The sequence below is a fragment of the Streptomyces sp. NPDC102437 genome, assembly GCF_044765565.1.
Classification (GTDB): domain Bacteria; phylum Actinomycetota; class Actinomycetes; order Streptomycetales; family Streptomycetaceae; genus Streptomyces.
Genome location: NZ_JBIWKI010000035.1, coordinates 1 through 57,671 on the forward strand (window position 1 = coordinate 1; position 57,671 = coordinate 57,671).

A 57,671-nucleotide genomic window follows, 5' to 3' on the forward strand; every position below is an offset into this window, starting at 1 on the left:
AAGCTAAGCCTTTCAGCGCCGATGGTACTGCAGGGGGGACCCTGTGGGAGAGTAGGACGCCGCCGAACTCCTTTTACGGGAAAGCCCCGTGTCCTGGTGGACACGGGGCTTTTCTGCGTTCACGAGCGCCGCCCGGGAAGCCCTTCCCTGATGCGCGGCTCGTTTTGTTGGCAGTAATGGGATGAGTTAGAGCCGCCCCGCGCCCTTCAGTGCGAGGTAGGCATCGGCGAGGGCCGGGGCAAGGTTGTCCGGAGTGGTATCGACAACCACCGCGCCATGACGCTGGAGCTGTTCTGCGGTGCGGAGTCGCCCAGTCTGGGCCTGTGCGCCTGCCGCAGCTTCGTAGACCGCGTCCACTGTGCCTCTCGAACCCGCCATCTGCTCGACATGCGGATCCGCCACAGAAGCCACGAGCACGGTATGGCGCTGGGTGAGACGACTGAGTACGGGAAGCAGACCTTCCTCCACGGGGGCTGCGTCCAGACCGGTGAGAAGCACGATCAAGGAGCGACGAGGAGCTCCGGCGAGCACGGCAGAGACGAGACCTCGGGCATCCGTTTCCACAAGTGCCGGCTCGACGGGTGCCAAGGCGTTGACCATTGCTGACAAGACCTCTCCCGCGGACCGTCCTTGGACCTGTGCGCGGACGCGGCGGTCGTAGGCAAGTAGGTCGACACGGTCGCCCGCACGAGAGGCGAGTGCCGTGAGAAGCAGGGCCGCGTCCAGAGATGCGTCGAGACGGGGCACGTCACCGACGCGCCCCGCCGAGGTACGGCCGGTGTCCAGTACGACGAGGATGTGACGGTCCCGCTCGGGGCGCCACGTACGTACGGCGACGGCGGACTGACGTGCGGTGGCCCGCCAGTCGATGGAGCGGGTGTCGTCGCCGGGCACGTATGGCCGCAAGCTGTCGAATTCCGTGCCTTCGCCACGGGTGAGAACACTGGTGCGGCCGTCGAGTTCGCGGAGTCTTGCGAGACGGGACGGCAGATGTTTCCGGCTGGTGAACGGGGGCAGGACGCGTACTGTCCAAGGGACCTGGTGATTCCCCTGCCGGGAGGCAAGCCCCAGCGGTCCGAACGAGCGGACGGTGATGCGCTCGGCCCGGCGGTCACCGCGCCGGGCCGGACGCAGGAACGTGGTCACGCGACGGCGTTCGCCCGCCGGGACTGTCAGTGCGTGCCGTGAGGAAGTCTGTTCAGTGCCGGTGGGCCAGCTGCTGGGAGGCCAGGCGTCGCGAAGGTGTGCCCGCAGCTTGCGACGGGAAGAGTTGGTTACGGTGAGTTGCACTTCGGCGGTCTCGTTGAGTCGAACGCTTGTGTCACCTGATCGGGTGAACTGGAGCGTACGCACTGGTGCAGCCAGGGCGTAGTCGCAGAGAATTGCCAAAGAGAGCGGTGCGTTGACTGCCAGTATTCCGGTCCAGCTCGGGGCAAGGATGCCTACAGGGAGTGACCCCAGGGCGGCCAGCAGGGCGGTACGTCCGGTGAGGGCCATTGTCACCGCCTCATCGGGGTACGGGGACGTGGGCGAGGACGGCCGTGATGACGGAGTCGGGAGTGACACCCTCCATCTCCGCCTCGGGCCGCAGTTGGACGCGATGACGAAGTGTGGGGAGAGCCAGGGCCTTCACGTCGTCCGGAATGACATAGTCGCGGCCGGTGAGCCAGGCCCAGGCGCGAGCGGTCGACAACAGGGCGGTGGCACCTCGGGGAGAGACTCCGAGGGACAGCGAGGGGGATTCACGGGTGGCACGACAGATATCGACGACATAGCCGGCAATCTCGGGAGAGACCTTGGTCCGGGCGACCGCGCTTCGGGCGGCTTCCAGATCTGCCGGGCCGGCGACGGGGCGTATGCCGGCCGACTTGAGGTCACGAGGGTTGAAACCGTCGGAATGACGGGTGAGGACGTTGATCTCCTCCTCCCGTGAGGGCAGGGGCACCGTCAGCTTGAGGAGAAACCGGTCCAGTTGGGCCTCAGGCAGCGGATAGGTGCCTTCGTACTCGACGGGATTCTGCGTGGCGGCTACGAGGAAGGGGTCGGGCAGTTGCCGAGGAGTTCCGTCGACGGTGACCTGGCGCTCTTCCATCGCTTCGAGGAGGGAGGACTGTGTCTTGGGAGGGGTGCGATTGATCTCGTCAGCGAGCAGCAGATTGGTGAAGACGGGGCCGGGCTGGAAGGAGAACTCGGCTGTGCGGGCGTCGTAGACCAGTGAGCCGGTGACGTCGCTGGGCATCAGATCGGGGGTGAACTGGACGCGCTTGGTGTCAAGTTCGAGTGAGGCGGCGAGAGCTCGTACCAAGAGGGCCTTGGCCACTCCGGGGACGCCTTCGAGGAGAACGTGGCCTCGGCAGAGCAGGGCGACGACGAGGCCGGTGACGGCCGGGTCCTGGCCGACTACGGCCTTGGCGATCTCCGAGCGCAGCGCTTCCAGAGAGGCGCGGGCTGTGTCGCCGTTCCCGAGGGACTCGGTGGTCGCGGCGGGCACTGGGGGCGGGGCGCTCATGACGTGCGTACCTCTCTTTCGAGGGTGTCGAGTTGGTCTGCCAGTCGGACGAGAGAGGCATCGTCGGACGGGGCGGGTCCGAAGAGCAATGTCTGGAGGCTGTCGTCCGTGCTGCCCAGGCGGGCGGAAACGGCGGTTACGAGTGTTGAGGGGGAGTGGGCGTCGTGTGGGGGGACGCCGATGAGTGGGGCGATGCGGGTCCGAGTGGCGGAACGCAGTGACTCGGCGGCCCGGTCGCGGGCGTTCGCCTTGCGGTAGAGGCGGGCCCGGCCCTCGGTGGATTCGGAGGCGCGGATGGCCACCGGCAGTCGCTCGGTCACCAGGGGGCCCAGTCGACGGGCGCGCCAGATGGCTGCGAGCACGGCGGCAAGAGCGAGTTGCAAGGTGCCCCACAGCCAACCCTGGGGGATCAGGTCGGCGAAGCTGCGGTCGTCGGGGGCGCCGTCGCCTCCGGAACCCCCGTTCTCGGCGGCAGTGGATGCATCAGCGAGCGAGGGGAGATACCAGACCAGATGAGGACGGGAACCGAGAAGTTGCAGGGCCAGGGATGCGTTGCCCTGGTTGGCGAGTCTGTGGTTGTGGAGGAGGTCGGGGGAGCCGAGGAGCACAGTGTCACCCGCTCCTTGTTCGACCAGGAGCACGGTGGGGAGGCCGCCGCTCGGGAAGCAGCCGATGGTGTCGAGTCTGTCCGAGGCGTAGCCGAAGCCCCCCGTTTCGATGTCGCCGGCACTCCGGGCGGCGGGCAGGGAGCATTCGGGGGAGCGAGGGGTCACCGGTCCGGCGGACTCCGCCCTGACGCCGGGGGCCAGTGTGCGTACGGAAGACGGGCCCGCGGCGAGCAGGACGGTGCGGCCGGCCGAGGCGCCGGTCGCGGCACGGAGTTCGCTTTGCCGGTGCGGTGCCAGCAGATTGGGGGAGGTGACGAGCAGCGTGGTGTCGGGGCCGACCTCGGCGGTGGCTTCGTCGAGCGTGGTGACCACATGAACGGAGACGCCGCGTTCCTGGAGGAGTTCGGCGACGGCCCGGCTGCCGTAGCGGTCGGCGGAGCGTGGGTCGAGGAGGCCGTGCTGGTCACCGGAGCGGACAGTTGCCAGGGCGATTCCGGCGGCGATGAGTACGAGGAGGGCGAGGAGCAGACCGCGGATGCGGAACCAGACCTGGTGAGGGGTGAGGGCCGCCGAGGTGGAGGCGGCGGTGGCACCGGTCATTCGGCTGCCCCCTGGGCCGTGGCTGTCAGGAGAGGTTTGGCGGTTTCGAGGTCGAGGTCCAGGGTTCTCAGCGCCAGGTATGCCTGCTGGTCGGCGGTACGGCCGCCGTATGTGACCTCGTCGAATTCCCTGGCGGCAGCGTGGAGTGGGGTCGCGTGTGCGGGCAGCGGCCGGCCGGCTTCGGCGGCGGCCTCGTCGGCGGTGCGGCCGGGGCGGGGGTCGAGCAGGGCGCCCTCCTCCAGGGAGCGGACGATGGCGCGTATCCGTTCCTGGACCGCCTCGTTCCAGCGTTGGGCGGCGGCGTGGGACTCGGCGGCCTTCCGGTGTTCGGCCGCGCTGCGGGGGCTGTCGTCGAAGAGGGCGTCCGCGGACCGTACGGTGCGGCGCGGAGTGCCCAGTCGCCACCAGAGTGCGGCGACCAGGCCTACGACGACCAGTACGAGCACGACAAGACCTGCCGGGCCGCCCGGCGCGGCGCCGGAGGCCGTGTCCAGGAGATCGCCGATCCAGTCCCAGAGCCGGTCCAGGCCCCGCTGGAGGAGGTTGGGATCGTTCTCGTGGTATATCGGTTTGGACAGTTCGCGCTTCGCTGCCTCGCGAGCGGGCCCACGTGGAGTGTCCACGGGTATGTCGCCGCTCGCGCGGATCAGTAGCCGTACTGCTGTGGTTCCCCCCGCCCCCGACACGGCATCAGCTCCTGGTGTCGTATCCGGGCAGGCCCGCCGCGCGGGCGAGCTCGATGTCGAGTGCTTCGCGGCGGATGCGCTGGTCGATGTAGAGCAACGCCATCACGCCAGCGGACAGCGGGTACGTGATCGTCGCGATGATCACCTCGCCGATGCCGGAGACGATCAGGAAGGACCAGCCGAAGTCCGTGGAGCCGTCCGTGAGGGCGGAGCCGATTCCGTCGCCGTCCACGGCCATCGCGATGAAGCCGAACGGGATGGTGATTATCACGGCCACGATGAGCGTCAGCAGACCGGTCAGCGCCAGGATGCCGAAGGTCCGCCACCAGGCGCCCCTGACCAGTTTCGCGGAACGGCGCATGGAGGCGGTGATCGACTGCCTCTCCAGCATCAGGGCCGGCGAGGCGAGGCAGAAGCGGACCATCAGCCAGATGACGACGACGAACGCGACCATGAACCCGAGGAGGGCGAGCCCGGCACCTGCCGCGGACCCGAGGAGCATGCCCGGCAGCAGGCCCACCGTCAGGACGGCGGAGCTGATCAGGGCGAGCAGCAGGGTCAGACCCAGCAGATGAAGAAGCCGGGGCCGGGCCTCGGCCCAGGCTTCGGAAAGCGTCACGGAGCGGCCCAGCACGGAGCGGCTGATCACCACGGTCAGCACAGATGTCGTGATCAGAGTGGCGATCATGGTGATGAGCAGGGAGGGCAAACTGCTGAACAGAGCCGACTGAGCCGATTCGGTGGCCTGCCGCAGAGCTTCCGAGCCGGTGGCGTTCGGGTCGATCCGCGGAGGCTCCGGCAGCAGGAACCGTTCCACGAGGATGGTCGCGATCTGGGCGATCACGGACATGGCGAGGGCGATGCCGAGGACCGTGCGCCAGTGGGCGCGCATCGTGGAGACCGCGCCGTCAAGGATCTCGCCGACGCCGAGAGGCCGGAGAGGGATGACGCCGGGCTTGGCCGCAAAGGGCGGCTGTACCCAGCCGGGGCCCTGAGGTCCGCCGCCCCAGCCCGCGGGGGGAGGGGGTGCGCCGGGACCGGAGCCGGGAGTGCTCGGTGGGGACCACTGTCCTGCGGGCGGCTGCGTGGGAGACCAGTTCCCTGCCGGGCCGCTGCCGTCGACGGGCTCGGAGGGCCGGGGGACACCGGCGCCCTGACCCTCGGAGGGGGCAGATCCGGGCGAGGCCCAGCCCGGAGTGTCGTTCATTCTCGCTCCTTCACGGTCCTGCCCGCTCATCGGGGCGGCAGGTTGGCAGCCATCGTGCCACGCGTTGCCCAGGTCTGGGCCGGGCGCTCCATCTCCTTCCGGCCTTCATTTGCGGGCGACTCACCGGGCAGACTGGACGGATGGCTGATCAGGACGCGCAATCGCCGGTGGGCATCGAGCCTCCCGCGCTTCCCGTACTTCGCTGGGCCGAGTCGCCGGAAGGCCCCGCCGCTCTGGTGCTTCTCGACCAGACGCGACTGCCGACGGAGGAAACCGAGCTGGTGTGCACCGATGTGCCCGCGCTGGTGCGGGCGATCCGGACGCTGGCGGTGCGCGGCGCTCCGCTGCTCGGCATCGCGGGGGCCTACGGGGTGGCTCTCGCAGCCGCCCGGAGGGATGACGTGGCGGGGGCCGCGGAGCTGCTGGAGCGGGCGCGGCCCACCGCGGTGAACCTCGGGTACGGGGTACGGCGGGCCGAGCGGGCATATCGGGAGGCCGTCGCGAGAGGGGCGGGTCCGGAGCGGGCCGCGGCGGTGGCGCTGGCCGAGGCCAGGGCGTTGCACCAGGAGGACGCCGAGGCCAGTGGGCGCATGGCGAGGTACGGCCTTGCCCTGCTGGACGAGCTGCTGCCCAGGGGCGGGCACCGCCTGCTTACGCACTGCAATACGGGGGCGCTCGTCTCCGGTGGCAAGGGCACCGCCTTCGCCGTGGCGCTCGCCGCACACCGGGAGAGGCGGCTGCGGCAGCTGTGGGTGGACGAGACGCGTCCGCTGCTGCAGGGCGCTCGGCTGACGGCCTACGAGGCGGCGCGCAACGCAATGCCGTACAGCCTACTCACGGACAACGCCGCGGGTTCGCTGTTCGCCGCGGGCGAGGTGGATGCCGTGCTCATCGGGGCGGACCGCATCGCCGCGGACGGGTCGGTTGCGAACAAGGTGGGGAGCTATCCACTGGCAGTGCTCGCGAAGTACCACCACGTACCGTTCATCGTGGTCGCCCCGACCACGACCGTGGATCTGGACACCGCGGACGGAGCGTCGATCGTCGTCGAGCAGCGGTCGGGGGTGGAGGTGACGGAGCTCACATCGCCGCGGGCCGGGGTGCCGGGCGAGTCCGCCGGCGGAGTGCTCGTGGCACCGGCTGGAACCCGGGCGTACAACCCCGCGTTCGATGTCACGCCGCCGGAACTGATCACGGCGATCGTCACGGAGGAGGGTGCAGTTTCCCCGGTCACGAGGGCCGGACTGGCAGAGCTGTGTGCCAGATCATCGCAGGTAACGATTAGCTAATGGGATGATGTCGATTATGAAGGGACGCGTCCTTGTCGTCGACGACGACACCGCACTGGCCGAGATGCTCGGGATTGTGCTGCGTGGTGAAGGGTTCGAGCCGTCGTTCGTAGCGGACGGCGACAAGGCACTTGCCGCATTTCGTGAGGCCAAGCCGGACCTGGTCCTGCTCGATCTCATGCTGCCCGGTAGGGACGGCATCGAGGTCTGCAGGCTGATCAGGGCCGAGTCGGGTGTGCCGATCGTCATGCTCACTGCCAAGAGCGACACGGTTGACGTGGTGGTGGGTCTGGAGTCCGGGGCCGACGACTACATCGTCAAGCCGTTCAAACCGAAGGAGTTGGTCGCCCGGATCAGGGCACGTCTGCGGAGGTCCGAGGAACCGGCGCCGGAGCAGCTGGCCATCGGGGACCTGGTCATCGATGTGGCCGGTCACTCGGTGAAGCGGGAAGGGCAGTCGATCGCCCTCACCCCGCTGGAGTTCGACCTGCTGGTCGCGCTCGCCCGTAAGCCGTGGCAGGTCTTCACCCGCGAGGTGCTGCTGGAGCAGGTGTGGGGATACCGCCACGCCGCCGACACCCGGCTGGTGAATGTGCATGTCCAGCGACTGCGTTCCAAGGTCGAGAAGGACCCGGAGCGGCCGGAGATCGTGGTGACCGTCCGAGGAGTCGGTTACAAGGCCGGGCCGAGCTGAGATGCCCCCGAGTAGCGCTGCTCCGCAGCCCGGGGAGCCGGGAGCCCGTGCGGAGCGGGCTGCCGGTCCAGGGCACAGGGCGTTCGGGATCGGGCGTCTTCTGCAGGGCGGCCGGTTGTTCCATGACCGGGCGCCCGGCGGTCCTGTGCCGCGATTGCTGATGCGTTGGGTGCGGCGTCCGCTGCTGCCTGCCGTACGGCTCTGGCGGCGCAATCTCCAGCTGCGCGTCGTCGCGGGCACGCTGCTCATGTCGCTCGGCGTGGTGCTGCTCCTCGGGCTGGTCGTGATCGGTCAGGTGCGCAACGGCCTGCTCGAGGCCAAGGGAAAGGCCGCCCAGACGCAGGCGGCGGGCGGTTTCGCCGCGGCCCAGGAGAAGGCGAACGCCCCGCTCGCCCCCGGTGGGGAAGCGGCGGACGGTGCCACTGCCAACAACTCCTGGCGGACCGAGCTCGTCGACCAGCTCGCCAGCGGCGGCAAGAACGCCTTCAACGTGGTGGCGCTCAGCGCCGATGAGGGAACCCGTGCCCCACGCGGCTCGGGCAGCGTGGAGGCGGTGAGTATTCCGCAGCGCCTGCGGGATGCGGTGAACAAGGGGTCCGGGGCGTTTCAGACGTACTCCGAGATCCAGTACGCGAACGGGAAGCAACCGCAGCCCGGACTTGTCGTGGGCAAGCGGCTCTACGACAACGACCACAATCCGTACCAGCTCTACTACCTCTTCCCGCTGACGCAGGAGGAGAAGTCGCTGACCCTGATCAAGACCACGCTGGCGACCGCGGGACTCTTCGTGGTCGTGCTGCTCGGGGCCATTGCCTGGTTCGTGGTGAGGCAGGTCGTCACGCCCGTGCGCATGGCGGCCGGTATCGCGGAGCGGCTCTCGGCCGGCCGGCTCCAGGAGCGGATGAAGGTCACCGGCGAGGACGACATCGCCCGGCTCGGTGAGGCCTTCAACAAGATGGCGCAGAACCTGCAGCTGAAGATCCAGCAGCTGGAGGAGCTCTCCCGGATGCAGCGGCGCTTCGTCTCCGACGTCTCCCACGAGCTGAGGACCCCGCTGACGACTGTACGGATGGCCGCCGATGTCATCCACGAGGCCCGCAGCGACTTCGATCCTGTGACGGCGCGCTCCGCAGAGTTGCTCGGGGACCAGCTCGACCGGTTCGAATCGCTGCTCTCCGATCTGCTGGAGATCAGCCGCTTCGATGCGGGGGCCGCGGCGCTGGAGGCGGAGCCGATAGATCTGCGGCAGGTCGTACGACGGGTGATAGGCGGGGCCGAGCCACTGGCCGAGCGGAAGGGCACCCGGATCCGGGTGGTCGGCGACGAGCAGCCGGTGATCGCGGAGGCCGACGCACGACGGGTCGAGCGCGTCCTGCGCAACCTGGTGGTCAACGCCGTCGAGCACGGCGAGGGCCGCGACGTGGTGGTGCGGATGGGGGTGGCCGGAGGCGCGGTCGCCGTGGCCGTCCGGGACTACGGGGTGGGGTTGAAGCCGGGCGAGGCGACGCGGGTGTTCAACCGTTTCTGGCGGGCGGATCCGGCCCGCGCGCGGACGACCGGCGGTACCGGGCTCGGGCTCTCCATCGCGGTGGAGGACGCCCGGCTGCACGGCGGCTGGCTCCAGGCGTGGGGCGAGCCCGGCGGCGGTTCGCAGTTCCGGCTGACTCTGCCGCGTACGGCGGACGAGCCGCTGCGCGGATCGCCGATACCACTGGAACCGGAGGACTCCCGTCGTAACCGGGAGAACCGTGAGCGGGCCGAGGCCGCGCCGAAGGCCGGGAGCGAGCACCGTCTGACGGCGGTGCCGACCCAGCCCGGCAGCAACGACAGATCCACGCTGCCCGTGCCGTCCCGTACTCCGGTGGTTTCGCGGACGGCGTCGGCCTCGGTGCATCCGGCGGCCCTTCCGGGGAGCGGCGCACGGGTGGTCGCGCGCCACGCCGAGGACCGGCCGGGCGGCGAATTCGACACTGCGGTGCAGGACCCGGAGCTGGGGGACACGAATCGTGGGGACTGACCGTCGCAACGACGGCCAAGGACGCGTGCTTGCGCTGTTCGCTCTGCTCGGGTGCGGTGTGGTGTTGCTGTCCGCGTGCGGCTCGATGCCCGTCACCGGGGACGTCAAGGCTGTCGACGCCTCGCAGCCGGGCGACTCCCAGGTGCAGGTCTACGCCGTCGCGCCGCGTGACAACGCCACGCCCAATGAGGTGGTCGACGGCTTCCTGGAGTCCATGACCAGTGATGACCCGCAGTTCAGGACGACCCGCCGGTACCTGACGAAGAAGGCGGCCGGGACGTGGAAGCCGAACGCGGTCACCACAGTGCTCACCAAGGCGCCGAACCGGAACGACCGCCCCTTCCGTGACAGCGACCGCAACGTCACCGAGGTCACCTACACGCTGACCGGCGAGAAGGTGGCGACGGTCGATGAGCAGAGCGCCTATCAGCCGCTCGCGCCCACCGACTACAACGAGACCCTGCACCTGGTGAGGGAGAACGGGCCGGGCGGCAGGGAGTGGCGGATCGACCACGTGCCGGACGGTCTGCTGCTCGGGCAGTCCGACTTCAGGCGTCTCTACCGCTCCGTCAACAAGTACTACTTCGCGGCGGGGCGGTCCGAGGGGCAGCCGACGCTGGTCGCCGACCCCGTCTATCTCCGCAGCCGGACGGACCCCGTCACGGGGATGGACACCGTGACGCAGGCCGTCCGCAGCCTCCTCGCGGGGCCGACCAGTTGGCTGCAGCCCGTGGTCGCATCGCGGTTCCCGCCCGGTACGGCGCTGAAGAAGGGGGTCACTTCGCTGGCTCCCGACGACCGCAACGTACTGAAGGTCCCGCTCGACAAGAACGTGGACGGTGTCGGGCAGCGCTCCTGCCGCATGATGGCCTCGCAGATCCTCTACACCCTGAGGGACCTGACCTCCGCCCGGGTCGAGCAGGTCGAACTCCAGCGTTCCGACGGCTCCGCACTGTGTCTGCTCGGGGCGGACCAGGCGGAGGAGTTCGCTCCTGACGGTTCGTCGAGTGGGCCGGACAGCCAGTACTTCGTCGATGACAAGGGGCATGTGCAGCGAATTCCCGGCAGCAACAAGGGCAGTGGGACCCCGGAGGCGGTGGCCGGTCCGCTCGGCGACGGACCGGTGCGGATGGGCGCGGTCGGTGTGGCCAGGGACGAGCAGTCGGCGGCGGCGGTCTCGCGTGACGGGACGTCCTTGTATGTGTCGTCCATCGTCTCGGACGGTGAACTCCCCGTGGCCTCGGTGACCAGTAGGTCCCACGAGGTGAAGAACCGTCTATCGGTGCCGAGCTGGGACGGCCGGGGCGACCTGTGGGTGGCCGACCGGGATCGCGACAGGCCCAGACTGCTGAGACTGGTCGGGGGTACCGGAGCGCCGGAGGAGGTCGCCGTGCCCGACCTGGACGGCGGGCGGATCGAGGCGCTGCGCGTGTCTGCGGACGGAGTGCGGATCGCCCTGCTGGTGACCCAGGACGGCCGTAACACGTTGAAGATCGGGCGCATCGAACGGCGTGGGCGGGAATCGGCCCAGCAGGTTTCCGTGGTGGAGCTGCGCCAGGCCGCGCCGCAGCTGACGGACGTGACCGCGATGTCGTGGTCGGGCCGCAGCCGCCTCGTGGTGGTCGGCAAGGAGCAGGGCGGCGTTCAGCAGGTGCGTTACGTGCAGGCGGACGGCTCGACATCCGCATCGGGCGTGCTGCCCGGGGTGAACCAGGTGCTGTCGGTCGCGGCGGCGGACGACGAGCAGCTTCCGCTGATGGCGGCGACGTCCAGCGACGGGATCGTGAAGCTGTCGCCCGGTGACAACTGGCAGACGGTCGTCAAGGAAGGTTCGTCACTGGTCTACCCGGGCTGAGAGCCGCCCTGCGGCCGGAGCCGCAGGGCCTGGTCCGCGTTTTCCACAGGGGTGGCCCCGTCGCTCCGGGAAGCGCACAGTGGAGTCATGCGGGGGTGGTGGCGGGAGATCTCCGGCTTGGTGCTGCCGGTGTCCTGCCCCGGTTGCGGCAGGACGCGGGTGCAGCTGTGCGAGGAATGCCGGGCGGAGCTCCATGGCGGGGCACCGCGCCGGGTGAGGCCCGTTCCTCGGCCGCCGGGCCTGCCGGTGGTGCATGCGGCCGCCGCGTACGAGAACGCGGTACGTGCGGTGCTGCTCGCCCATAAGGAGCGGGGCGAGATGGGGCTGGCCGGAGCGCTCGGCAAGGCGCTGGCGGGTGCCGTGCGGGCCGGGACGGGGCATGTGGGCGTCGGCGGTCCGCTGCTGCTCGTGCCGGTGCCGTCGGCGCGGCGCGCGGTGGCGGCACGCGGCCATGATCCGACGCGCCGGATCGCGCTGGCCGCGGCGGGTGAGCTGAGACGCGGCGGCACCCCGGTCCGGGTGGTCGCGGTGCTGCGGCAGCGGCGTGCGGTGGCCGACCAGGCGGGGCTGGGCGCCGGTCAGCGGCTGGCGAATCTGGCGGGGGCACTGGAGGTCGTGGCCGGAGGTGAGCGGCTGCTTGCGGCCGGACGGGTGGTGCTGGTGGACGACCTTCTGACGACGGGTGCCTCGCTCGCCGAGGCGGCCAGAGCGGTGGCGGCTTGCGGGCACGCCGATGGCGTCCCCGGCAGTGGGCAGGCGGCCGTTGTCGCAGTATCTCCGTCGGCTTTCGAAATAAACCGGAACTGTCAATGAACTTGCATCGTTGCAGGTAGTGAGTGAGAAAAACGCCCCGAGCGGAGGTACGTGCGAGTAGCGGGTGCCGACATCCGGCCGGGCAGGCTATGTTCGGTTGTGAGGAACGGTGAATGCCGGACCTCGATGAATGCACCACCAGGTTTCGGGCAGGCGAAGCACCAGTAGTTCAGAAGCTGGGAATTCGGTGGGGTGGAGACCTCGCCGATGGGGGAGGAGGAGGTGGAAGTCACCGAGTCCGCGGCTCCGGTTGTCACCGGGGCCTGGTGCAAAAGGGAGATGCTCCGCCGCTGAGCGGAGCGATCCGGGAACGGAGTTCTGCGTGGACATCGTCGTCAAGGGCCGCAAGACCGAGGTGCCCGAGCGGTTCCGCAAGCACGTGGCCGAGAAGCTGAAGCTGGACAAGATCCAGAAGTTCGACGGCAAGGTGATCAGCCTCGACGTCGAGGTGTCCAAGGAGCCGAACCCCCGTCAGGCCGACCGCTCCGACCGGGTGGAGATCACGCTCCGCTCACGTGGTCCGGTCATCCGGGCGGAAGCGGCCGCAGGCGACCCGTACGCAGCGCTGGACCTGGCCACCGGCAAGCTGGAGGCGCGGCTGCGCAAACAGCACGACAAGCGCTACAGCCGCCGCGGCAATGGCCGGATTCCCGCTGCCGAGGTCGGCGAGACCGTGCCGGGGGCGGCGTCGTTCAACGGCGAGGGCGATCTGATCGCCGATGAGTCGGCCGATTCCGTACCGACCACGAGGTTCGGCTCGCTGGAGGTTCAGGGCGAGGGTCCGCTGGTGATGCGCGAGAAGACGCACGTCGCCGCACCGATGTCGCTCGACCAGGCGCTCTACGAGATGGAGCTGGTCGGGCACGACTTCTATCTGTTCGTCGACTCCGAGACGAAGGAACCCAGTGTCGTCTACCGGCGGCACGCCTATGACTACGGTGTCATCCACCTGAGGACCGACCCGCTGGCCGCCGATGAGGCGGGCGGCGCAGGCGGTGCGCTCGGCGGCTGACGCCACGCTTCCGCGGTGCCCCTGGAGCGCCTGTGCGCCCCCAGGGGCACCCGCGTGCGGCCACAGGATCCCCGCTCTGACGTCCAGGCATGGAATCATGGCGTCCCAGGCCAATCGGTGCTCTGTGAACTGCCGTTGGCGGACCGTGTGAACTTCAGGCCATGGCCTTCAGGGGGAGGAACGATGGCGGACGCCTTCGGGCCCGTGCGCGATGCGAATGACGCCGACGACATCGGCGGTGCCGGTACCGCCGCGGACAGCGGTTTCCGCAGGGAGCCGATCAGGGTCCTCGTGGTGGACGATCACGCGCTCTTCCGCAGAGGCCTGGAGATCGTCCTCGCCCAGGAGGAGGACATCCAGGTCGTCGGCGAGGCGGGTGACGGGTCCGAGGCGGTCGACAAGGCCGCCGATCTGCTCCCCGACATCGTGCTGATGGACGTCCGGATGCCCAAGCGCGGCGGCATCGAGGCCTGCACGGCGATCAAGGAGGTGGCACCCAGCGCGAAGATCATCATGCTGACGATCAGCGACGAGGAGGCCGACCTCTACGACGCGATCAAGGCCGGTGCCACCGGTTATCTCCTCAAGGAGATCTCCACGGACGAGGTGGCCACAGCCATTCGTGCGGTCGCCGACGGGCAGTCGCAGATCAGCCCTTCCATGGCGTCCAAACTGCTCACCGAGTTCAAATCGATGATCCAGCGGACGGACGAGCGCCGACTGGTGCCGGCGCCCCGGCTCACCGACCGGGAACTCGAAGTCCTCAAACTCGTTGCAACGGGCATGAACAATCGCGATATCGCGAAGGAACTGTTCATTTCCGAGAACACCGTGAAGAACCACGTCCGCAACATTCTGGAGAAGCTGCAGCTGCACTCCAGGATGGAAGCCGTGGTCTATGCCATGCGGGAGAAGATCCTGGAGATCAGGTGACCCGGCCGGGAAGGCGCGGGTCACCCGGCAAAGGGCCGGTCGGGGGCACGGGAATGTGTGCTCAGGCCAGGGCGCGGGCGATTTCCTGAGCGAGCGGTCCGCGCAGTTCCGGAGCGTCGACCCGCTCCAGCCGGACATCCGTACAGCCGACCCAGGACGCCGCCTCCACCAGTGCCTCGGCCATCGGCGCCACGGCCTTCCTGCCCGCCAGCGACACCTGCCGGGCGACCAGCGTGCTGCCCTCGCGCGACGGGTCGACGCGGCCCTGCAGCTTTCCGCCCGCCAGCAGCGGCATCGCGAAGTATCCATGGACCCGCTTGGGCTTGGGGACATAGGCCTCCAGCCGGTGGGTGAAGCCGAAGATCCGCTCGGTGCGCGCCCGCTCCCAGACCAGCGAGTCGAACGGCGACAGCAACGTCGTACGGTGCCGCCCGCGCGGCTCCGAGGCCAGTGCCGCCGGGTCCGCCCAGGCCGGCTTGGCCCAGCCCTGCACCGTCACCGGCACCAGCCCGGAGTCGGCCACCACCGCGTCGAACTGCTCGGCCTTGAGCCGGTGGTAGTCCGCGATGTCCGCGCGGGTGCCCACGCCCAGGGACTGCCCCGCGAGGGCGACCAGGCGGCGCAAGCACTCCGCGTCTTCCAGATCGTCGTGCAGCACGTCGTCGGGCAGGGCCCGCTCGGCGAGGTCGTACACCCGCTTCCAGCTGCGCCGCTCGGTGCACACCACCTCTCCGTACATCAGGGCGCGCTCCACGGCGACCTTCGACGCCGACCAGTCCCACCACTCCCCGCCGTTCTTCGCGCCGCCCAGCTGCGTGGCCGTCAGCGGGCCCTCGGCGCGCAGCTGCTTGATCACCGTCTCGTACGCGCCGTCCGGCAGGTCGTGGTGCCAGTGCGGGCGTGAGCGGTAGGCGCGGCGGCGGAAGGCGAAGTGCGGCCACTCTTCGACCGGCAGGATGCAGGCCGCGTGCGACCAGTACTCGAAGGTGCGGCCGCCCGACCAGTACGCCTCCTCGACGTTGCGCCGGCCGACCGCGCCGAGGCGCGCGTACGGAATCAGCTCGTGCGACCGGGCGAGCACCGAGATCGTGTCCAGCTGTACGGCGCCGAGATGGCGCAGCACGCCCGGAACCCCGGCCCTGCGGTCCGGTGCGCCGAGGAAGCCCTGGGCGCGCAGGGCGATCCGGCGCGCCTGGTCGGCGGAGAGTTCAACGGCGGGAGGCGGCACAGGCGTCATGCCCCGAACCCTAGGGGCAGGCACTGACAGCCGGCCGGGGTTCCTGTGGAACCCCGGCCCGAAGGGTCAGGGAGCGGGCAGATAGGTGTCGGTGCCCGGCAGGCCGAGGTCGGACGGGAGCAGCGCACCGATCCAGGAGTCGCGCCGTACGCCCTTGTTGAGCAGGCCCGACCGCTGGACGCCCTCCATCAGGAATCCGGCCTTCAGTGCCACGGCGCGCGAGGGGGCGTTGCCCACCTCGGCGCGCCACTCCAGCCGGTCGCCACCCAGCGCGGTGAAAGTCCAGCGGGCGGCGCAGAGCACCGCCTCCGTCGTGTAGCCGCGGCCCCGGTGCTCCCCGGCGGTCCAGAATCCCACCTCGTACGTGCCCGGCAGGTTGCGGCGGTTGATGCCGAGGGCGCCCGTCAGGGCCCCGGTCCCGCGCAGGACCACCGCGAAGTTGTACATGGAGTCGTCGTGCCAGCCGCCGGGAGACAGCTTTCCCGCGAAGAATTCCGCGTCGGCGCGGCTGTACGGGGAGGGCACGACCGTCCACCGCTGGATTTCCGGGTCCTGACAGGCGGCGTGGATGGTTTCCGCGTCGCTGTCGGCGAAGGGGCGCAGCAGCAGGCGGTCGCTGGTGAGGGTGATCGGCTCCATGCAGGGATTCTGGGGAGGGAGTGCTCGGGAAGCGAACACTTTTCGGACTTCCCGGCACCTTCGGCGCTCCCCGGCCGTTGAATCGGATGGGGACAGCAGGGCCAACGCGGCGGCAGCCCTCCCGGGGCGGCGGGGTCCTCGCTTACGATGGCCGTTGCGGTGGGGCCCACCTGCCGTGCCCGCGCCAGAGTCCATAACACGACCCAGTGCCAGGCCCGACCGGCAAGGAGACCAGCCTCAGTGTCCGTCTTCAACAAGCTCATGCGTGCAGGCGAAGGCAAGATCCTGCGCAAACTGCACCGCATCGCGGACCAGGTCAGCTCCATCGAAGAGGACTTCGTCAACCTCTCCGACGCCGAGCTGCGGGCGCTCACCGACGAGTACAAGGAACGGTACGCGGACGGCGAGAGCCTGGACGACCTGCTCCCCGAGGCATTCGCGACCGTCCGTGAGGCCGCCAAGCGGGTCCTCGGACAGCGCCACTACGACGTTCAGATGATGGGCGGCGCAGCCCTCCACCTCGGCTATGTGGCCGAGATGAAGACCGGCGAGGGCAAGACCCTGGTCGGCACCCTGCCGGCGTACCTCAACGCGCTCTCCGGCAAGGGCGTGCACCTGATCACGGTCAACGACTATCTCGCCGAGCGCGACTCCGAACTGATGGGCCGCGTCCACAAGTTCCTCGGTCTGACGGTCGGCTGCATCGTCGCCAACATGACGCCGGCCCAGCGCCGTGAGCAGTACGCCTGCGACATCACGTACGGCACGAACAACGAGTTCGGCTTCGACTACCTCCGCGACAACATGGCGTGGTCCGCCGACGAGCTCGTCCAGCGCGGCCACAACTTCGCCGTGGTCGACGAGGTCGACTCGATCCTCGTCGACGAGGCCCGTACGCCGCTGATCATCTCCGGCCCGGCCGACCAGGCCACCAAGTGGTACGGCGACTTCGCCAAGCTGGTCACGCGGCTGACCAAGGGCGAGGCGGGCAATCCGCTCAAGGGCATCGAGGAGACCGGCGACTACGAGGTCGACGAGAAGAAGCGGACCGTGGCCATCCACGAGCCCGGTGTCTCGAAGGTCGAGGACTGGCTCGGCATCGAGAACCTCTACGAGTCGGTGAACACGCCGCTCGTCGGGTACCTCAACAACGCCATCAAGGCGAAGGAGCTCTTCAAGAAGGACAAGGACTACGTCGTCATCGACGGCGAAGTCATGATCGTCGACGAGCACACCGGTCGTATCCTTGCCGGCCGCCGCTACAACGAGGGCATGCACCAGGCGATCGAGGCGAAGGAAGGGGTGGACATCAAGGACGAGAACCAGACCCTCGCCACGATCACCCTGCAGAACTTCTTCCGCCTCTACAGCAAGCTCTCCGGCATGACCGGTACGGCGATGACCGAAGCAGCCGAGTTCCACCAGATCTACAAGCTCGGCGTGGTGCCGATCCCGACCAACCGGCCGATGGTCCGTGCCGACCAGTCGGACCTGATCTACCGCACCGAGGTCGCGAAGTTCGCCGCGGTCGTCGACGACATCGCCGAGAAGCACGAGAAGGGCCAGCCGATCCTGGTGGGCACCACCTCGGTCGAGAAGTCCGAGTACCTCTCGCAGCAGCTCTCCAAGCGCGGCGTCCAGCACGAGGTCCTCAACGCCAAGCAGCACGACCGTGAGGCGACCATCGTTGCCCAGGCCGGCCGCAAGGGCGCGGTCACGGTCGCGACGAACATGGCCGGACGAGGCACCGACATCAAGCTCGGTGGCAACCCCGACGATCTTGCCGAGGCGGAGCTGCGCCAGCGCGGCCTCGACCCCGTCGAGCACGTCGAGGAGTGGGCGGCCGCGCTGCCTGCCGCGCTGGAGAAGGCCGAGCAGTCCGTAAAGGCGGAGTTCGAAGAGGTCAAGGAGCTCGGCGGGCTGTACGTCCTGGGTACCGAGCGGCACGAGTCGCGGCGCATCGACAACCAGCTGCGCGGTCGTTCCGGCCGCCAGGGCGACCCGGGCGAGTCCCGCTTCTACCTGTCGCTCGGTGACGACCTGATGCGGCTGTTCAAGGCCCAGATGGTCGAGCGCGTCATGTCGATGGCCAATGTGCCGGACGACGTGCCGATCGAGAACAAGATGGTGACGCGGGCGATCGCGTCGGCCCAGTCGCAGGTCGAGCAGCAGAACTTCGAGACGCGTAAGAACGTCCTGAAGTACGACGAGGTGCTCAACCGGCAGCGTGAGGTCATCTACGGCGAGCGGCGCCGGGTCCTGGAGGGCGAGGATCTGCAGGACCAGATCCGCCACTTCATGGACGACACGATCGACGACTACATCCGCCAGGAGACCGCCGAGGGCTTCGCGGAGGAGTGGGACCTGGACCGGTTGTGGGGCGCGTTCAAGCAGCTCTACCCGGTGAAGGTCACCGTCGACGAGTTGGAGGACGCGGCCGGCGACCGGGCGGGGATCACGGCCGAGTTCATCGGCGAGTCCATCAAGGACGACATCCACGAGCAGTACGACGCGCGCGAGAAGCAGCTCGGCTCGGACATCATGCGTGAGCTGGAGCGGCGTGTGGTGCTGTCCGTCCTGGACCGCAAGTGGCGTGAGCACCTCTACGAGATGGACTACCTCCAGGAGGGCATCGGCCTCCGTGCCATGGCGCAGAAGGACCCGCTGGTCGAGTACCAGCGCGAGGGCTTCGACATGTTCAACGCCATGATGGAGGGCATCAAGGAGGAGTCCGTCGGCTACCTGTTCAACCTGGAGGTCCAGGTCGAGCAGCAGGTCGAGGAGGTGCCGGTGCAGGACGAGGCCGAGCGGACCTCGCTCGTCAAGGAGGACGCCGTGCCTGCGGCGCGTCCGGAGATCAGGGCCAAGGGGCTCGATGCTCCGCAGCGTCCCGACCGGCTGCACTTCTCCGCTCCCACGGTGGACGGGGAGGGTGGGGTCGTCGAGGGCGACTTCTCCAACGGTGAGGGCACGGTTGGGGTCGGGGCCGAGTCCGATGGGCTGACCCGGGCGGAGCGGCGCAAGGCCCAGAAGAACGGTGGGGGCGGGCGGCGCCGTAAGAAGTAGCGGTAGCGGCAGGCGCCGGTGACGTCCTTGGACGTCGTTGCGGTGGTCGGGTCGTAGGTGGGTTGTAGCCGGGGTCGGGGCGCGCGTGGATCGGGCGTCCGGCTCCGGCTTTTTGGTTTGCCGGTAATGGGGGGAGGTGGGGGCGTGTGCGGTGTCGTCGGGCCGGGTTGTGGGCGTGTGCGGTGGGGTGCTGGGCCGCTGCGCGGGGCCTGTCCCCTCCCCGCCCCTTCCCGAAACCGGGGCTCTGCCCCGCACCCCCCTCCTCAATCGCCGGAGGGGCTGAGAAGGGGGCGTGGGGCTGAGGAGCGGCTGGGAAAGGGCGAGGGGCCGGGTAGCGCCAGGGGTGGATGAGGGCGGGCGGGCGGGTGGGGCTTGAGATGGTGCTGAGAGGAGCTCGGGCCGGGGCTGGGCGGCCCGGGCCGCCGCCACCAGGAACACCAGCGGCCCACCGCCGAGCAGCACCGACGCCGCCCCCGCGAGCCCGCCGGCGGCCAGTGTGAGCACCCAGCCGGCGGGTCGGCGAAGGCGGCGGCGAGATCGGCGTGCGCGTCAAGCACCCGTCGCGCGTACGGGAGCAGCCGCTCGCCGTCGGGGGGTGAGGGCGACCTGCCGGGTGTCGCGATGGGCTGGGGTGGTGGGGCTTGGGGTGATGCCGAGAGGAGCCTGGGACGCGGCTGGGGCGGGCCCAGGTTGCGGAGATGGGGCGGCCAGGTAGAAGGCGGACGGGCCAAGCAGGGCCAGGTAGAGGCTGGGGTGGTGCTGGGATGAGCCTGGTAGGACCGAGGTGGCCAGGCATGCCTGAGTGGAGCCAGGCGTCGAGACGGGCTGGTCGGGCCTGGCAGGGCCGAGGCGGGTCGAGAGGGCCGGGTAGGCCCTTGGTGGGTCAAGAAGGCCAGCGGCAGGGCCGCAGTGGGCCCAGGCGCCGAGGTGTGGCCAGCGAGAGGCCACGCAGGACCGGTGCGGAGGGAGGGGCTACGTAGGACCCGGACGGGAGGGGAGGGGTCTAGGTGGGCGAGGTGGGCCGGGTGGTGAGGGGGCTGGGCAGGCCCGGGTGGGGGCCGGGTGGGGCTGGAGGGGGCCAGGTGTGGGGTCGGAGAAGGGCTTGGTGACGGCTGGGGGCAGGAACGGGTGGGGTAGGGATTTGTGGGCTCTCTCGGGCGCCCGCCCTCCCAAAGCCCGGGGGGCTGGGGGAGGGCGGAACGTGGTGGGTGGAGGGTGGTTCGGAGGGGTCTTGGGGCGGTTCTGTGCCGCGTCTTGTTCGGCGCTCCTTTCTTGGGTTCTTGCGTCTGTCGGCCTCGGCCGGACTAGCGGGACCGGGCCGTCCGCAGGTGTTCGTCGCCGAGTTCCACCGCCGCGCAGCGCCAGCGGAGGTCGGTTCCCTGTTCCAGGCGGAAGGCCATCGCGCGTACCTGTTCGCCCGCCGCGATGCTCGCGAAGGCCTCCACCACGCCCGGGGCCGGCTGGGCGCCGTGGCACATGCGGATGACGGGGCGGGCGCCGCGGGCCCTGAGGGGGGTGCGTGGGGCCAGTTCGGTCAGCTGGTCGTAGGCCTCGCCGATGGTGTGGCCGAGCATCCAGTGCACCGGGCGCTGGCCGCTGAGGACCGCCAGGAGGCGCTCGGCGAACCAGTGGTGCGGGCGTACGCGCCGGGGAGTCCGGGTGCGCTGGGGTGGTACGGCTTCGGGCCTGCGCTGGTCGCGTCGTCCGGCGGGCCGGGTCCTGTTCGTGCTCATCGATCATCGCCCCCGTGCTTCAGAGGCCCGGTGAAATACCGGGCGGTAACTTCTGCTGTGGACCTTCTACGGGGACGGCCGAGGAGGCCGCAAGCGGCACTGGGGCGACGGGGGAGACCAGGAGGAATCACCTATCCGGGTGATGAGGTCGGTGCCGGGCGGGGTGTGAGGCGGGCGCGAGGAGGGTGAGGGACGGTTGCCGGGTGGACGGGACGGCATCGGTGCACGTGACCCCAAAGGGGGACGTCACACGTATCCTGAGGGCGTTTCCGACTACGAAAGCGGCCCGGCCATGCGTGTGTACGTCCCCCTGACCCTGTCCGGTCTCGCAGCGGCGCACCGGGCGGGCGAAATCGGTCCCGGTCCGCTCACCGCGTACGCGGTGACCCCCGCACTGCGCGAGTGGTACGTCTCGGACGACATCGAGGAGCTGGAGTACGCGGCGCTCAACCGGGCCGCCTCCGCCTCGCTGCGCATGATCGCGCAGAACCCCGGCGCGGTGCGCAGGCGCGTCGTCATCGCCGTCGAGGTGCCGGACGGGGCGGCCGTCGCCGACCCGGACCACAGCCTGGACCCGTCCTCGCTCGGCGAGGTGCGGATCGAGTCCCCCGTGGCGCTCGCCATGGCCGCCGCGGTGCATGTCGACGCGGACGACGCGGAGAAGGACGTCACGGCGGCGGCCGCGGCGCTGGGGGCGGCGGACCTCGGGGACGACGACGCGCAGTTCACCGTGGACGGTGCCGAGGACCACGAGCTGCTCTGGTTCGGCATCCAGGAGATTCCGAATCTGATTCCCTGAGGGGCCCGGTCGCCGGGGCAGAGGATGGCGGCAGAACGGGAACGGGTGTCCTAGGGGGCGGGTATTTTCTACGCATGGGGAAGAACGGGAAGCACCGCACTCATCTGGTCTGGGACTGGAACGGCACACTGCTCGACGACAACGACGCGGTCATCGGCGCGACCAACGCCGCGTTCGGTGAGGTCGGCCTGGCACCGATCACCCTTGAGCAGTACCGCGAGATGTACTGCATCCCGATACCCCGCTTCTACGAACGGCTGATGGGCAGGCAGCCCACGGAGGTCGAGTGGGAGCGGATGGACGGGATCTTCCACCAGCACTACACCGAGCGGCGGGCCGCCTGCGGGCTCACCGAAGGAGCCGAGGAGCTTCTCACCCAGTGGCAGCTGGGCGGGGGCAGCCAGTCGCTGCTGAGCATGTACGGTCACGACCAGCTGGTCCCCGTGGTGCGGGGGTACGGCATCGAGCGGCACTTCCTGCGGGTCGACGGGCGCACCGGGCCCTCCGGCGGCAGCAAGGCCCGCCACATGGAGCGGCACATCGCCGCGCTGGACGGGATATCCGTCGAGTACACGGTGGTCATCGGTGACGCGGTGGACGACGCCGTGGCCGCGGCACACGTCGGGGCGAAGGCGGTGCTCTACACCGGCGGGTCGCACAGCAGGGCCAGCCTGGAGGCAGCCGGGGTGCCGGTGGTGGACAGCCTGGCCGAGGCCGCGCAGCTCGCCGAGCAGATCGCCGGGTGAGAAGGGGGCCCGGCGGGAGCGTCAGGTCGTCACCGGGGCCTTTGTGCGGAGGACCTTCAGGAATTCGCGCATCCACGCCGAGTGGTCCGGCCAGGCGCGGGAGGAGACCAGTACGCCGTCCACCACCGCCTCGTGGTCCTCGAAGGTGGCGCCCGCCGACTGCATGTCGAGCTCCAGCGCGGGATACGCGGTGACGTGCCGGCCGGTCAGCGCACCGACCGCCGCGGTCATCAGCGGGCCGTGGCAGATCTGGGCCACCGGCCGGTCGGAGTCGAAGAACGCCTTGAGGATCTTGCGCAGCTCGGGGTCGTTGCGCAGATATTCGGGCGCCCGGCCGCCCGGGACGACCACCGCCACGTAGTCCCCGGGGGCGACCTCGGAGAACGCCAGGTCGGCGGGCCAGGTGTAGCCGGGCTTCTCGGTGTACGTGTCGAAGCCGGGCTCGAAGTCGTGGACCACGAAGCGGAGCGTCTTGCGGGTGGGGGCCGCGATGTGGACGTCGTACCCCTCCTCGCGCAGCCGCTGGTAGGGGTAGAGGACTTCCAGGGACTCGGCGGCGTCGCCGGTGACGATCAGGATCTTCGGTGCCATGGCGGGGCTCCCACGGTTCGTCGGCCTGTTCCGCCTACCAGAGTGCGGCAATACGGACGCGCGCGCTGTCCAGAGTGTCAAAGTTCGGGTCCATCTTTTTACACAAACGGCTCGTGACGGTCATGGGGGCAGCCGATATAGCCTGGACCCCGTGATCAGCGCGATACGCCTCGGGGGCAGCGAAGCCCCCGGCCTGCGCCCGGAGTGCCACAGCACCCGGGCCGTCGCTGATTCCCCCCGCCCCGGCCGAACGTCAAAAATGGACGATTCGGCCCCGGGCATCTCTCATAGCGGCATAGCGTCGACTCAGACCGGAAACCCCGTGTCGTGGCGGTACGTCGTCTTTTCCACCTACGTCACGCAACGGCGCGCGACAGGAGCCAGAGGACATGCAGACCAAGCTGGACGAAGCCAAGGCCGAGCTGCTCGCACGGGCGGCGCAGGTAGCTGACAGCAGCCCGGGCGGTGGTGTCGGTGGCCCGGGCGGAACCTCCCGGGTGCGTGCTGCGGCCACCGGGGCCGAGCAGGAGCGCCCCGGGCAGGACGTGCTCCTCTCCTACCTCCAGCGCTACTACCTGCACACCGCCCCGGAGGACATCGCGGGCCGCGACCCCGTGGACGTCTTCGGTGCGGCCTCCTCCCACTACCGGCTGGCCGAGACGCGTCCGCAGGGCACGGCGAACGTCCGGGTGCACACCCCGACCGTCGAGGAGAACGGCTGGACGTGCAGCCACACGGTGGTCGAGGTCGTCACCGACGACATGCCGTTCCTGGTCGACTCCGTCACCAATGAGCTGTCCCGGCAGGGACGCGGCATCCATGTGGTGATCCACCCGCAGGTCGTCGTACGCCGTGACGTCACCGGCAAGCTCATCGAGGTCCTCGCCGAGGGCAACGGCCTCGCCGCGGGCCGCGAGGGCGCCGACGACAAGAAGAGCGAGCTGCCGCACGACGCGCTCGTCGAGTCCTGGATCCACGTCGAGATCGACCGCGAGACCGACCGCGCCGACCTCCAGCAGATCTCCGCCGACCTGCTGCGCGTGCTGTCCGACGTACGGGAGACCGTCGAGGACTGGGACAAGATGCGCGACGCCGCGCTGCGCATCGCCGACGACCTGCCCGGCGAGCCGCTCGACGACCTCGGCGACGAAGAGGTCAACGAGGCCAGGGAGCTGCTCCGCTGGCTCGCCGCCGATCACTTCACCTTCCTCGGCTACCGCGAGTACGAGCTGAAGGACACCGACTCGCTGGCCGCAGTCCCCGGCACCGGCCTCGGTATCCTGCGCTCCGACCCGCACCACAGCGTCGACGAGGCGCACCCCGTCAGCCCGTCCTTCGACCGGCTGCCCGCCGACGCCCGGGCCAAGGCCCGCGAGCGCAAGCTCCTCGTCCTCACCAAGGCCAACAGCCGCTCGACCGTCCACCGCCCCAGCTACCTCGACTACGTCGGCGTGAAGAAGTTCGACGCGCACGGCAACGTCGTCGGCGAGCGCCGCTTCCTCGGGCTGTTCTCCTCAGCCGCCTACACCGAGTCCGTGCGCCGGGTGCCCGTCATCCGCCGCAAGGTCGCCGAGGTGCTGGAGGGCGCGGGCTTCTCGCCCAACAGCCACGACGGCCGCGACCTGCTCCAGATCCTGGAGACGTACCCGCGCGACGAGCTCTTCCAGACGCCCGTCGACCAGCTGCGCTCCGTCGTCACCTCCGTGCTGTACCTCCAGGAGCGCCGCCGGCTGCGGCTCTACCTGCGCCAGGACGAGTACGGGCGCTACTACTCCGCCATCGTCTACCTGCCGCGCGACCGCTACACCACCGGTGTGCGGCTGCGGCTGATCGACATCCTCAAGGAGGAACTGGGCGGCACCAGCGTCGACTTCACCGCCTGGAACACCGAGTCGATCCTCTCCCGGCTGCACTTCGTCGTCCGCGTCGCACCCGGCACCGAACTGCCCGACCTCACCGACGCCGAGGCCGACCGCATCGAGGCCCGGCTCGTCGAGGCCGCCCGCTCCTGGGCCGACGGCTTCCAGGAGGCACTGGGCGCCGAATGCGGCGAGGAACGCGCCGCCGAGCTGCTGCGCCAGTACGGCCACTCCTTCCCCGAGGGCTACAAGGCCGACCACACGCCGCGCTCCGCCGTGGCCGACCTGGTCCACCTCGAAGCGCTCAAGCAGGACGAGAAGGAATTCGCCCTCAGCCTGTACGAGCCGGTCGGCGCCGCCCCCGGCGAACGCCGCTTCAAGATCTACCGGAGCGGCGAGCAGGTCTCCCTGTCCGCCGTGCTCCCGGCCCTCCAGCAGCTCGGTGTCGAGGTCGTCGACGAGCGCCCGTACGAGCTGCGCTGCGCAGACGGTACGCACGCCTGGATCTACGACTTCGGGCTCCGGATGCCGCAGGTGGGCGGCAACGGCAACTACCTCGCCGACGACGCCCGGGACCGCTTCCAGGACGCCTTCGCCGCCGTGTGGACCGGTGCGGCCGAGAACGACGGCTTCAACTCGCTGGTGCTGGGCGCCGGTCTCAACTGGCGCCAGGCGATGGTGCTGCGCGCCTACGCGAAGTACCTGCGCCAGGCCGGGTCGACGTTCAGCCAGGACTACATGGAGAGCACCCTCCGCAACAACGTCCACACCACCCGGCTGCTGGTCTCGCTCTTCGAGGCCCGGATGTCCCCGGAGCGGCAGCACGCCGGCACCGAACTGATCGACGGCCTCCTCGAAGAGCTCGACGGGGCCCTGGACCAGGTCGCCTCGCTCGACGAGGACCGCATCCTGCGATCCTTCCTCACCGTCATCAAGGCCACCCTGCGCACCAACTTCTTCCAGCGCGCCGACAGCGGTAAGCCGCACGGCTACGTCTCGATGAAGTTCGACCCGCAGTCCATCCCGGACCTGCCGGCCCCCCGGCCGGCCTTCGAGATCTGGGTCTACTCGCCGCGCGTCGAAGGTGTGCACCTGCGCTTCGGCAAGGTCGCCCGAGGCGGTCTGCGCTGGTCGGACCGGCGGGAGGACTTCCGTACGGAGATCCTCGGCCTGGTCAAGGCACAGATGGTGAAGAACACCGTCATCGTGCCGGTCGGCGCCAAGGGCGGATTCGTCGCCAAGCAGCTCCCGGACCCGGCCGTCGACCGTGACGCCTGGATGGCCGAGGGCATCGCCTCGTACCGCACCTTCATCTCGGCTCTGCTCGACATCACCGACAACATGGTGGCCGGCGAGGTCGTGCCGCCCGTGGACGTCGTCCGGCACGACGAGGACGACACCTACCTGGTCGTCGCCGCCGACAAGGGCACCGCGAGCTTCTCCGACATCGCCAACGAGGTCGCCGTCGGGTACGGCTTCTGGCTCGGCGACGCCTTCGCCTCCGGCGGCTCCGCCGGCTACGACCACAAGGGCATGGGCATCACCGCCCGCGGCGCCTGGGAGTCCGTCAAGCGGCACTTCCGCGAGCTGGGCCACGACACCCAGACCGAGGACTTCACCGTCGTCGGCGTCGGTGACATGTCCGGTGACGTCTTCGGCAACGGCATGCTGCTCTCCGAGCACATCCGGCTCGTCGCCGCCTTCGACCACCGGCACATCTTCATCGACCCGACCCCGGACGCCGCCACCTCGTACGCCGAGCGCCGCCGGCTGTTCGAGCTGCCCCGCAGCTCCTGGGCCGACTACAACAAGGACCTGCTCTCCGCGGGCGGTGGCATCCACGCGCGCAGCGCCAAGTCCATTCCCATCAACGCGCACATCCGGGAGGCGCTCGGCATCGAGCGGGGCATCACCAAGATGACGCCCGCCGAGCTGATGCAGACCATCCTCAAGGCCCCCGTGGACCTGGTGTGGAACGGCGGCATCGGTACGTACATCAAGTCCTCCGCCGAGTCGAACGCGGACGTCGGCGACAAGGCCAACGACGCGATCCGGGTCAACGGCGAGGACCTGCGGGCCAAGGTCGTCGGCGAGGGCGGCAACCTCGGCGCCACCCAGCTCGGCCGGATCGAGTTCGCCCGTGGCGGCGGCCGGATCAACACCGACGCGATCGACAACAGCGCCGGCGTGGACACCTCCGACCACGAGGTGAACATCAAGATCCTGCTCAACGGTCTGGTCCGGGACGGCGACATGACCGTCAAGCAGCGCAACAAGCTGCTCGCCGAGATGACCGACGAGATCGGCCGCCTGGTGCTGCGCAACAACTACGCGCAGAACGTGGCGCTCGCCAACGCCACCGCCCAGTCGCCCTCGTTGCTCCATGCCCACCAGCGCTTCATGCGCCGGCTGGGCCGCGACGGCGACCTCGACCGCGGTCTTGAGTTCCTGCCCGCCGACCGCCAGATCCGTGAGCTGCTGGGCGCCTCCAAGGGGCTCAGCCAGCCCGAGCTGGCCGTGCTGCTCGCGTACACCAAGATCACGGCGGCCCGGGAGCTGATCCGGACCAGCCTGCCGGACGACCCGCACCTGCAGAAGCTGCTGCACGCCTACTTCCCGGAGCAGCTGCGCGAGCAGTTCCCCGAGGCGGTCGACGGCCACGCGCTGCGGCGCGAGATCATCACCACGGTCCTGGTCAACGACACCGTGAACAGTGGTGGTTCGACCTTCCTGCACCGGCTGCGGGAAGAGACCGGTGCCTCGATCGAGGAGATCGTGCGGGCCCAGTTCGCGGCCCGTGAGATCTTCGGCCTCGGCCAGGTGTGGGACGCTGTCGAGGCGCTCGACAACGAGGTCGCCGCCGATGTGCAGACACGGATCCGGCTGCACTCGCGCCGGCTCGTCGAGCGCGGTTCGCGCTGGCTGCTCGGCAACCGGCCGCAGCCGCTGGAGATCGCCGCGACGATCGACTTCTTCAAGGAGGGCGTCGACAAGGTCTGGGCCGAGCTGCCCAAGATGCTGATGGGCGCCGACCTGGATTGGTACCAGTCGATCCTGGACGAGCTCACCGAGGCGGGCGTTCCGGGCGAGCTGGCCCAGCGGGTCGCCGGATTCTCCTCCGCGTTCCCGGCGCTGGACATCGTGGCGATCGCGGAGCGCACCGGCAAGGACCCGCTCTCCGTCGCCGAGGTGTACTACGACCTCGCGGACCGGCTCGGCATCACCCAGCTGATGGACCGGATCATCGAGCTGCCGCGGGCCGACCGCTGGCAGTCCATGGCCCGCGCCTCCATCCGCGAGGACCTGTACGCCGCGCACGCCGCGCTCACCGCGGACGTGCTGGCGGCCGGCAACGGGACCTCGACGCCGGAGGAGCGGTTCAAGGCGTGGGAGGAGAAGAACGCGGCGATCCTCACCCGGTCCCGCTCCACGCTCGACGAGATCCGGGGGTCGGACGCGTTCGACCTGGCGAACCTGTCGGTGGCGATGCGGACGATGCGCACCCTGCTCCGTACGCACGCGTAGCCGGTTGAGGGCTGGTAGTCGAGGGGAGGCGGTCGCCGGGGATCCGGTGGCCGCCTCCCCTCCGTTGTCGCGGTGCGGGGCGTCAGTACATGCGGGTTTCGGCTGCCGCGTCCGGCGGGAGCGGCCGGCGGCGCTGCCATTCCTGAGCCAGTTCGGTCGGGAAGCGGCGGCCGCTGCGGGCCAGGATCACGCCCTCGACCAGCCGGAGTTCGTCCCCGCCGTGGTACTGCCGCTCGGTCGTGCCGAGCTTCTTCCACGGGCCCGGCCCCGATCTGCCGGCTGTCGAACGCCACCGGGTGCCGTAGGTGCTGTGGTCCCGTACGTGGACGATGCCGCCGGTCACCCGCAGCTCGACGTGGGCGCGGCTGAGGCCGGCGGTGCGGTGCTCGGGGACCAGGTCGTGCAGGGAGATGCCGCCCTCGCCGGGGGCCCGGCCGACCTTCACCGTCGTGCCGTCCTCCAGTGTGAACCGGGCCTTCACATCGCCCTCCACCAGGAGCTTCAGCTGGACGGTCGCCGTGCGCGGGCCGTCGTCGGCCAGCGGGGTGCCGTGGCTCTGGCAGTGGGGTACGCCCCTGAGCACGCGCGGCAGCAGGGCGGCGCTGCCCTTGTGGGTGTCGTAGAGGGTGCAACGGCGGTCCGTGCAGCGCCAGTTGCGGCTGACCACGTCGAATCGGGGGGTGCGGTGCGGGCCCAGCAGCCCCATCTTCTTCAGTACGTCCTCCTCCATCTTCCTGGAGATGTCCAGCGCACTGGCCACCCCCATGTCGACGGGGACGAGCCCGACTTCGCCGCCGCCGGCCGGGACGGGCTCCAGGAAGTCGTCCGTATTGCCCTGGATCCAGGGGTGCGACTCGCGGTGGCCGCGGAAACGGTCGCCGGTGATGACGGGGATGCCGGTGTACGAGCACAGTTCGAGCAGGCGGTCGTCGGCGTCCGGCAGCTCCTCGACCAGGCCGCGGTCCACCCAGCGGCCGAGCAGCCGGATGTCGGCGGGATCGGTGAACTCCCGGCGTCTGCCGAGCCGCAGGCTGGCGTCCGCGACCAGATACAGCTTGACGTCCGGATCCCGGGCGAGCTTCTTCGCGGCGTCCACGAGGAGCCGCAGCCGGCGCAGGGAGCGGGCACCGGGTTCGCCCAGCGCGCGGTTGCGCACGACGTTGGACAGATCCACCAGGAAACAGGCCGCGCTGAAGTCGGTGGTGAGGTGGTCCTCCATCGAGATCGCCTTCCCGGAAGTCCCGTCGAAGTACTTCAGAAGTGCTTCTTGAAGTACTTCTGAAGTCTCTGACCGGAAGCTGACGGCATGTTAATACCATTGTGGTGCAACTATATTGACGTCCTCGAAGGTCGCGGAGTTCCGGCTGGGACGCGGTCGGACGGGCCGTGGGACGGCAGGGACGAGAACGTGGGGGCGTTTGAGTGTCGGAGTGGGGTTCGTTCATCGATGAGACGCCGTCGGGGCAGTCTCCGCCACCACCACCCGACCATGCCCCCGCCGGGGCGGGCGACGGCGGGGACGGCGTCGGGGGCGACGGCTGGGGCAGTTTCGCCGACGAGACACCGGTGGCGGGAGGCGCGCCGCCGCCACCGCCCTCCGCGCCGCCGCCTGCCCCTCCGCGTCCGTACGGCCTTCCGGTTCCCTCCCCGGAGGTTGCCGCGTCCCTGCTGACCGCGGGGGAGACCCTGTGGGCGCAGGTCGACGGGGCGGAGGCCGTGCTCGGCTCGGGCTGCCGGGTGGCGGTGGTGCGGGGCGACGACGGGGAAGGCGGCGCGGCCGCGGACGGGTTCAGTGGCTGGCGGCCGGTGACGGTGGTCGATCCGGCCGCGCTCACCGTACGGCTCGTACCGCTGGCCCTCGCCGAACCGTCCGTCGGCACCGCGACCCCCGTGGCGGCGCTGTACACCGATCCCGAGCCGTACACCGCCGCCGAGCCCGGACGGGCCGGGGTGTTCCCGGTCGGGCAGGGCCCCGATCTCGACGCCCTGCTGCACCGCGCGCAGGAGGAGGAACGGGCCCGGGTGCGGGCCGCCGTCGAGGCCGATGCGCTTCGCGCCGAGCGGGAACTCGTCGCCGCCAAGGCGGAGTTACGGGAGCGGACGGAGGCCGCCGAGCAGCGGGCCGCCCAGCGTGAGCAGCGGGCCCAGGAGGCCGCGCGGCGCGCCCAGGAGTACGCCGAGCAGCAGATCGGGAAGGCCCGCGACGAGGTCGCCAAGGTGGTGTGGCACTGGCAGGACCGGGCCCAGCGAGCCGAGGCGGAGATCGCCCGGCTGAGCGACGAGCTGGCGAAGGCCGAGCAGGCGGGTGTCCTGCGGCACGTACTGGACCGCCGCCGGCGAGCCGGGGGCGGGCGTGATCAAGGGGGTACGAGGGGAGCATGAGCGTGGAACTTCCCGCAGATGTGCCGGAGTCGGGTGTGCCGGGGCAGGATGTGCCGCAGTCGGGTGTGCCGCAGTCGGGTTTGCCGGGGTCGGATGTGCCGCAGTCGGGTGTGCCGGAGTCCGTGGATGCGTCGGCGTCCGGGACCGTGTCGGGCTTCGGCGCGGCGCCGGGGTTCGGTGCCGCGCCGGAACGCGGGGCCGCGTCCGGGTGTGGTGCCGCGCCGGGGTCCGAGGCCGTCGCGTTGCCGGAGATCAGGGTGGAGTGGCCGGAGGCGCTGGCCCCGGCCCTGCGCGACAGTGTGGTCGAGACGCACAGCCTGGACCGCGAGGAGCTCGTCTCGGCCCTGCCCGGACTGTGGCGGGCGGTGGACTCGGCGCTCGATCTGGCGGGGCCCGGAACCCTGGTCGCCGAGTCCGTGCGGCACGACGCGTACGAGGGCTGGCAGGTGGCCGCGCTGCCCCGCTACGACCTCGACGGACGGATCCGCCCGCGCGGGCGCCGGGACGGCGCGCAGCACGGGGCGCCGCAGCTCAGGGACCGGCGGGCGCTGGTCCGGGCGCTGGTGGGCGCCGTGGCCGAACGGCCGTGCCTGGACCTGAGGGACGCGCTCCAGATGCTCGATGTGTTCGCCGGGAACTTCCCGCCGGGGCTGGACGCGGTCTGCCGTCGGCTCCTCGGCCATGAACTGCGCCAGGGGGTCGCCGCCGGGCTCGCCCCGCTGCACGAGGCGCTCGACCGGCGCGCGCCCGGCGGGGTCTCCACGCTCTGCTACCGGGAGAGCGCGGTCGGCTCGCGCAAGGCCAAGGGTGATCCGGCCACCGACAACGAGGACACCTCGGGGGCGCTGGCCGGGCCGAGCGGGGTGCTGCGGTGCGCGGTCTTCGACGGGGTGACCGGCGACGGCGACGGTTCGGGCGGCACGGCCGCGCGGGCGGCGCTGGAGCAGGCGGTGCGGCGGTGGCGGCTGGAGGAGGCGGCGACCGGGCGCGGTGGCACGGGCGGCGACGCGGCGCCCGGTGATCCGGTCCCGGAGGCGCTCCGGCCCGGTGAGCTGATCGCCGAGCTGGACGCCGCCGTGGGGCGGGCCACTGCCGATGGCAGCGCGGCCGTGGTCCTTGCCACCGTGCGGCCCGACGGCACGGCGTCCGTCGTCTCGGTGGGCGACGCCGAGGCCTGGCTGATCCGGCCGGTGCGCGTGCCGGCCAACGAAATCCCGTACGCAGCATGGAAGCTGACGCCCGCTCATACCGGGTTCGCGGAACGGCTCCGGGTCACCGCCGACGCCGAGGGCGAGGAGTCGCAGCTCGTCTCCTTCCTCGGCGGCGGTACGGCCCGCTGGGCCCACCGGACGTTCCGGGTCGCCCCCGGGGATCTGCTGCTGCTCGCGTCGGACGGGGCGACCGAACCGGAACGGGACCGATGGTTCGGTGCCGTGCTCGCCGAGCTGACCGCGCAGCTGGACGCGTCGGGCCGGCCGACGGCACCCGCGCTCGCCGCCGCGCTGGTGCAACGGGCGGAGGCTCTGGGCGGCTGGGACAACGCGACCGCGCTGGTGTGCGCGGTGGGGGAGGCGAAGGACTGATGACCACCGAGGACATCAAGATCACCGCGGACCGGCAGGAGGTGCATCTCGGCGAGGAGTTCACCGTACTGATCGCCCCGCGCGAGCTGGGCCGCGGTGACCGCGTCGTCGAGGGCGTCGCCTACGTCATCGCCGTCGACGACAGCTACTCCATGGAGATCAGGGCCGATTCGAGCACCGACGAGTTCGCCGACCCGAACAACCCCGACGACGCGAGCCGCAAACAGGTCGCCGAGGCCGGTGTGCGGGAGCTGGTCGCCGCACTTCCGCGCGGCGCCCACGTCGATGTGCTGACCTTCGCTCAGAACACCGGGCTGCGCTTCTCCGGCACGGCGGGGGAGCTCCAGCGCCGCGGCCGGTGGAACGGCAACATCGACGACGAGCGCCGCTGGACCAACATCGAGGGCGCGCTGCAACGCGCGTACCAGCAGCTCGACCAGCAACGGGCCGCCTCGCGCCGCGTGGTGCTGTTCAGCGACGGCATCCCGAACTTCGGCGAGACGGACCCCGGCCGGCTGGCCGCCCTGGCCCGCGACGCGGCCGACCGCGAGCTGCACACCGATGTGATCGGCATCGGCGCGGGCGCAGACTTCGGGCTCCTGGAACGCCTCGCGCCGACCGGGCTGCCCGAGCACGTCGCCTCCCGCGCGGGCGCCGCCGAGGCGATGAAGCAGATCACGGCCAGGTTCGCGGCCTTCGGCAGGGACGTCGTGGCGGGCAGCGGCGAACTGTCCCTGGAGATCAACCCGAGCTTCCCGGTGCTCGGCGTCTACCAGCTCGACCCGACCCGCCGCCGGGTCGACGGCGCGCTCGCCGACGGCGGCGGGCGGCGGCCCAGCCGGGTCCGGCTGAAGCTCGGCGTGATCGGCGCGGGGGAGGAGGGGCAGCCGTTGTACGCGCTCAAGCTGCGGGCGCCCGAGCGGATCAGCGCCGGTCCGATGCCCGTGCTGAAGGCGACCGGCTCCCTCGGCACGGGTCGCGACTCGCGGCAGCTCGCGCCCGGCCAGATCGCGCTGCGCACGGTCGACAACCCCATGTCGCCGATCCTCCAGCCCGACCTCAAGCGGCAGATCGACGCCATCGAGCTGGACCGGGAGATCAACGGCCGGATCGCGGCGGCCGCCTCGAAGGCGGAGCGCGAGCGGATCTACCAGGAGGGCGTGGGGCGCGCCCGGCGCATCCCCGACCCAGATCTGGCCGCCGCCTACCAGCGGGCGAGCGGCGGTCTGCGGGACGGGCTCGACCCGAAGGACGTGGCGAACGAGGCACGGGCGGCGTCCAGCCGCAGCTCCACGAAGTCCAAACGGGAGTGGTTCCAGCAGATCCCGGTCGAGACCCCGGACGAGATCCGGGCCCGGCGCCGGCAGCAGAGCCTCGACGACGACGACGATGACGACGAGTACGGCGGCGACGCGTACGGGAGCGGCACGTACGGGAGCGGAACATACGGGAGCGGAACATACGGGAGCGGCGGGAGCAGCGCGTACGGCAGTGGGAGGGGGAGCGGCACGTACGGCAGTGGCAGCGGCAGTGGGACGTACGACCGGGGCAGTGGTACGTACGGTGGCCCGCCAACCCTTCCGCCCGACGCCCCCACCGCGCCGCCGCCCGGCCGGGAGCCGCGGTGAGTGTGCCCGGCGTCATCATCGACGCCTCGAACGTCGCGGCGACCAGGAAGCGGCCCTGGCCCTTCTCCCGGGTCGTCCAGGTGCGGGACGGCTGGCTGCGTGACCACCCGGGCAGCGCCGCGATCGCGGTGCTCGACGCCACCGTCCGCCCGTTCCTCGACGAACAGCATCTGGTGAAGCAGGCCGAGCGCGAGCAGTGGCTCGAAGTCCACCAGGGGGACGCCGACGACCGGATCCTCGCGCTCGCCGCGCAGTTCGGGGCCGCCATCGTCTCCAGCGACAACTTCCGTTTCGCCCGCCGGGAGCACTCCTGGCTGCAGGGCAACAACTCCCGGGTCTGGTCGGTGCGCAGGGTCCACGGCCGGGTCGTGTTCAGCCCCCGCCACCTCGGCGTCGCCACGGACGAGGAGATCGAGCGCGACCGGCTCCACAAGCTCGACAAGGCCGGGCTGCTGCGCGAGGACGCCGAGGAGCGCTTCCGGTGCACCGACCCGGCGGGCACCTGTCTGCGCGGCGGCACGGTGCTGCTGCCGCGCCAGGTCAACAAGGACGGCAGCCGCTGGTTCTGCCGCTCGTGCGGCTACGAGGCGGTCGAGGTCGTCGTCGAACCGCCGGTGCCCGAAGGGCTGGACGCGGGACCGGTCCAGGTCACCGTGCAGCACGGCTACACGGTCCGCACGACGGTCACCGTGCCGCCGCAGGGGCTGACGCTGGGCCGGGCCTCGCGCAGCCGCCCCGGGACCACCGATGTCACCGAAGGGCTCGGCGCCGACCGGGCCGCCGAGATCAGCCGGGCCCACTTGCGGATCTTCCTCGACGACGACGGCAGGCCGCTCGCCGAGCACCTCCCCGACAACAACGCCTCCTTCCTCAACCCGGAGCTCGACTTCGACGGGCTGCCGCGCACGGCCAGGCTGGCCGCCCGGACGCCGTACGCGCTGGAGGACGGCGACGAACTCCACCTGGGGCCGGGCACCGTACGGCTGCGGATCAGCAACGGAAGCGAGCAGGCCGAGTGAGCGGGTTCAGTCCCGGCTGGGTGCACGCCGAGCATCCCGACAACCTGGGCTCGCCCCGGCTGGCCTGGCTGCCCGAGAGCTACGGGGAGGACGGCCGCTTTCGCACCAAGAGCCTCCTCGCCGGGGCCGGCCAGGGGTACGCCGTGCTCGCCGAGGACCGCTGGTCCGGCGGCGACGTGGTGATCAAGGGCATGTGGTGGTCGCAGACGGACCTGGACGACCCGCGCAGCGTCCACCGGGCGCTGGGCGAGCAGAAGAGCCAGCGGGACCAGGGGCTGCGGGCGGCCCGGCAGGCCGCCCAGCTCACCCAGCAGTGCCCCGTCGTGATCAGCGTCGAGTCCCAGCCGTCCCCCTCCCTGCTCGCGAACCGCGGACACGACGGACAGCGGGGTGGTGAGGTGCCGTACGAGAGTTTCCTCGTGCAGCAGTTCATCGGGCACCGCGGCGGTGTCTCGCGCACCCTCCAGCAGGAGATCGACGCGCGGGCCAAATCGCACCGCCGCTTCACACGCGATCAACTCCTGGATCTGGCCGAGCAGTTGTGCAACACCCTGGCCGCGCTGCATGCCGGCCGGCACAACGGCGACGAGCACTCCAAGGGCTGGATCCACGCCGACATCAAGCCGGAGAACATCCTCGTCCTCGGGCCGCCCGCCCGGTACGTGCTCATCGACTACGACGCCGCCGTCCGGATCGGCGAGCGCATCCGCACCACCACGAGTGCCTACGCCCCGCCCAGTGCCGAAGGTACCGACGAGCCCTCCGAACTCGCCCCGGCCTCCGAGCGGTTCGACATCTACATGCTGGGCGCCACCCTCGCCCACGCCGCCGCGCTGCGCAGGCTCACCGACCGGCAGGCGCGCGAGCTGTACGCGGAGGACTTCGACGTCAGCGCCCCGGCCCGCCGCTTCATCGCCGGTCTGCGCTACGGGCCGATCCTCACCAACGCCCTCACCACCTGCCTGTCGGCGAAGAAGTTCCGGCTGGCCACCGTCGACCGGGTCCGGATCGACCTCGCCCGCGCCCGCAGCGCCACAGCCCTGGAGTCCGCACTCCGCACCCTGGGGGAGCCCCGATGAACCAGCAGGGATCCGGGACGAACCAGCAGGGATCCGGGACGGACCAGCACCGGCACGGAGCCCCGACGTCCCGCCGCACCGGAGCCAATGCCACGCTCACCGGGCTGCTCACCCGCATCCCCGGCCGCTCCGGGCGCACCTGGGAGCCGCACACCGTCCAGCTGCGCCCCGGCCATCTGCGTTCCTCGGGCGCCGCGGCCGTCCGCGCCACCAGGCTGGTGAAGGACGAGCACGCCGACGCGTACGGCGCACTGCGGGTCTTCCCGAACCGCAAGCAGCGCGGCCGGGCCGCCGCCCTCCTCGCGGCCGGCAGCCCCGTCACCCCCGCCCTCCTGGACATCGTCGACCACCCCGGGCTGCCGCCCGCCCTCGTCACCGCCTGGTCGCCCGGCGCCTCCTCCATACCGCTGCACGCGCTGCGCGAGCGCGACGACCTCGACACCATGCTCGCCGCCGGCCACCGCTGGACCCCCGCCGAGGCGCTGCACACCCTCGTCCCGCTGGGCCGCGCCCTGGACGACATGGCACACGCCGGATTCACCCCGCTGGAACTCTCCCCGGACCACCTCGTCCTCAACTCCGGCTCGCTCGCACTCGTCGGCCTCGGCCGGCACGGCTACGTACCGTCCGAGGGCCGGATGCCAGGGCCGCAGGGCATGTCGCTGCCCAGCGCCCTGCTGCTCGGCGAGGACCTGCCGCCCGCCTCCGCCACCGGCCAGGACACCGCGGTGCGCTGGCGGGAGGTGCAGCTGCGGGCCCTGACCCGGCTGGCCGGCTGGATGGCCTGCGGACTGCCGCCCGCCGCCTGGGGGCCGGTGCACGGCCCCGCCGACCTCGGCGGCTATCTGTCGGCCGCCGGGTTCCAGCGGGTGCCCGCGCTGCGCCCCGGACAGCTCGCCGACACCCTGGCCGGCGCCGCCCGGCACGAGGAGGAGGCTCGCGCCGTGCGCGACTTCGCCGAGGCCGAGGCGCTGCTCGTGTACGACGACGCGGCCCAGGGTTCCGGCGGCGGCAACCGGCTCGACATCAACCCCGAGGTGCTGCGCCTGGGCCTGCTCCACGACCACGGGCCCAAGGTGATCGCGCTGGCCGCGTTCGAGCAGCGGCGCCTGGGCACGCGTACCGCCACCCTGCTCTCCGGCGCCGGCTGGGTGCTGCTGAACCCCAAGGACTTCGCCGCCCAGGTCTGCCGGGCCGCGGCCGCCGCGCCCCGGGCCCGGCTCGTCGTCGCGGGCCGGATCGGCGGTGAGGACCTGCGGCGGATCGAGGCGGTACGCGGCGGGCGCGCCCAGCGGGTCGACCCGGACGACCTCGCGGGCTCCGTACCGCGCATCGCGGGCCGCCCCGCCGACCAGCTGCCCTACCTCACCGACCGGGACATGGACGCCTACTCCGCCGAACTCCTCGGCGGCGTCGGCGGCCAGGCGATGCGGCGGCGGACCTTCGCGGCGGGCTGGACCCTGGCGCTGGGCGGCGCCGACCAGCTGCCGCCGCGCCAGCGCGGCAAGCTCCTGGACCAGATGACCGACTGCTTCGGCACCAACACCGAACTGCTCGTCGCCGTGCGCGCCCGGCAGAACGCCCCCGGCATGCGCAAGCAGAACCGGCTGCTCGACGAGGCCCGGATGCGGCGCCTGGTCGCCGCCCTGTCCGGCGTCCCCGGCTCCGTCTTCCGCGACTGCCTGATGTCCGCGCTGCTGGGCCCGGCCGCCGAGGACCTCTACGACGAGGCGGCCCGCCGGCTGCTCCCCGTCGCCACCCGGCTCGCGACGGTCTTCGACCCGGACCGGCCGGTCGCGGCCGGGGCACTGCCGATGGAGGACGCCCTGCGCGAGCGCCCCGGCATCCGCCGGGTCGGTCTGTACGGGCGGCTGTGCACCGCCGTCACCGAGGTCGACCCCGCCAGGCTCGCCGCCGCCGTCGCCTCGATGGACGACACCCTCGTCGCGGTGCTCTCCGAGATCCCGGCGCCCAGCCTCCAGTTCCTCGCCGGACGGCTGGAGGACCCCGAGCTGCTCGAACTGCTCGGCCCGCACCTCCAGGGCGACGACCTGGACCTCCTGGCCCGCTACACCCCGCAGATGTGGCGGATGCTCCTCGACGGGCTGCGCCAGCCCGAACACCTCGGCGCCCTCGGCCTCGGCTGGGTCCAGATCGCCGCCCAGGACCCGGCGGGCGCCGTCGACGCCCGGGTGCTGCTGCGGATCGCCGCCGACGCCGAGGTCCCGGGCCCCGACGCGGTACGCGCCCTGCTGGGCACCGGCCCCGAGCACTGGGCCACCGTCTGCGCGCACCCGCGGCTCGCCGCCCGCTGGCTCGCCGAACAGGGCGACCTCGACATCGCCGAGATCGTCGCCGGCTTCCCGGACCCGGCCGCCGCCCTCGCCGCCCTCGGCACCGAAGGACTGCGCCACGCCCACGAACTCGGCCTGGACCAGCGGGCGATGACCGTCCTCAGCGGCTACGCGGAAGGGCTGCGGCGCCCGCTCGACGAGGTGCTCGTCGCCTTCCAGGAGCGGGGCTACGAGAGCGAGCAGGCGGGCCCGTTCGCCACCGCGGCGGCCGTGGAGTGGTCGCGGCTCCAACTGGGCCGGGGCAAGGCGCTCGGCTGGGTCGTCGGCAATGTGGTGGAGCGCCCCGGCAAGATCCGCGACTGGGCGGTGGACGGCACGGGGCTGGGACGCCGGGTCACCGAGGCGGTGCTCGGCGCGTCCGGCACGGCCGCCCCGGTGCTGGATTCACTGCTGGCCACCCCGGCCCTGCTGCCCCTGCTGGCCGGTCTCGGCAGCCCGCGCCAGCGCGCCGCGCTCCTCGATCTGTACGCCGCCGAGCCCGAGGCGGTGCTCGATCCGAGGGCCCGGCGCGAACTCCCGATGATCCTCGCCGCCCCGGACCCGGCCGAGGCGCTGCGGACCCTGCTGCGCGAAGGGCTCGGGGTGATCGCCCAGCAGTTCGCCGACCGGCTGCGGCTCAGCCCCGAACAGCGCCGCGCCCTGGCCGGACTCGCCCCGCTCACCGGGGTGCTGGCACCGCCCTCGCTGGAGGCCGTACTCACCGTCGGCGTCCGCTTCGGACCGCGCGTCGCCGTCACTGCGGCCGTCGTCGAACAACGGCTGCCCGGCGCCGCCGACGCCCTGACCGTCTGGGGCCCGCGCTGGCTGCCGCTGCTCGCCGGCCCGGCGGGCGAGCGGGTGCTGCGGCTGCTGGTCGAGCAGCGGGAGCGGCACGGCGGGCAGAGCGGCCGGCTCACCCCGTGGCTGCTCGCGGCGGGCGAGGACGGGCTCGCGCTGGTGGAGCGCTTCGGTGCGGACGCGCTCGATCTGGTCCTGGCCACCGGCGCACCGCCCGCCGACGCCCGGCTGCTCGGCGAACTGCTGATGCTGCCGGGCCCCTCGCCCGTACTCCACCGGTTGATCACCGCTCACGGGCTGCCCGCCGCCACCTGGTCACGGGCGGCGGCACTGCTGGCGGGCGGGGAGCCGGAGGAGCGGGTGCTGCTGCGGCTGTGGGGGCGGGCGGCTATCCGTTGATCTTCCAGAGGGTCAGCGATCCCTCGTAGGTCGGGGTCTCCTTGTCGTCGTTGACCACGACTTCGGCGATCTTCCACTGGGCGAGATTGCCCTCGGACGTCACGCTGCACATCAGGTCGCCCACCGCGATGGTCTTGTCCTTGACCAACGTCTCGCTGGGGACCGAGCTGGGCAGCGGGTTCTGCTCGGCCGCGGTCCGGCATTCCTCGGGCGAGGCACCGCTCGCCTTGCCCAGGGCCCGGTCGAGCCGCAGGGTGTCGTACCCCGCGCTGAATTCGAGATCCTCCGAGTCGATCTCTGCGGTGGGGTCCACCTTCGGGGCGTCCAGGTCCACGTACGTCCAGTCCAGGCCGGACGGGGTGCGCAGCGTCAGCGGCTTGTCCTGGAAGACCAGGGTGTACGAGGGGTTCGCGGGGTTCGTCGGCTTGGTGCCGGACGACGAACCGGCGGGGTCGGGCGTGGTGGACCCGCCGCCGGTGCCGTTCTGCCGGGACTGCTGCGGGTCCGCTTCCTTGCCGTCGGTGCTCCGCTCGTTCCCGTTGTTCGTGTCGTCCGATTTGTTGCCGACCGCCCAGAGCGTGCCGCCGATGCCTGCTGCGAATGCGACCGCCACGGCGGCGATCAGCAGGGCCGGCCGTCTGCCGCGGGGCTTGGCGGTGCCGGTCGCCGGAGCCTGCGGGGGCGGCTGGTGCGCCGTGAACGGTCCGGTGCCGGTGCTCGCGTCCGTGGCGTGGACGGGCGGCACCGTGTCGGGCCACGCGCCGCTCGCCACCGGCCCCGTTCCGTACGGCGGTACGGGATCGGCGGGCGGCACTGTGCCGGTGGCGTACGGTCCGGACGGCGGCGGGCCCGGCGGGTACGTGGGCTGCGCCGCCGGGGCGGCCGGCTGCGGAGGCAGTTGCGCGGCCTGTTCGCGGCGGGCGATCTCCGCGGCGACCGGTTCGGGGAGCCAACTCCCGGACTCCTGCGGCGGCCCACCCGCGGCCCGCTCGCACAGGGACACGAGCTCGGCGGGGGTGACGCGGGCGGCCGGGTCGGCGATCAGACAGCGTTCGAGCAGCGCGCGCAGTTCGGCCGGGTAGCCGTCCAGCCGGGGCGGACGGCTGGCGGTGTTGGCGATCTGGGTGGCGACGGTGAGCGCCCCGCCCGCGCCGTAGGGGTGCCGTCCGGTCGCCGCGACCGCCGCGATCAGCCCCAGCGAGAAGACGTCCGTGGCCGGCCCGACCTGTTCGCCGAGCGCGTGCTCCGGCGACATGAACTGCGGTGTGCCGATCACTCCGCTGCCGGTGAGCTGCGTCGCGTCGGCGGCGCGTGCGATCCCGAAGTCGATGACGTACGGGCCCGTCGCGCCGAGCAGGATGTTGCCGGGCTTCAGATCGCGGTGGACGACCCCGGCCGCGTGGATGGCGGTCAGCGCCTGTGCGGTGCTGCCGACGAGCCGGAAGACCGTGGGCAGCGGCAGCGGGCCGCAGGACTCGACGGCCGCCTGGAGCGCAAGACCGGGTACGAACGCCGAGGCCAGCCAGGGGAGCGGGCCGGAGGTGTCGTGGTCGACGACCGGCACCAGGTGGTAGCCCTGCACGCGCCGGGCGGCCTGCACCTCCTGGTCGAACCGGCGGCGGAATTCCGGATCGTCGCCGAACTCGCGGCGGATCAGCTTCAGTGCGACGGCCTGGCCGCCCCGGGTGTGCGAGAGATAGACCGTGCCCATCCCGCCCTCGCCGATCCGGGCGATCAGCCGGTACCCGGCGATCTCGCGCGGATCCTGTGGGCCGAGAGGTGTGAGCACGTCGCCGGTGCCGGTACTGATGGGAGCCTCCCCCGCTCATCACTGCAAGTGTGCCGGATGAGACTACGACAAGTTCCGGGTCGTCAATCAGCGATCCTGCAACGGAGTTCGGCGGACCCGGCGGTTCCATTCGGCGGCCATCGGATCGCGTACGGTCGGCACGTACGTGGGGGTGTACGCGGACGGGCGGGGCCGGGTCGCCGCCTCGATCCGGGCCACGGCCGAGGCCACCGGGTCCGGCAGCCAGCCGGTGAAGACCCGCAGGCCCCGGTCGTCGTCCGCGCCGAGCGCCTGTCGGCACATCTCCGCGACCTCGCGGGCGGCGGGGCGCTCCTCGGGCCGGGCCGCGAGACAGCGCCCGAGCAGTCCGCGCAGCGGCTCCGGGTGGTGGTCGAGCCGCGGGGGTTCGCGGTCGGTGCCCGCGATGCGGGCGGCCATCGCGAGGCCGTGTCCCCGGCCGTACGGGTGCTCCCCGGCGGCGGCCTCGGCGGCCAGCAGCCCGAGCGCGAACACGTCGGACGCGGGCGTCAGCGGCCTGCCCAGTGCGTGTTCCGGCGACATGTACTTCGGGCTGCCGATCAGCCGCCCCGCCGTGGTGAGGGTCCGGGTGCCGGCCGCCCGCGCGATCCCGAAGTCGAGCAGCCAGGGGCCGCTCGCGGCGAGCAGGAGATTGCCGGGCTTGATGTCCCGGTGGATGACCCCGGCGCCGTGGACGGCGTCCAGCGCACCGGCCAGGCAGCCGGTCAGCCGGAGCACCGCGTCCGCGGGCAGCGGACCGTGCCCGCCGATGACGGCGTCCAGCGGCAGGCCGGGGACGTAGTGGGTGGCGAGCCAGGGCCGCGGTCCCTCGGTGTCGTGGTCGACGACGGGCACCAGGTGATACCCGGAGACCCGGCGGGCGGCGGCCACCTCACGGGCGAACCGCACCCGGAACTCCGCGCTCTGCGCGTACTCCCGGCGGATCACCTTCAGGGCGACGGGCTGGCCGCCCCGGGTGTGCGAGAGGTAGACGGTGCCCATCCCGCCCGCGCCCACCCGGGCCCGCAGCACATAGCCGGAGATCTCGCGCGGATCGTCCGCCCGCAGCGGTCCCGGCAAGCCGTCCTGCATGTGTTCCCCCTGAGCGGATCCGGGGGCGCGGCCCCCGCGACGTAACCCCTGCGACGCAACCCCGTTGTGCGGCAGGGGAGTTTATCGCCCCCCCCGCCGCGACGCCCTACTTCTTGCCGGAGGTGAACTTCTCGTACGCCGCCACGACCTCGTCCGCCGGACCGTCCATCCGCAGCGACCCCGCCTCCAGCCAGATCGCCCGGTCGCAGGTCTCGGTGATCGACTTGTTGCTGTGGCTGACCAGGAAGACCGTGCCGGCCTCCTTGCGGAGCTCGATGATCCGTTCCTTGCTGCGCCGTTGGAACCTGGCGTCGCCGGTGGACAGCGCCTCGTCGATCAGGAGGACGTCATGACTCTTGGCGGCGGCGATGGAGAAGCGGAGCCGGGCGCCCATGCCGGAGGAGTACGTACGCATCGGCAGGGTGATGAAGTCGCCCTTCTCGTTGATCCCGGAGAAGTCGACGATCCCCTGGTAGCGCTCGCGGATCTGGGCGCGCGTCATGCCCATCGCGAGGCCGCCGAGCACCACGTTGCGCTCGCCGGTCAGATCGCTCATCAGCGCGGCGTTCACCCCGAGCAGCGAGGGCTGGCCCTGGGTGTGCACCCGGCCCTTCGTCGCGGGCAGCAGGCCGGCGATGGCCTTGAGCAGGGTCGACTTCCCCGAGCCGTTGGAGCCGATCAGACCGATGGCCTCGCCCTTGTACGCGGCGAAGCTCACCCCCTTCACGGCGTGCACCTCGCGCACGCCGGGGGCCTGCCGGCGCGAGACGATCCGGCTGAGCGCCGAGGTGGCGCTGCCTTTTCCGGTACGGGCGCCGTTCACCTTGTACGTGATGTGGACGTCGTCCACGACGACGGTCGGCACCCGCTCGTCGATGTCGGTCATGTGGTCAGCCACGTCCGTACCGCTCCTCCGCCTGCCAGAAGTACACGAACCCGCCCACGCCGCACACGAGCGCCCAGCCCGCGGCGATCGCCCACACATGCGGCGGGAGGTGGGACGCGCCGAAGCTGTCGATGAGCGCGAACCGCATCAGATCGATGAAGACGGCGGCGGGATTGCACTCCAGCATCACCATCACGAAGTGCGGGACCCGGTCGCCCTCGAGCATGGTGTCCACGCTCCACATGACCCCGGACGCGTACATCCAGGTCCGCAGGACGAACGGCATCAGCTGGGCGATGTCCGGCGTCCGGGCGGCCAGCCGCGCCACCACCATGGAGACGCCGGTGTTGAACACGGCCTGGAGGAACAGCGCCGGGACCGCGAGCAGCCAGGACGGCTTGGGGAACTGCCCGAACCCGACCAGGATCAGCACCAGCGCGCCCAGCGAGAACAGCAGCTGCTGGAGCTGTTGCAGGGCCAGCGCGATCGGCAGCGAGGCGCGCGGGAAGTGCAGCGCCCGGACGAGCCCCAGATTGCCGCTGATCGCCCGCGTGCCCGCGGTGATCGAGCTGCTGGTGAAGGTCCAGATGAAGACGCCGGTGACGAGGAAGGGCACGAAGTCCTCGACGTTGCGCTTGGTGTTCATCAGGACACCGAAGATGAAGTAGTAGACCGTCGCGTTCAGCAGCGGCGTCATGATCTGCCAGATCTGGCCGAGCTTCGCCTGGCTGTACTGGGCGGTCAGCTTGGCGGTGGCGAACGCCGTGATGAAGTGCCGCCGCCCCCACAGCTGCCGGACGTACGCCGCCAGCGAGGGCCGGGCCCCGCTCATCGTGAGTCCGTGCCGGGCGGCGAGCGCGGCGAGCTCGCCCGGTGCGTACACCGGGAGGGCCGCACCGGCTGGGGTGTCGGCCGGGGCCGGCGGGGTTGCTGTCTGGCTCACCACGATCGCTTTCGACGGGGGCGGGGGAGCGACGTTCGACGGAACGGGACCGTATCGTCGCAACGCCGAGGGTAGGGCGCATTCACGTCGCAACGCAACCGTTCCGTCGTCACGGACTATGATTCGGCCATGACCACCGACCCGGGAACCCGCCGCCGTGTCCCCGCCGGAGCCGCAGTGCTGCGCGAGGACATCACCGACGCGATTCGCAGCGCCGTCTTCGAGGAGCTGGCCGCGGTGGGCTTCGCCCGGATGTCGATGGAGGGGATCGCGCGGCGCGCGGGCGTCGGCAAGACCGCCGTCTACCGCCGCTGGAAGTCCAAGCTGGCCCTGGTCCTCGACCTGGTCTCGGCCGTCGCGGTCCAGGGCATGCCCGCCCCGGCCACCGGCTCGCTGTACGGGGACGTCCGCGCCGTGCTCGAACTCGCCTCGTACGCCCTGCGCCACCCCGTCGCCTCACAGGTCATCCCGGACCTGCTGGTCGAGGCGGCGCGCAACCCGGAGATCTCCGACACGATCAAGGCCGCCCTGCTGGACCCGCAGCAGGGCATCGCCGCCGTGGTCGTACGGGACGCCGTGGCCCGCGGCGAGCTGCCCGCGGACAGCGACCCGGACCGGGCGCTGGACCTGATCGTCGGCCCGCTCTACTGGCGGCTCGCCGTCGTCCGGGGCCCGCTGCCCAAGGGCTATCTCGACGACCTGGCCGCCGCCGCGGTCGCCGCCCTCAAGGCGGACAGGCCCTAACCCTCGGCCAGCAGCCGGTCCGCGACGCGCCCCGCCGCCCCGCCGTCGTCCAGGTCGCAGAAGTCCCGGCGGAAGCTCTCGTACGCCTCCGCGTGCCGGACCGCCGACGCGGCCAGGGAACCGGAGTCGCGAAGGAGCGCGGCGATCTCGTCCGCCCCGGCCAGCAGCGGGCCCGGCGCCCGGGTCTCGAAGTCCAGGCAGAAACCGCGCACCGTGTCGCGGTAGTGCGCCAGGTCGTAGGTGTGGAAGAGCATCGGGCGGCCGGTGTGCGCGAAGTCGAACATCAGGCCCGCGTAGTCGGTGACCAGCACATCGGCGATCAGCAGCAGCTCCGCGGTGTCCGGGTGCGCCGACACGTCACGCACGCCCGCCCGCTCGGGCACGCTCCCGGTCACCCGGGGATGGCGGCGCACCAGCACCGTGTGGGCCGCACCGATGGACCGCGCCAGCGCGGCCGGGTCGAGCGCCCGGTCCCGGCGGTAGCGGAGCCGCGCGCCGTCGGCGCCGAACGGGTGGGCCAGCCGGTCGCGGTAGGTCGGCGCGTAGAGCACGACCCGGCGGCCGTCCGGGATGCCGAGCCTGCGCCGTACCCGCTCCGCGGTCTTGGCGCGGTCGGCCGAGAAGAGCAGGTCGTTGGCGGGGGAGCCGGCCTCCAGGACCTCGCCCCGGTAGTCGAGCGCGCGCCGCAGCAGGGCGGTGGAGTGGCGGCTCGGGGAGACCAGGACGGACCACTGGGCCGACCGGCGCGGCAGCGTGGCCAGCTCTTGGTGGTCGGCGTACGGGGTGCCGGCCAGATCCGCGCCGAAGCGGCCGAGCGGGGCGCCGTGCCAGGTCTGCACGACGGTCTGGCCGGGCCGCCGCTCGAACCACTCGGGCAGCTGGTCCGCCGTGACGATTCGACGGGACCGCGCCAGCGCCTCGTACCAGGCGGCGCTGCGCTCGATCACCGGGACGGCGGTGGGCGGTACGTGGCCGTGGACCCCGTCGGTGACCCAAAGGTGCTCCGACTCCACGCCCCGGCGCAGCAGTTCGGCGTGCACGGCCCGCGGTGAATCGCCGCCCGTGTAGAGGACCGCGTCCCGCAGCGGCATCGCGCGCCGGGCCGGATAGTGCCTGCTCCGCAGCTCGGCCTCGCGGTACGCGCCGCGCTCGGCGGGCGCCAGCACCGGCCCGGCCCGCACGGTCAGCCGGTCGCCGGAGTGTCGGTCCAGGGCGAACTCCCGGCCGGGCACGGGGCCCGTGGCGACCGGGCCGCTGCGGCGCAGCGGCAGCCGGGCGGCCAGAGAGGTCAGCACCCGGACCGGCCGACCGCCCAGATACGCCTCCCAGCGGCCCTCGTGCAGCCCGGCGGCCACCGAGGGTGCGAGGAACGCGGTGAACCGGCGCCCCCCGTACACCCCTTCGTACGCCTTCCCGACCGCACCTCCCGGCACCCCCGCGCGCCGCTCGTCATGGGTGACGGGCACCGACACCGTCTCGCGCAGCGCCCCGTGCCGCAGCACCATGCGGTCCGGGCCCTCGCCCGGCCGTACGCCCGTACCGGCGCCGGTCACCCCCTCGACCCGCAGCGCCCCGTCCGGCGTCCACACCGCCCCGTCCACGAACGGCTGCCCGCTCAGGTCCAGCACCAGTTCGCCCGCGGCGTCGGCCACGACCGGCGGCGCCGACTCGGGGGCCACCGCCAGCGGCACCCGCGCCCCGTCGGCCAGCACCAGCCGCGCCCGCCACCGCCCGCCGGGCTCCGGCTCGACCTCGCGCGGCGCCCGGTGCGGCACCGGTGGCGCGGCCGCCATCCCGGCGAGGTCGGCGAGCGGGATCCGTACCGTGAAGCGGCCGTCCGGCCGGCACTCGACGGGATGCCCGAACTCCTGGTCCGGCACCCCGTCGCAGGTCAGCACCAGAGCCTTGGGCCGGGCGCCCCCGTACAGCCGGCCGGTCAGCTCCAGGTCCTTGCCGAAGCGGCGGGACTCGCAGCGGGCGGGCAGCCGCTCCAGGGTCAGCCGGAGCCGCCCGCCCCGGAAGTCGAGCACCGCCCTGCGTCCGTCGCCCAGGTCATGGACGTGCGGCTGGGCGGCCCCCGACTCCACGGCGCGCACCGCCACCCGGCGGACAGTGCCCTGGGCGGCCACCATCATCCCCACCAGCCAGCCGCCGGGCCGCAGCCGGCGCGGGTCGAGGGTCATCTCGAAGCCGGAGTGGTCGTAACGGTGCAGCTGCTGGCCGGAGTCGACGGTCGCCTCGGGTGCGGGCACGCTCCGCACCGGCACCCTCCGCAGCTGCTGCCCGAGGGTCGCGCGCACCATGCCCATCTTCAGCGACTGGCGCGGCGTCGCGGCCGGCAGATTGCGGATGTACGCGTAACCGCGCAACCGCAGTTTCCCGTCGTCGCCCCACCGTGCCTCCAGCAGCCGTGCCACGGCCGGCAGATCGGTACGGGCGAGGCGGGCGGTGTCCGGGATGCCGGGGAATCCGGCCTGCCGCAGCCCCGGCACCCCGCCGGCCGTGAACGTTCCTGCACCGTTGGCCCGCTCGAAGGCCAGCACCTCCAGCAGCTCCGGGAGCCGGCGCTCCTTCACCAGCTGCCACTTGATCCGCAGCGCCACCGGCAACTCATGGGCCACGGCCCGGTCCGCGTGTCCCGCCCCGTCCATCCGCTCCATCCGGTCCAGGAAAGCCCCGGCGCCCGCCATGAACGCCTTCCGGTAATCGGGGCCGCCCATGGGCAGCCCCTCCAGGAAGTACACGAAGTCCTCGCGCAGGCAGGACAGGTCGTAGCGGCGCCGCGCCGCGCTGCCGGCCACCCCGCCCCGGCCCGCCAGGAACGCGCTGACCTGCTCGCACGCCGAGAACCGGTCCCGTACGGCTCGCACGTCCGTGCACCGCCGGGTGACCGAACCCTCCCGGACCCGCCAGTAGTAGACGTGCTCGTGCAGCACGTCCACCGAGCCGGCCAGGTAGTGCGCCGGGATCACCACCCGGGTGTCCTCGCAGAGCCCGCCCTCCGGGAAGGCGAAGGAGTGCCGGTCCCAGAAAGAGCGCCGGAACACCTTGTTCCAGGCGGCCCGGTCGGCGAGCAGCCGGGGGTCGCGGCCGATGTGGGTGCGGGCCCGGCTGCCGGTCAGCCAGCGGTACTGCCCGGCCTGCTGCCGCCCCTGCCCGGTCAGCCGCCACACATTGCCGGTCGCGAGGTCGGAGCCGGTCGACTCCAGCGAGGCCAGCAACCGCTCGTAGGCGTCGTGGACGACGAAGTCGTCGCTGTCGGCGAACGCCAGGTACGGCACGCCCGGCGTGGTGTGCCGCACGCCCGTGTTGCGGGCCGCGCCCAGCCCGCCGTCGGGCCGGCGTACGAGGCGGAAACGGCGGTCGTGGGCGGCGAACCACTCCGCGATGGCCGAACTCCCGTCCGTCGAGCCGTTGTCCACAAGGATCACCTCGATGTCGGTGACCGACTGTCCGGCCACCGAGCGCAGGCAGTCCTCCAGGTGGTCCTCGACGTTGTGGACCGGGACGACGACACTGAGGCGCGGCTTCATGCCCGGTCAACCGGGGCGGACGCGCCGGGTCACCGGCACTGCCCCGAACGGGTGAACACGGGTTCGGCCACGGTGACCGCGCCATTGCACTCGGCTGCCTTGCTTCACCCACCGCGACTACCGCAACGGCTTCGTCCCGCACCTCACTCGCGACGCCTGGCCCGTGAACCCGGCCCGCAGTACGTGTTGCTGGTCCGCACACACCACTTCCACGGCCGCTCGGTCCCGCTGGGCGGGCCCGGGTGACGGACGTGACCGGACATCCGTCCGTCGAGGAACTCTGCCTGATCTCCGGCGCGTTGATCGCCGACTGCTTGTCCCTGATGTTCGGCTGCGCCTGCCTGGACCGCCCGATCATCAGCCACGTCCCGGACCAGGAGGCCTGCGAAGCCTCGCGCGGCACCCACTTCGACCTGTTCTCGGGGCGCCCCGGCGATACGCCGGGCGCCGTCCCCACCACCGGGGACGAGCTGCTGAAGCTGTTGCGGACCGGCGCGTCGCGCTCGGCGCGGACGGGCCGGGCTGCGGGCGGTGTTCCGGGAGCGCTTGTGCCCGTACGACGACGGGCACGCGGCCGAGCATGTGGTGCGCCGGCTGTTCCCGGGCGACAGCGACGGTGACAGCTACGGCGACTGTGGCGGCTCGGAGCCGGGCCGTACGGCAACCGGTGCAAGGCCGATGTCACCCGTTCGGGAGAGACCGGGACCGGTGACCCCCGGCCCGTCACGGGGTTGAGACTCACGGACAACCAGGCCCCCGATGAACGGATGTGCCCAGCATGCCGCCACGGCTCAGTGTCGTCGTACCCGTCCACGACGTGGAGCTCCATCTGACGGACTGCCTGAAGTCCCTCGCGGAGCAGACCATGACCGACCTGGAGGTGGTGATGGTCGACGACGGCTCCACCGACGACAGCGCGGCCCTGGCCGCCGCCTTCGCCGTACGGGACGGCAGGTTCCGGCTGGTGAGCCAGGAGAACGGCGGGCTCGGGCACGCCCGTAACACCGGGGTCCGCAACTGCGACCCGGGCGCCCGCCATCTCGCCTTCGTCGACGGCGGCGACGTGCTCCCGCCCCGCGCGTACGAACTCCTCGTCGGCGCCCTGGACGAGACCGGCTCGGACATCGCGTCCGGCAACGTACTGCGGCTGCGGGCCGACGGCCGGCTCCAGCAGTCGCCCGACTTCCGCCGGCCCATGGCGACCACCCGGCTGCGCACCCACATCTCGCGGGACTGGGACCTGGCCGCCGACCGGAGCGCCTGCAACAAGGTCTTCCGCCGGTCGTTCTGGGACGAGCACGCCTTCGCCTTCCCGGTCGGCGCCCTCCACGAGGACATCCCGGTCGTCCTGCCCGCCCACTTCCTGGCCCGCTCCGTGGACGTGCTGAAGGACCCCGTCTGCCACCGGCGAGATTGGGAGGGCTCGATCACCACCCGCCGCGCCGTCGTCCGCGGTGTCCAGGACCGGGTCTCGCACGTGCTGGGCGTCTCCGCCTTCCTCGACGAACACCGCGACGCCGCCGACAAACGGCGGTACGAGGCGCATGTGCTCGCCGACGACCTCTGGTACTTCATGGAGGCGCTGCCCGACGGCGACGAGGAGTACCGGCGCGCCTTCGTCACGTACGCCAACGAGTTCACCGATCAGGTCGACCCGGCCGTCCTGGACGCACTGCCGCTGCGGCTGCGCCTGATGTGGCACCTGGTGCGCGAACGGCGGACCGGCGAACTGCTGAACCTGCTCGCCCTCGACAAGGCCGAACCGGGCGCCTTCACGGTCCGGGGCGTACGCCGCCGCAGCGCCTCCTACCCGGTCCTCACCCGGCCGGTGCCGCGCTCGGTGCTGCGCGTGGGCGCGCGGGACCTGCCGCTCACCGCCCGGCTGCTCGACGCCCACTGGCAGGACGGCAAGCTGCACCTCAAGGGGTACGCGTACATCCGCAACCTGCCCGCCGGACCGCGCACCGCCGAGTTCCGGGCCGGCTGGCTGCGGGCCGGGCGCCGGCACGTGGTGCCGTTGCGGCTGCGCACTGCTGACGAGCCGGAGGCCACCGCCCGGTCCCGGCAGAGCCTGCACGACTACGACCGGTCCGGCTTCGAGACCGTCGTCGACCCGGCCAGGCTCCGCATCGACCCGGGCGGCAGCCCCGAACGCCTCACCTGGCGGCCGGAGATCGGCATCGCCGGACACGGCATGCTGCGCCGCTCGGAGCTCTCCACCGACGAGGCGGCCGCCCCGCCGCCCGTGCACCGCCCCGACGGCGACCACCGGATCGTGCCGGCCTTCGACGGCGGCAGGCTGGTGCTGCACGCCGAGCGGATCGACGCCCGCTTCGAGACGCACCGCGCGGGGGACACCGGCGACGGGACCGCCACCGTGGTCATCGACGGCATGATCCGCGACCGGCTCGGCAACGGGCCGCTGCTCCTCGCGCTCACCCACCGCCCCTCCGGCACCGCTTTCGAGCGCCCGGTGACGGTGCACGAGGGTGCCGCGCCCTCCGCGGCCGGCTGGCGGCGGTTCACCGCGGACATCCCGCTCGGCGCCTTCGCCGACGCCCGGCCGGACATGGGAGAGGGGGAGGGCCGGGCCCAGGTGCCGTACAGCCTCCACCTCGTCGGACCGGACGGCCGCCGCACCCCGGTCGATGTGCCGGGGCCGGTACTGCCGGGCCGCTACCCGCTGGCCGGGAGCGGCGGGGAGCGGCGCGAACTCGGCCTCACCGCCGGCTCCCGCGGCGATCTGCTGATCAGCGACCGCCCCGTGCAGCCGGCCGTCGACCTGGCGACCTGGACGCAGGACGGGCAGCTCCTCCTGGAGGGCACCTTCCCCGGTCTCCCGGAACGGCCCGTCGACCTGGTGGCCAGGCACAGCGGCCACGGCGAGGAGGCCCGCTTCGCCCTCACCCTGGCCGGGGCCGCCGGCGCCCGCCGGTTCAGGGCCGCGCTGCGGCCGGACGCCGTCGAGGGCCCCGGCGGGAAACTGCCTCTGGGCCAGGGGCACTGGTACCTCTTCCTCCGCGAGCGGGGCGCCTTGGACGAGGCGGACGACGCCGCGCTGTGCATCCCGGCCGCCGTGCACCGCAGCCTGCCCGCCGCCCGCACCCTCGGCGGCCGGACGTACACCGTCGAGCGGCGCTGCCACGACCAACTACTGATCGACAGTGCGCCGGTGCTCACGGCGGCGGAACGCGGCCCGCGCGGCGAGCGGCTGCTGCGCGAGGGCTACCGGGCCCGGCGCAGAGCACCGCTGCGCGACACGGTGTTGTACAGCAGCTTCGACGGCCGTCAGTACTCCGACTCGCCGCGCGCCGTCCACGAGGAAGTGGTCCGGCGCGGCGCCGAGCTCGAACACCTGTGGGTGGTGCGCGACCAGCAGGCCCGTATCCCGGCGGGTGCCACCGCCGTCGAACACGGCTCCGCCGCCTGGCACGAGGCGCTGGCCCGCAGCCGGTACGTCGTCACCAACACCCAGCTGCCCCAGTGGTTCGAGCGGCGCGAGGGCCAGTGCGTCGTCCAGACCTGGCACGGCGCCCCCCTCAAGCGAATCGGCCTCGATCCGGCGGTCACCGGCCGGACCGACGCCGCCCGTACCGCCGCCATCGAGCACCGCGCCCGCCAGTGGAGCTTCCTGGTCTCGCCGAACAGCTTCGCCACCCCCGTCCTGCGACGCGCCCTGGGCTACGGGGGCGAGATCCTGGAGTGCGGCTCCCCCCGCAACGACCTGTTCCACGCCACGGACCGGATCAAGATCGCCGCGGCGGTACGCGAGCGGCTCGCCCTCCCCGACGGCAAGCGGGTCGTGCTGTACGCGCCGACCCGGCGGGAGGACCAGCCGCTCGGCGACGGCCGTTACGCCCTCGGCCTGAAGCTCGACCTGGCCGCCGCAGAACGCGAACTCGGCGGGGACACCGTGCTGCTGGTGCGCCGCCACCACCTGGTGACCGGCCGCCTGCCGGACAGCGGCAGCGGCTTCGTCCGGGACGTCTCGCGCTACCCGGACGTCGGCGAACTGATGCTGATCAGCGACGCCCTGGTCACCGACTACTCCTCGCTGATGTTCGACTTCGCCGGGACCGGCCGCCCGATGCTCTTCCACACCCACGACCTGGCGCACTACCGCGACACCCTGGGCGGCTTCTGCTTCGACTTCGAGGCTCGTGCCCCCGGCCCGCTGATCCCCGGTTCCACCGGCCTGGTCGAGGCGCTGCGCGACCCGGAACGGGCCACCGCGGGACACGCGCAGGCGTACGAGGCGTTCCGCCGGGACTTCTGCGACCTGGACGACGGGCACGCGGCGGCGGGCGTGGTCGACCGAATGCTGTGATTTGCAGTCGGCCGGATCCTGTGATCCGCAGTCGGCCGAATGCAGTGATCCGTACTGCCCGGCCGTGCCGCTGCCGGCCGGGCAGATCCCTTGCACCACCACATGCCCCCTGAACCGTTCGAGTGATTCAGGGGGTGCGAATGTTTGCGCGAATGCGCGAAGTATTCGAGTAATGCTCCGTCCAAGCGCGGCCATCGGTGCATCGCTCAGCGTCTTCTTGTTGCTACGTTCTGTTTTCATGGGTATCCGAATTCGATGCGAAACCTGGAACGTGTCACGCGCAAGGGCGGTGGTGCTCATTGCCGCAGCCGCGGGCCTTGTCACCCGAATGCTGATCGCGGCGAATATGCCGGGACCGGCCGATGTGCGGATCTTTCATGGTTTCGCAAAGGCGATCGTACGTTACGGGCCCATTCGGATTTACGAACAGCCGCTGCCGGGACTGCCCGTCTACAACCATCCGCCACTGGCCGGCTGGTTGCTTCTCGGGCTGAATGAACTGTCCGAACTCGGCATCCCCTTCGGCACGTTGATCAGATCGCCCGCCTCGATCGCCGACTTCTGCTGCGCGCTCGTCGTGTTCGAGATCGTGCGCAGGCGCGCTTCGCTCGGCGCCGCCGTCGCCTGCGGTGTGGGCGTGGCCGCCAGCCCCGTACTGATCGCCACCTCCGGGTACCACGGCAACACCGACGCGGTCGCCATCACCTTCGCCCTCGTCGCCGCCCACCTCCTCGTGGACCGGAAGGCACCGCTGACCGCCGGGGTGGCCGCCGCGCTCTCGATCAGCATCAAGTTCATCCCCGTGGTGGTGATCCCGGCGCTGTTCCTGGTCGCGCTGCGGGCGGGCCGGCCGGCGTTCGTCCGCTTCTCCGCTGGGTTCGCGGCCCTGGTCGCCCTCGTCTGGGGGCCGGTCCTGCTGACCGTTCCGCAGAACCTCAAGGAGAACGTCCTGGAGTACGCGGGCGGCGGCTACCGCCTCTGGGGGCTCGTCCGGTTCGCCGACCTGTTCGGCCTGCCGCAGTCCTTCATCACCTTCATCGAGGGCGACGGCCACTTCCTCTTCGTGCTGGCCTGCGTGGCCGCCGGGGTCTGGCTCGCCTGGCTGCGGCCCGCGCAGCTGCCGGTCGTCGTCGCCTTCACGATGGGCCTGCTGCTGCTGCTCTCCACCGCGTCCGCGCTCCAGTACCTGACCTGGGCCGCCGCCGCACTGTTCGTCGTCGGGTTCTGGGAGGGCGCCGCGTACAGCTGCCTGCTCGGCCTGACGGCGGTCCTCGGATACCGGGGACGGTCCGCCGTGCACTGGAGCGAAGCGGTCCTCCACCTCGCCGAGCTCGGCTGGGTGGTTCTCGCCGCGGGCCTCGTCAGCGGAGTCCGCAAGATCCTCGCCGCCCGGCCGGAACCGTCCGTCCGGCCGCCCGCCGGGCGGGCCCCGCTCCCGGCGCCCTGTACCTCGCAGCCCACCGACTGCGCCGTCAACTGACCCTCCCCGCAAGCGCCAGACACCGAGCAACAAGCACCGAGCACCGAGTACCGAGCGCAACTGGAGAACGTCCCGTGAAGGAAAGCCCGAGCCCCAGGATCGGCATCCTGGTGGTCGCGTACAACGCCGAGACGACGCTGGAGAGGACCCTCGACCGCATTCCGAAGGACTTCCGGTCCAAGGTCGCCGAAATCCTCATTCTCGACGACGCGAGCCATGACGCGACCTTCACCGCGGGCTGCCGCTGGTCGCAGACGGAGGGAATGCCGCGGACCGTGGTGATGCGGCACACCAAGAACCTCGGGTACGGCGGAAACCAGAAGGCCGGATACGCGCTGGCCGCCGAGCACGGACTCGACATCATCGTACTGCTGCACGGCGACGGACAGTACGCCCCGGAATTCCTCCCCGACATGGTCGCACCCATCGAACGCGGCGAATGCGACGCCGTCTTCGGATCGCGGATGATGAAATCCGGATCTGCGCTCAAGGGCGGCATGCCGATGTACAAATGGCTCGGCAACCGCATTCTCACCCGCCTGGAGAACACCCTCCTCGGATCGCAGCTCACCGAATTCCACTCCGGATACCGCGCCTACAGCGTCGCGGCGCTCAAGAGGCTGCCGATCCACCGGAACACCGACGCGTTCGACTTCGACACCCAGATCATCGTCCAGCTGCTCAACGAGGGGATGCGGATCAAGGAGATCCCCGTCCCCACGTACTACGGCGACGAGATCTGCTACGTCAACGGCATGAAGTACGCGAAGGACGTCGTCAAGGACGTCCTCGAATACCGGCTCGCCGTGAAGGGATTCGGCACCTGCGGCTGGATCCCCAAACCCGTCGAGTACGCGTTCAAGGAGGGCGACGGCTCCTCGCACGCCGTCATCCTGGAGAAGATGCGCAGCCTCCCGCCCGGCCGGGTCCTCGATCTCGGCTGCTCCGGCGGCCTGTTTGCCCAGCGCCTCGAAGCCCTCGGCCACGAGGTGACCGGGGTGGACTACGTCGAGGTGCCCGGCGTACGCGAGAGGTGCACCCGCTTCCACCTCGCCAACCTGGAGGAGGGGCTGCCGGTCGAGATCGGTGTCGACTACGACTACGTGGTCGCCGGCGACGTCATCGAGCACCTCTCCCGCCCCGAGCGGGTGCTCGCCGAGGTCGCCGAAGTACTGCGGCCCGGCGGCCATGTGCTGCTCTCCGTACCGAACTTCAGCCACTGGTACTCACGGCTGCGGGTCGCGCTCGGCGTCTTCGGATACGACCGGCGCGGCATCCTCGACGAGACGCATCTGCGCTTCTTCACCCGGGCCAGCCTGCGTCGCACGGTCCGGGACGCGGGCTACGACGTGCTGAACATCGCGTCGACCGGGGCCCCGTTCTGGGCGCTGCTCGGCGGCGGGCCGCTCCCCGCGGTCCTGGGCGGGGCGTCGAAGCTGCTCACCAGGATCCGGCCGACGCTGTTCGGCTATCAGCATGTCGCACTGCTCACCCCGCACGCGGCCGAGACGATCATCGCTGGAGAGCACATCGATGTACAGGACATCCTCAACCGACAGTACGTCCATGCCGACCGGGTCGGCGTCTGAGGCCGTCGTCCCCCGTCCCGCCCCCGCCCCGGAGCCGCGGTCCCCGGGCGCCGCAGTCAGGAGCAAGGTCTTGACCCTCCCCAGTCTGATGCTGCTGCTGTTCGCCGTGTTCTCCTCGGCGGGCGGCCAGATCATGCTCAAGCACGGGATGAAGGGCGCGGCGGCGGCCGCGGGACACGGCGGCGGGTCCGTCGCCCTGCGTGCCGCGACCAGCCCCTGGGTCGTCCTGGGCCTGGTCGTCTTCGGGGTGTCCGCGCTCGCCTGGATGGCGACCCTGGCCAAGGTTCCGCTGTCCATCGCCTACCCGTTCAACGCCCTCGGGTACCTGCTGATCGTGCTGGCCGGGGCGACCGTGCTGCACGAACGAACCTCGATGTGGACCTGGGGCGGCTCGCTGCTCGTGGTCATCGGCCTCGTCACGGTGATGGCGGGCCAGCAACGCTGACGGCGCCGCCGCCGGGCAGGCCCCAGGGCCCGTCCGGCGGCGCCGCCGCCCCGCTCCACCCGCTTCTACTTCACCGCGCCCGCCATCACGCCGGAGACGAACTGGCGCTGGAAGGCGAAGAAGACCGCCAGCGGGATCACCATCGACACGAAGGCGCCGGGCGCCAGCACGTCGATGTTGTTGCCGAACTGCCTGACCTGCTGCTGGAGGGCCACCGTGATCGGCGGTGAGTCCGAGTCGGCGAAGATCAGCGCCACCAGCATGTCGTTCCACACCCAGAGGAACTGGAAGATCCCGAGCGAGGCGATCGCCGGACCGCCCAGCGGCATCACCACCCGGGTGAAGAGGCGGATCTCGCCCGCCCCGTCGAGCCGGGCCGCCTCCAGCAGCTCCCTCGGGATCTCCGCGAAGAAGTTCCGCAGCAGGAAGATCGCGAAGGGCAGCCCGAAGGCTGTGTGGAAGATGATCACGCCGAAGGTCGTCTCGAAGATCCCGACCGCGCCGAAGAGCTTGGAGACCGGTACCAGGGCGACCTGCACCGGGACCACCAACAGCCCCACGACCACCAGGAACCACCAGTCGCGGCCGGGGAACTCCATCCAGGCGAAGGCGTATCCGGCCAGTGAGCCGATCACGACGACCAGCACGGTCGCCGGAACGGTGATCATGACCGTGCTGAGGAGGGAGTGGGTGATCGTCGAATTTTCCAGCAGCGTGGCGTAGTTGTCGAAGGTGAGCTGGGACGGGGCCGTGAAGACCTTCCACCAGCCGCTCGCCGCGATGTCGTCCGAGCCGCGCAGCGAGGACAGCAGCAGCCCGATCGTCGGCATCAGCCAGAAAAGGGCCACCAGGACAAGGAAGATCCGCATCGCACCGCCGCCCGCGCGGGCGGCGAGACGTGCGCCGAGGGACCGCTCGGCCTTCAGCGGAGCATCGTCGGCCGTCGTGCTCGTGTCCGTGGCCGTGGTCGACGCTGTCGTCATCGGCGCCCCTCCTTCCGGATCCGGCGGATGTTGACGTACATCACCGGGAGTACCAGCAGCAGCAGGAGTACGGCGATGGCGCTGCCGATCCCGAGGTCAGCGTCCGTGCCGAACGAGGACCGGTAGAGCTGGAGCGCCAGCACGTTCGCGTCGTCCTGCGAGGAACCCGGCGCGATGATGAAGACCAGGTCGAAGACCTTCAG

General features: G+C 71.4%; 40 protein-coding genes (1 of these 40 running past the window's edge). 23 read left to right on the forward strand and 17 right to left on the reverse strand.

Features of this window, described 5'->3' with window-relative positions; all coding sequences use genetic code 11:
* Positions 1–186: 186 nt before the first annotated feature.
* The 5 genes from ACIRJP_RS32195 to ACIRJP_RS32215 are packed head-to-tail and all read right to left on the reverse strand — an operon-like array spanning position 187 to position 5,610.
* Positions 187–1,497 carry a DUF58 domain-containing protein gene (locus tag ACIRJP_RS32195; RefSeq protein WP_404181795.1) on the reverse strand — a complete coding sequence of 437 codons (1,311 nt, stop codon included), beginning with the start codon at positions 1,495–1,497 and terminating at the stop codon, positions 187–189.
* A 10-nt stretch (positions 1,498–1,507) separates the two neighbouring features.
* Complete coding sequence (locus tag ACIRJP_RS32200; protein WP_404181798.1) at positions 1,508–2,509, reverse strand: AAA family ATPase; 1,002 nt, start codon at positions 2,507–2,509, stop codon at positions 1,508–1,510.
* Positions 2,506–3,717 carry a DUF4350 domain-containing protein gene (locus tag ACIRJP_RS32205; protein WP_404181801.1) on the reverse strand — a complete coding sequence of 404 codons (1,212 nt, stop codon included), beginning with the start codon at positions 3,715–3,717 and terminating at the stop codon, positions 2,506–2,508. The genes ACIRJP_RS32200 and ACIRJP_RS32205 overlap by 4 nt, the downstream gene beginning before the upstream one ends.
* On the reverse strand, positions 3,714–4,403 hold the full coding sequence (locus ACIRJP_RS32210; RefSeq protein WP_404181804.1) for a DUF4129 domain-containing protein: 690 nt from the start codon (positions 4,401–4,403) through the stop codon (positions 3,714–3,716). The genes ACIRJP_RS32205 and ACIRJP_RS32210 overlap by 4 nt, the downstream gene beginning before the upstream one ends.
* A gap of 4 nt (positions 4,404–4,407) precedes the next feature.
* Positions 4,408–5,610 carry a glycerophosphoryl diester phosphodiesterase membrane domain-containing protein gene (locus tag ACIRJP_RS32215; RefSeq protein ID WP_404181807.1) on the reverse strand — a complete coding sequence of 401 codons (1,203 nt, stop codon included), beginning with the start codon at positions 5,608–5,610 and terminating at the stop codon, positions 4,408–4,410.
* A 140-nt stretch (positions 5,611–5,750) separates the two neighbouring features.
* Between ACIRJP_RS32215 and mtnA the strand changes: the two genes are divergently transcribed.
* From mtnA to ACIRJP_RS32250, 7 genes are all read left to right on the forward strand, one after another.
* Positions 5,751–6,899 carry an S-methyl-5-thioribose-1-phosphate isomerase gene (gene mtnA, locus ACIRJP_RS32220; RefSeq protein ID WP_404181810.1) on the forward strand — a complete coding sequence of 383 codons (1,149 nt, stop codon included), beginning with the start codon at positions 5,751–5,753 and terminating at the stop codon, positions 6,897–6,899.
* 4 nt (positions 6,900–6,903) lie between these two features.
* Positions 6,904–7,593 carry a two-component system response regulator MtrA gene (gene mtrA, locus ACIRJP_RS32225; protein WP_187438793.1) on the forward strand — a complete coding sequence of 230 codons (690 nt, stop codon included), beginning with the start codon at positions 6,904–6,906 and terminating at the stop codon, positions 7,591–7,593.
* A 1-nt stretch (position 7,594) separates the two neighbouring features.
* The gene (gene mtrB / locus ACIRJP_RS32230; protein WP_404181815.1) at positions 7,595–9,610 is read left to right on the forward strand and encodes an MtrAB system histidine kinase MtrB; all 2,016 of its coding nucleotides are present in this window, start codon (positions 7,595–7,597) and stop codon (positions 9,608–9,610) included.
* Complete coding sequence (locus tag ACIRJP_RS32235; RefSeq protein WP_404181818.1) at positions 9,600–11,465, forward strand: LpqB family beta-propeller domain-containing protein; 1,866 nt, start codon at positions 9,600–9,602, stop codon at positions 11,463–11,465. Before mtrB ends, ACIRJP_RS32235 begins: the two co-directional genes overlap by 11 nt.
* 87 nt (positions 11,466–11,552) lie before the next feature.
* Positions 11,553–12,278 carry a ComF family protein gene (locus tag ACIRJP_RS32240; RefSeq protein ID WP_404181821.1) on the forward strand — a complete coding sequence of 242 codons (726 nt, stop codon included), beginning with the start codon at positions 11,553–11,555 and terminating at the stop codon, positions 12,276–12,278.
* 322 nt (positions 12,279–12,600) lie between these two features.
* A complete protein-coding gene (hpf, locus tag ACIRJP_RS32245) occupies positions 12,601–13,290 on the forward strand; it encodes a ribosome hibernation-promoting factor, HPF/YfiA family (protein WP_266732488.1) in 690 nt (229 codons plus the stop codon).
* A 183-nt stretch (positions 13,291–13,473) separates the two neighbouring features.
* Positions 13,474–14,223 (forward strand): response regulator transcription factor, encoded by a 750-nt coding sequence (locus tag ACIRJP_RS32250; RefSeq protein ID WP_266732489.1) that lies wholly within the window; start codon positions 13,474–13,476, stop codon positions 14,221–14,223.
* A 61-nt stretch (positions 14,224–14,284) separates the two neighbouring features.
* Here ACIRJP_RS32250 and ACIRJP_RS32255 read toward each other — a convergent pair whose 3' ends face one another.
* Together ACIRJP_RS32255 and ACIRJP_RS32260 are read right to left on the reverse strand one after the other, a co-directional pair.
* A complete protein-coding gene (locus ACIRJP_RS32255; RefSeq protein ID WP_404181825.1) occupies positions 14,285–15,460 on the reverse strand; it encodes a winged helix-turn-helix domain-containing protein in 1,176 nt (391 codons plus the stop codon).
* 66 nt (positions 15,461–15,526) lie between these two features.
* Positions 15,527–16,099 carry a GNAT family N-acetyltransferase gene (locus ACIRJP_RS32260; RefSeq protein ID WP_358945930.1) on the reverse strand — a complete coding sequence of 191 codons (573 nt, stop codon included), beginning with the start codon at positions 16,097–16,099 and terminating at the stop codon, positions 15,527–15,529.
* A gap of 240 nt (positions 16,100–16,339) precedes the next feature.
* On the opposite strand from ACIRJP_RS32260, the gene secA reads away from it, so the two are divergent.
* Complete coding sequence (gene secA, locus ACIRJP_RS32265; protein WP_404181829.1) at positions 16,340–19,165, forward strand: preprotein translocase subunit SecA; 2,826 nt, start codon at positions 16,340–16,342, stop codon at positions 19,163–19,165.
* Positions 19,166–20,469: 1,304 nt separating this feature from the next.
* Here the strand turns inward: secA and ACIRJP_RS32270 are convergent.
* A complete protein-coding gene (locus ACIRJP_RS32270) occupies positions 20,470–20,898 on the reverse strand; it encodes an Rv3235 family protein (RefSeq protein ID WP_404181832.1) in 429 nt (142 codons plus the stop codon).
* A gap of 292 nt (positions 20,899–21,190) precedes the next feature.
* Between ACIRJP_RS32270 and ACIRJP_RS32275 the strand changes: the two genes are divergently transcribed.
* Both ACIRJP_RS32275 and ACIRJP_RS32280 read left to right on the forward strand, forming a co-directional pair.
* Complete coding sequence (locus ACIRJP_RS32275) at positions 21,191–21,697, forward strand: DUF6912 family protein (RefSeq protein WP_404181835.1); 507 nt, start codon at positions 21,191–21,193, stop codon at positions 21,695–21,697.
* A 74-nt stretch (positions 21,698–21,771) separates the two neighbouring features.
* Entirely contained in the window at positions 21,772–22,443 is a 672-nt protein-coding gene (locus tag ACIRJP_RS32280; RefSeq protein ID WP_404181838.1) for an HAD family hydrolase, read from the forward strand.
* Between the two features lie 21 nt (positions 22,444–22,464).
* Here ACIRJP_RS32280 and ACIRJP_RS32285 read toward each other — a convergent pair whose 3' ends face one another.
* A complete protein-coding gene (locus ACIRJP_RS32285; RefSeq protein ID WP_404181841.1) occupies positions 22,465–23,034 on the reverse strand; it encodes a DJ-1/PfpI family protein in 570 nt (189 codons plus the stop codon).
* Between the two features lie 389 nt (positions 23,035–23,423).
* On the opposite strand from ACIRJP_RS32285, the gene ACIRJP_RS32290 reads away from it, so the two are divergent.
* Entirely contained in the window at positions 23,424–28,418 is a 4,995-nt protein-coding gene (locus ACIRJP_RS32290) for an NAD-glutamate dehydrogenase (RefSeq protein ID WP_404181844.1), read from the forward strand.
* Positions 28,419–28,500: 82 nt separating this feature from the next.
* Here ACIRJP_RS32290 and ACIRJP_RS32295 read toward each other — a convergent pair whose 3' ends face one another.
* Positions 28,501–29,637 carry an FHA domain-containing protein gene (locus ACIRJP_RS32295; protein WP_404181847.1) on the reverse strand — a complete coding sequence of 379 codons (1,137 nt, stop codon included), beginning with the start codon at positions 29,635–29,637 and terminating at the stop codon, positions 28,501–28,503.
* Between the two features lie 203 nt (positions 29,638–29,840).
* Between ACIRJP_RS32295 and ACIRJP_RS32300 the strand changes: the two genes are divergently transcribed.
* The 6 genes from ACIRJP_RS32300 to ACIRJP_RS32325 are packed head-to-tail and all read left to right on the forward strand — an operon-like array spanning position 29,841 to position 39,639.
* Positions 29,841–30,800, forward strand: coding sequence for a hypothetical protein (locus tag ACIRJP_RS32300; protein WP_404181850.1), 960 nt, complete (start codon positions 29,841–29,843; stop codon positions 30,798–30,800).
* Positions 30,797–32,383 (forward strand): SpoIIE family protein phosphatase, encoded by a 1,587-nt coding sequence (locus tag ACIRJP_RS32305; protein WP_404181853.1) that lies wholly within the window; start codon positions 30,797–30,799, stop codon positions 32,381–32,383. The genes ACIRJP_RS32300 and ACIRJP_RS32305 overlap by 4 nt, the downstream gene beginning before the upstream one ends.
* Entirely contained in the window at positions 32,383–34,011 is a 1,629-nt protein-coding gene (locus ACIRJP_RS32310; RefSeq protein WP_404181856.1) for a VWA domain-containing protein, read from the forward strand. The genes ACIRJP_RS32305 and ACIRJP_RS32310 overlap by 1 nt, the downstream gene beginning before the upstream one ends.
* Positions 34,008–35,030, forward strand: a complete 1,023-nt coding sequence (locus ACIRJP_RS32315) for a hypothetical protein (protein ID WP_404181859.1) — start codon at positions 34,008–34,010, stop codon at positions 35,028–35,030. The genes ACIRJP_RS32310 and ACIRJP_RS32315 overlap by 4 nt, the downstream gene beginning before the upstream one ends.
* On the forward strand, positions 35,027–36,109 hold the full coding sequence (locus ACIRJP_RS32320; RefSeq protein WP_404181862.1) for a hypothetical protein: 1,083 nt from the start codon (positions 35,027–35,029) through the stop codon (positions 36,107–36,109). The genes ACIRJP_RS32315 and ACIRJP_RS32320 overlap by 4 nt, the downstream gene beginning before the upstream one ends.
* Positions 36,106–39,639 carry a hypothetical protein gene (locus tag ACIRJP_RS32325; protein WP_404181865.1) on the forward strand — a complete coding sequence of 1,178 codons (3,534 nt, stop codon included), beginning with the start codon at positions 36,106–36,108 and terminating at the stop codon, positions 39,637–39,639. The genes ACIRJP_RS32320 and ACIRJP_RS32325 overlap by 4 nt, the downstream gene beginning before the upstream one ends.
* On the opposite strand, the gene ACIRJP_RS32330 is transcribed toward ACIRJP_RS32325, so the two are convergent.
* The 4 genes from ACIRJP_RS32330 to ACIRJP_RS32345 all read right to left on the reverse strand — a co-directional run bounded on the left by ACIRJP_RS32330 (position 39,629) and on the right by ACIRJP_RS32345 (position 44,370).
* Complete coding sequence (locus ACIRJP_RS32330) at positions 39,629–41,428, reverse strand: serine/threonine-protein kinase (protein WP_404181868.1); 1,800 nt, start codon at positions 41,426–41,428, stop codon at positions 39,629–39,631. The two genes, ACIRJP_RS32325 and ACIRJP_RS32330, sit on opposite strands and share 11 nt — an antisense overlap.
* An 87-nt stretch (positions 41,429–41,515) precedes the next feature.
* Complete coding sequence (locus ACIRJP_RS32335; RefSeq protein WP_404181871.1) at positions 41,516–42,538, reverse strand: serine/threonine-protein kinase; 1,023 nt, start codon at positions 42,536–42,538, stop codon at positions 41,516–41,518.
* Between the two features lie 106 nt (positions 42,539–42,644).
* Positions 42,645–43,424 (reverse strand): ABC transporter ATP-binding protein, encoded by a 780-nt coding sequence (locus ACIRJP_RS32340; RefSeq protein ID WP_404181913.1) that lies wholly within the window; start codon positions 43,422–43,424, stop codon positions 42,645–42,647.
* 4 nt (positions 43,425–43,428) lie between these two features.
* Entirely contained in the window at positions 43,429–44,370 is a 942-nt protein-coding gene (locus tag ACIRJP_RS32345) for an ABC transporter permease (RefSeq protein WP_404181874.1), read from the reverse strand.
* Positions 44,371–44,496: 126 nt separating this feature from the next.
* On the opposite strand from ACIRJP_RS32345, the gene ACIRJP_RS32350 reads away from it, so the two are divergent.
* Entirely contained in the window at positions 44,497–45,111 is a 615-nt protein-coding gene (locus tag ACIRJP_RS32350; RefSeq protein ID WP_404181877.1) for a TetR/AcrR family transcriptional regulator, read from the forward strand.
* Here ACIRJP_RS32350 and ACIRJP_RS32355 read toward each other — a convergent pair.
* On the reverse strand, positions 45,108–48,644 hold the full coding sequence (locus ACIRJP_RS32355; protein ID WP_404181880.1) for a CDP-glycerol glycerophosphotransferase family protein: 3,537 nt from the start codon (positions 48,642–48,644) through the stop codon (positions 45,108–45,110). The genes ACIRJP_RS32350 and ACIRJP_RS32355 overlap by 4 nt on opposite strands.
* A 251-nt stretch (positions 48,645–48,895) precedes the next feature.
* Between ACIRJP_RS32355 and ACIRJP_RS32360 the strand changes: the two genes are divergently transcribed.
* The 5 genes from ACIRJP_RS32360 (at position 48,896) to ACIRJP_RS32380 (ending at position 56,485) form a co-directional block, all read left to right on the forward strand.
* Entirely contained in the window at positions 48,896–49,264 is a 369-nt protein-coding gene (locus ACIRJP_RS32360) for a CDP-glycerol glycerophosphotransferase family protein (RefSeq protein WP_404181883.1), read from the forward strand.
* A 158-nt stretch (positions 49,265–49,422) separates the two neighbouring features.
* On the forward strand, positions 49,423–52,971 hold the full coding sequence (locus ACIRJP_RS32365) for a CDP-glycerol glycerophosphotransferase family protein (RefSeq protein WP_404181886.1): 3,549 nt from the start codon (positions 49,423–49,425) through the stop codon (positions 52,969–52,971).
* A 271-nt stretch (positions 52,972–53,242) separates the two neighbouring features.
* Positions 53,243–54,451, forward strand: a complete 1,209-nt coding sequence (locus ACIRJP_RS32370; RefSeq protein ID WP_404181889.1) for a hypothetical protein — start codon at positions 53,243–53,245, stop codon at positions 54,449–54,451.
* Between the two features lie 74 nt (positions 54,452–54,525).
* Positions 54,526–56,040, forward strand: a complete 1,515-nt coding sequence (locus ACIRJP_RS32375; RefSeq protein ID WP_404181892.1) for a methyltransferase domain-containing protein — start codon at positions 54,526–54,528, stop codon at positions 56,038–56,040.
* Between the two features lie 70 nt (positions 56,041–56,110).
* A complete protein-coding gene (locus ACIRJP_RS32380; protein ID WP_266732526.1) occupies positions 56,111–56,485 on the forward strand; it encodes a hypothetical protein in 375 nt (124 codons plus the stop codon).
* Positions 56,486–56,550: 65 nt separating this feature from the next.
* Here the strand turns inward: ACIRJP_RS32380 and ACIRJP_RS32385 are convergent, their stop codons facing one another.
* Both ACIRJP_RS32385 and ACIRJP_RS32390 read right to left on the reverse strand, forming a co-directional pair.
* Positions 56,551–57,468, reverse strand: a complete 918-nt coding sequence (locus tag ACIRJP_RS32385; RefSeq protein ID WP_404181895.1) for a carbohydrate ABC transporter permease — start codon at positions 57,466–57,468, stop codon at positions 56,551–56,553.
* Positions 57,465–57,671, reverse strand: the end of a protein-coding gene (locus ACIRJP_RS32390) for a carbohydrate ABC transporter permease (protein WP_404181898.1). 1,227 nt of this gene lie beyond the right edge of the window; the window shows 207 of its 1,434 coding nt (coding positions 1,228–1,434); the start codon falls outside the window, past its right edge; it ends in the stop codon at positions 57,465–57,467. Before ACIRJP_RS32390 ends, ACIRJP_RS32385 begins: the two co-directional genes overlap by 4 nt.

What these genes read in the sequence shown, in the direction of transcription:
- ACIRJP_RS32215 (WP_404181807.1), bottom strand. Translation starts at nt 5,610, where the DNA reads ATGAACGACACTCCGGGCTGGGCCTCGCCCGGATCTGCCCCCTCCGAG.
- ACIRJP_RS32335 (WP_404181871.1), bottom strand. Translation starts at nt 42,538, where the DNA reads ATGCAGGACGGCTTGCCGGGACCGCTGCGGGCGGACGATCCGCGCGAG.
- ACIRJP_RS32340 (WP_404181913.1), bottom strand. Translation starts at nt 43,424, where the DNA reads ATGACCGACATCGACGAGCGGGTGCCGACCGTCGTCGTGGACGACGTC.
- ACIRJP_RS32355 (WP_404181880.1), bottom strand. Translation starts at nt 48,644, where the DNA reads ATGAAGCCGCGCCTCAGTGTCGTCGTCCCGGTCCACAACGTCGAGGAC.
- ACIRJP_RS32310 (WP_404181856.1), top strand. Translation starts at nt 32,383, where the DNA reads ATGACCACCGAGGACATCAAGATCACCGCGGACCGGCAGGAGGTGCAT.
- mtrA (WP_187438793.1), top strand. Translation starts at nt 6,904, where the DNA reads ATGATGTCGATTATGAAGGGACGCGTCCTTGTCGTCGACGACGACACC.
- ACIRJP_RS32295 (WP_404181847.1), bottom strand. Translation starts at nt 29,637, where the DNA reads ATGGAGGACCACCTCACCACCGACTTCAGCGCGGCCTGTTTCCTGGTG.
- ACIRJP_RS32325 (WP_404181865.1), top strand. Translation starts at nt 36,106, where the DNA reads ATGAACCAGCAGGGATCCGGGACGAACCAGCAGGGATCCGGGACGGAC.
- ACIRJP_RS32365 (WP_404181886.1), top strand. Translation starts at nt 49,423, where the DNA reads ATGCCGCCACGGCTCAGTGTCGTCGTACCCGTCCACGACGTGGAGCTC.
- ACIRJP_RS32285 (WP_404181841.1), bottom strand. Translation starts at nt 23,034, where the DNA reads ATGGCACCGAAGATCCTGATCGTCACCGGCGACGCCGCCGAGTCCCTG.
- ACIRJP_RS32255 (WP_404181825.1), bottom strand. Translation starts at nt 15,460, where the DNA reads ATGACGCCTGTGCCGCCTCCCGCCGTTGAACTCTCCGCCGACCAGGCG.
- mtrB (WP_404181815.1), top strand. Translation starts at nt 7,595, where the DNA reads ATGCCCCCGAGTAGCGCTGCTCCGCAGCCCGGGGAGCCGGGAGCCCGT.
- mtnA (WP_404181810.1), top strand. Translation starts at nt 5,751, where the DNA reads ATGGCTGATCAGGACGCGCAATCGCCGGTGGGCATCGAGCCTCCCGCG.
- ACIRJP_RS32280 (WP_404181838.1), top strand. Translation starts at nt 21,772, where the DNA reads ATGGGGAAGAACGGGAAGCACCGCACTCATCTGGTCTGGGACTGGAAC.
- ACIRJP_RS32350 (WP_404181877.1), top strand. Translation starts at nt 44,497, where the DNA reads ATGACCACCGACCCGGGAACCCGCCGCCGTGTCCCCGCCGGAGCCGCA.
- ACIRJP_RS32205 (WP_404181801.1), bottom strand. Translation starts at nt 3,717, where the DNA reads ATGACCGGTGCCACCGCCGCCTCCACCTCGGCGGCCCTCACCCCTCAC.
- ACIRJP_RS32200 (WP_404181798.1), bottom strand. Translation starts at nt 2,509, where the DNA reads ATGAGCGCCCCGCCCCCAGTGCCCGCCGCGACCACCGAGTCCCTCGGG.
- ACIRJP_RS32260 (WP_358945930.1), bottom strand. Translation starts at nt 16,099, where the DNA reads ATGGAGCCGATCACCCTCACCAGCGACCGCCTGCTGCTGCGCCCCTTC.
- ACIRJP_RS32270 (WP_404181832.1), bottom strand. Translation starts at nt 20,898, where the DNA reads ATGAGCACGAACAGGACCCGGCCCGCCGGACGACGCGACCAGCGCAGG.
- ACIRJP_RS32195 (WP_404181795.1), bottom strand. Translation starts at nt 1,497, where the DNA reads ATGGCCCTCACCGGACGTACCGCCCTGCTGGCCGCCCTGGGGTCACTC.
- ACIRJP_RS32250 (WP_266732489.1), top strand. Translation starts at nt 13,474, where the DNA reads ATGGCGGACGCCTTCGGGCCCGTGCGCGATGCGAATGACGCCGACGAC.
- ACIRJP_RS32240 (WP_404181821.1), top strand. Translation starts at nt 11,553, where the DNA reads ATGCGGGGGTGGTGGCGGGAGATCTCCGGCTTGGTGCTGCCGGTGTCC.
- ACIRJP_RS32275 (WP_404181835.1), top strand. Translation starts at nt 21,191, where the DNA reads ATGCGTGTGTACGTCCCCCTGACCCTGTCCGGTCTCGCAGCGGCGCAC.
- ACIRJP_RS32385 (WP_404181895.1), bottom strand. Translation starts at nt 57,468, where the DNA reads ATGACGACAGCGTCGACCACGGCCACGGACACGAGCACGACGGCCGAC.
- ACIRJP_RS32290 (WP_404181844.1), top strand. Translation starts at nt 23,424, where the DNA reads ATGCAGACCAAGCTGGACGAAGCCAAGGCCGAGCTGCTCGCACGGGCG.
- ACIRJP_RS32305 (WP_404181853.1), top strand. Translation starts at nt 30,797, where the DNA reads ATGAGCGTGGAACTTCCCGCAGATGTGCCGGAGTCGGGTGTGCCGGGG.